40 protein-coding genes are annotated in these 52,672 nt (G+C 68.5%); 15 read left to right on the top strand and 25 right to left on the bottom strand.

Features of this window, described 5'->3' with window-relative positions; all coding sequences use genetic code 11:
- Both PVW49_RS20835 and PVW49_RS20830 read left to right on the top strand, forming a co-directional pair.
- Positions 1-663, top strand: a 663-nt coding sequence (locus PVW49_RS20835; RefSeq protein WP_274591470.1) for a calcium-binding protein, incomplete at its 5' end; no start/stop codon positions are given.
- A gap of 354 nt (positions 664-1,017) precedes the next feature.
- Positions 1,018-2,670: a calcium-binding protein gene (locus PVW49_RS20830; protein ID WP_274591469.1), complete on the top strand. Its 1,653-nt coding sequence runs from the start codon at positions 1,018-1,020 to the stop codon at positions 2,668-2,670.
- Here the strand turns inward: PVW49_RS20830 and PVW49_RS20825 are convergent.
- The 3 genes from PVW49_RS20825 to PVW49_RS20815 are packed head-to-tail and all read right to left on the bottom strand — an operon-like array spanning position 2,646 to position 5,817.
- Positions 2,646-3,812 (bottom strand): AGE family epimerase/isomerase, encoded by a 1,167-nt coding sequence (locus PVW49_RS20825; protein ID WP_274591468.1) that lies wholly within the window; start codon positions 3,810-3,812, stop codon positions 2,646-2,648. The two genes, PVW49_RS20830 and PVW49_RS20825, sit on opposite strands and share 25 nt — an antisense overlap.
- Positions 3,809-4,618, bottom strand: coding sequence for a hypothetical protein (locus tag PVW49_RS20820; RefSeq protein ID WP_048536056.1), 810 nt, complete (start codon positions 4,616-4,618; stop codon positions 3,809-3,811). Before PVW49_RS20820 ends, PVW49_RS20825 begins: the two co-directional genes overlap by 4 nt.
- Before the next feature lie 5 nt (positions 4,619-4,623).
- The gene (locus PVW49_RS20815) at positions 4,624-5,817 is read right to left on the bottom strand and encodes an acylneuraminate cytidylyltransferase (protein WP_048536054.1); all 1,194 of its coding nucleotides are present in this window, start codon (positions 5,815-5,817) and stop codon (positions 4,624-4,626) included.
- Between the two features lie 123 nt (positions 5,818-5,940).
- On the opposite strand from PVW49_RS20815, the gene PVW49_RS20810 reads away from it, so the two are divergent.
- Positions 5,941-6,150, top strand: coding sequence for a hypothetical protein (locus tag PVW49_RS20810; RefSeq protein ID WP_274591467.1), 210 nt, complete (start codon positions 5,941-5,943; stop codon positions 6,148-6,150).
- Positions 6,147-7,253 (top strand): DUF6716 putative glycosyltransferase, encoded by a 1,107-nt coding sequence (locus PVW49_RS20805; RefSeq protein WP_274591466.1) that lies wholly within the window; start codon positions 6,147-6,149, stop codon positions 7,251-7,253. The genes PVW49_RS20810 and PVW49_RS20805 overlap by 4 nt, the downstream gene beginning before the upstream one ends.
- Here PVW49_RS20805 and PVW49_RS20800 read toward each other — a convergent pair.
- The 4 genes from PVW49_RS20800 to PVW49_RS20785 all read right to left on the bottom strand — a co-directional run bounded on the left by PVW49_RS20800 (position 7,223) and on the right by PVW49_RS20785 (position 11,452).
- Entirely contained in the window at positions 7,223-7,996 is a 774-nt protein-coding gene (locus PVW49_RS20800) for a sulfotransferase family 2 domain-containing protein (RefSeq protein WP_074839930.1), read from the bottom strand. The two genes, PVW49_RS20805 and PVW49_RS20800, sit on opposite strands and share 31 nt — an antisense overlap.
- Positions 7,993-8,814, bottom strand: a complete 822-nt coding sequence (locus tag PVW49_RS20795; protein WP_048536047.1) for a glycosyltransferase family 2 protein — start codon at positions 8,812-8,814, stop codon at positions 7,993-7,995. The genes PVW49_RS20800 and PVW49_RS20795 overlap by 4 nt, the downstream gene beginning before the upstream one ends.
- Before the next feature lie 150 nt (positions 8,815-8,964).
- Complete coding sequence (locus tag PVW49_RS20790; protein ID WP_274591465.1) at positions 8,965-10,008, bottom strand: ParB N-terminal domain-containing protein; 1,044 nt, start codon at positions 10,006-10,008, stop codon at positions 8,965-8,967.
- Between the two features lie 55 nt (positions 10,009-10,063).
- Positions 10,064-11,452, bottom strand: coding sequence for an AAA family ATPase (locus PVW49_RS20785; protein ID WP_048536046.1), 1,389 nt, complete (start codon positions 11,450-11,452; stop codon positions 10,064-10,066).
- Positions 11,453-11,848: 396 nt separating this feature from the next.
- On the opposite strand from PVW49_RS20785, the gene PVW49_RS20780 reads away from it, so the two are divergent.
- Positions 11,849-12,874 (top strand): replication initiator protein A, encoded by a 1,026-nt coding sequence (locus PVW49_RS20780; protein ID WP_074839863.1) that lies wholly within the window; start codon positions 11,849-11,851, stop codon positions 12,872-12,874.
- A gap of 30 nt (positions 12,875-12,904) precedes the next feature.
- Here PVW49_RS20780 and PVW49_RS20775 read toward each other — a convergent pair whose 3' ends face one another.
- The 3 genes from PVW49_RS20775 to PVW49_RS20765 form a co-directional block, all read right to left on the bottom strand.
- Positions 12,905-15,415 carry a calcium-binding protein gene (locus PVW49_RS20775; protein ID WP_274591464.1) on the bottom strand — a complete coding sequence of 837 codons (2,511 nt, stop codon included), beginning with the start codon at positions 15,413-15,415 and terminating at the stop codon, positions 12,905-12,907.
- 147 nt (positions 15,416-15,562) lie between these two features.
- Complete coding sequence (locus PVW49_RS20770; RefSeq protein ID WP_048536095.1) at positions 15,563-16,228, bottom strand: ABC transporter ATP-binding protein; 666 nt, start codon at positions 16,226-16,228, stop codon at positions 15,563-15,565.
- A gap of 5 nt (positions 16,229-16,233) precedes the next feature.
- Positions 16,234-17,565, bottom strand: a complete 1,332-nt coding sequence (locus PVW49_RS20765; protein ID WP_274591463.1) for a sugar transporter — start codon at positions 17,563-17,565, stop codon at positions 16,234-16,236.
- A 67-nt stretch (positions 17,566-17,632) separates the two neighbouring features.
- Here PVW49_RS20765 and PVW49_RS20760 point away from each other — a divergent pair, with 67 nt between their 5' ends.
- The 3 genes from PVW49_RS20760 to PVW49_RS20750 all read left to right on the top strand — a co-directional run bounded on the left by PVW49_RS20760 (position 17,633) and on the right by PVW49_RS20750 (position 23,106).
- Positions 17,633-18,457: an ABC transporter permease gene (locus tag PVW49_RS20760; protein WP_083416184.1), complete on the top strand. Its 825-nt coding sequence runs from the start codon at positions 17,633-17,635 to the stop codon at positions 18,455-18,457.
- A 135-nt stretch (positions 18,458-18,592) separates the two neighbouring features.
- On the top strand, positions 18,593-20,413 hold the full coding sequence (gene glmS, locus PVW49_RS20755; RefSeq protein ID WP_274591462.1) for a glutamine--fructose-6-phosphate transaminase (isomerizing): 1,821 nt from the start codon (positions 18,593-18,595) through the stop codon (positions 20,411-20,413).
- A gap of 101 nt (positions 20,414-20,514) precedes the next feature.
- Entirely contained in the window at positions 20,515-23,106 is a 2,592-nt protein-coding gene (locus tag PVW49_RS20750) for a glycosyltransferase (protein ID WP_274591461.1), read from the top strand.
- Between the two features lie 72 nt (positions 23,107-23,178).
- Here the strand turns inward: PVW49_RS20750 and PVW49_RS20745 are convergent, their stop codons facing one another.
- Both PVW49_RS20745 and PVW49_RS20740 read right to left on the bottom strand, forming a co-directional pair.
- Positions 23,179-24,582, bottom strand: a complete 1,404-nt coding sequence (locus tag PVW49_RS20745) for a phosphomannomutase (protein WP_274591460.1) — start codon at positions 24,580-24,582, stop codon at positions 23,179-23,181.
- A 104-nt stretch (positions 24,583-24,686) separates the two neighbouring features.
- On the bottom strand, positions 24,687-27,617 hold the full coding sequence (locus tag PVW49_RS20740) for a hypothetical protein (RefSeq protein WP_274591459.1): 2,931 nt from the start codon (positions 27,615-27,617) through the stop codon (positions 24,687-24,689).
- A 300-nt stretch (positions 27,618-27,917) separates the two neighbouring features.
- Here PVW49_RS20740 and PVW49_RS20735 point away from each other — a divergent pair, with 300 nt between their 5' ends.
- Genes PVW49_RS20735 through PVW49_RS20725 form a run of 3 tightly spaced genes read left to right on the top strand, consistent with a single transcriptional unit; the run spans position 27,918 to position 31,899 of the window.
- Positions 27,918-28,739, top strand: a complete 822-nt coding sequence (locus PVW49_RS20735; RefSeq protein ID WP_274591458.1) for an SDR family NAD(P)-dependent oxidoreductase — start codon at positions 27,918-27,920, stop codon at positions 28,737-28,739.
- Positions 28,740-28,759: 20 nt separating this feature from the next.
- Positions 28,760-30,436 carry an aldo/keto reductase gene (locus PVW49_RS20730; protein WP_274591457.1) on the top strand — a complete coding sequence of 559 codons (1,677 nt, stop codon included), beginning with the start codon at positions 28,760-28,762 and terminating at the stop codon, positions 30,434-30,436.
- The gene (locus tag PVW49_RS20725) at positions 30,433-31,899 is read left to right on the top strand and encodes a capsular polysaccharide export protein, LipB/KpsS family (protein WP_274591456.1); all 1,467 of its coding nucleotides are present in this window, start codon (positions 30,433-30,435) and stop codon (positions 31,897-31,899) included. The genes PVW49_RS20730 and PVW49_RS20725 overlap by 4 nt, the downstream gene beginning before the upstream one ends.
- A 97-nt stretch (positions 31,900-31,996) precedes the next feature.
- Here the strand turns inward: PVW49_RS20725 and PVW49_RS20720 are convergent, their stop codons facing one another.
- The 7 genes from PVW49_RS20720 to PVW49_RS20690 form a co-directional block, all read right to left on the bottom strand.
- Complete coding sequence (locus PVW49_RS20720; RefSeq protein ID WP_274591455.1) at positions 31,997-34,996, bottom strand: hypothetical protein; 3,000 nt, start codon at positions 34,994-34,996, stop codon at positions 31,997-31,999.
- 6 nt (positions 34,997-35,002) lie between these two features.
- On the bottom strand, positions 35,003-36,073 hold the full coding sequence (pseI, locus tag PVW49_RS20715) for a pseudaminic acid synthase (RefSeq protein WP_274591454.1): 1,071 nt from the start codon (positions 36,071-36,073) through the stop codon (positions 35,003-35,005).
- 60 nt (positions 36,074-36,133) lie between these two features.
- Positions 36,134-37,342 (bottom strand): tetratricopeptide repeat protein, encoded by a 1,209-nt coding sequence (locus PVW49_RS20710; RefSeq protein ID WP_274591453.1) that lies wholly within the window; start codon positions 37,340-37,342, stop codon positions 36,134-36,136.
- Between the two features lie 255 nt (positions 37,343-37,597).
- Positions 37,598-38,485: an NAD-dependent epimerase/dehydratase family protein gene (locus PVW49_RS20705; protein WP_274591452.1), complete on the bottom strand. Its 888-nt coding sequence runs from the start codon at positions 38,483-38,485 to the stop codon at positions 37,598-37,600.
- Positions 38,482-39,618 (bottom strand): ATP-grasp domain-containing protein, encoded by a 1,137-nt coding sequence (locus tag PVW49_RS20700; protein WP_274591451.1) that lies wholly within the window; start codon positions 39,616-39,618, stop codon positions 38,482-38,484. Before PVW49_RS20700 ends, PVW49_RS20705 begins: the two co-directional genes overlap by 4 nt.
- Complete coding sequence (gene pseG / locus PVW49_RS20695; RefSeq protein ID WP_274591450.1) at positions 39,615-40,670, bottom strand: UDP-2,4-diacetamido-2,4,6-trideoxy-beta-L-altropyranose hydrolase; 1,056 nt, start codon at positions 40,668-40,670, stop codon at positions 39,615-39,617. The genes PVW49_RS20700 and pseG overlap by 4 nt, the downstream gene beginning before the upstream one ends.
- A 121-nt stretch (positions 40,671-40,791) precedes the next feature.
- On the bottom strand, positions 40,792-41,706 hold the full coding sequence (locus PVW49_RS20690; RefSeq protein WP_274591449.1) for an N-acetylneuraminate synthase family protein: 915 nt from the start codon (positions 41,704-41,706) through the stop codon (positions 40,792-40,794).
- A gap of 78 nt (positions 41,707-41,784) precedes the next feature.
- Here PVW49_RS20690 and PVW49_RS20685 point away from each other — a divergent pair, with 78 nt between their 5' ends.
- The gene (locus PVW49_RS20685; protein ID WP_274591448.1) at positions 41,785-42,579 is read left to right on the top strand and encodes a glycosyltransferase family 2 protein; all 795 of its coding nucleotides are present in this window, start codon (positions 41,785-41,787) and stop codon (positions 42,577-42,579) included.
- An 18-nt stretch (positions 42,580-42,597) separates the two neighbouring features.
- Here PVW49_RS20685 and pseC read toward each other — a convergent pair whose 3' ends face one another.
- Positions 42,598-43,755 (bottom strand): UDP-4-amino-4,6-dideoxy-N-acetyl-beta-L-altrosamine transaminase, encoded by a 1,158-nt coding sequence (pseC, locus tag PVW49_RS20680; RefSeq protein ID WP_274591447.1) that lies wholly within the window; start codon positions 43,753-43,755, stop codon positions 42,598-42,600.
- Complete coding sequence (pseB, locus tag PVW49_RS20675) at positions 43,752-44,753, bottom strand: UDP-N-acetylglucosamine 4,6-dehydratase (inverting) (protein WP_048536066.1); 1,002 nt, start codon at positions 44,751-44,753, stop codon at positions 43,752-43,754. Before pseB ends, pseC begins: the two co-directional genes overlap by 4 nt.
- Before the next feature lie 198 nt (positions 44,754-44,951).
- Between pseB and PVW49_RS20670 the strand changes: the two genes are divergently transcribed.
- Together PVW49_RS20670 and PVW49_RS20665 are read left to right on the top strand one after the other, a co-directional pair.
- On the top strand, positions 44,952-45,920 hold the full coding sequence (locus tag PVW49_RS20670) for a DUF2793 domain-containing protein (protein WP_274591446.1): 969 nt from the start codon (positions 44,952-44,954) through the stop codon (positions 45,918-45,920).
- A gap of 279 nt (positions 45,921-46,199) precedes the next feature.
- The gene (locus PVW49_RS20665) at positions 46,200-47,087 is read left to right on the top strand and encodes a class I SAM-dependent methyltransferase (RefSeq protein WP_048536065.1); all 888 of its coding nucleotides are present in this window, start codon (positions 46,200-46,202) and stop codon (positions 47,085-47,087) included.
- Here the strand turns inward: PVW49_RS20665 and rfbA are convergent.
- From rfbA to rfbC, 4 genes are read right to left on the bottom strand one after another with little or no spacing between them, the layout of a single operon-like run.
- Positions 47,035-47,949: a glucose-1-phosphate thymidylyltransferase RfbA gene (rfbA, locus tag PVW49_RS20660; RefSeq protein WP_274591445.1), complete on the bottom strand. Its 915-nt coding sequence runs from the start codon at positions 47,947-47,949 to the stop codon at positions 47,035-47,037. The genes PVW49_RS20665 and rfbA overlap by 53 nt on opposite strands.
- Positions 47,949-48,791 (bottom strand): dTDP-4-dehydrorhamnose reductase, encoded by an 843-nt coding sequence (gene rfbD, locus PVW49_RS20655; RefSeq protein ID WP_074839912.1) that lies wholly within the window; start codon positions 48,789-48,791, stop codon positions 47,949-47,951. The genes rfbA and rfbD overlap by 1 nt, the downstream gene beginning before the upstream one ends.
- Positions 48,788-49,888, bottom strand: coding sequence for a dTDP-glucose 4,6-dehydratase (gene rfbB / locus PVW49_RS20650; protein WP_274565286.1), 1,101 nt, complete (start codon positions 49,886-49,888; stop codon positions 48,788-48,790). Before rfbB ends, rfbD begins: the two co-directional genes overlap by 4 nt.
- Positions 49,885-50,448: a dTDP-4-dehydrorhamnose 3,5-epimerase gene (rfbC, locus tag PVW49_RS20645; RefSeq protein WP_048536060.1), complete on the bottom strand. Its 564-nt coding sequence runs from the start codon at positions 50,446-50,448 to the stop codon at positions 49,885-49,887. Before rfbC ends, rfbB begins: the two co-directional genes overlap by 4 nt.
- 189 nt (positions 50,449-50,637) lie before the next feature.
- On the opposite strand from rfbC, the gene PVW49_RS20640 reads away from it, so the two are divergent.
- On the top strand, positions 50,638-52,672 hold a 2,035-nt coding region (locus tag PVW49_RS20640), incomplete at its 3' end, for a S8 family serine peptidase (protein WP_274591444.1).

Here is a 52,672-nt window from a genome sequence, read left to right as displayed (position 1 = left end):
GGCGGCGCCGGCGACGACTGGATCAGCTCGGGCAATGGCGCCGACATCATCGACGGCGGCGAGGGCGACGATTTCGCCATCGGCCGCACTGGCACCGATTCCATCAATGGCGGCGCCGGCAACGACAGCCTCTACGGCAGCGCCGGCATCGACACGATCACCGGCGGCACCGGCGACGATTACGTCTCGGCCGGCTCGGCCTGGGATCTGGTCTTCGGCAATTCCGGCAACGACACGCTCGAAGGCAACTTCGGCAGCGATTTCGTTTCCGGCGGCGAGGGCAACGACTCGATCCTCGGCGGCACCGGCGACGACACCCTGGCCGGCGGCGACGGCAGCGACACCATCCTCGGCAACCAGGGCCGCGACGTCATCGATGGCGGCACCGGCAACGACCTGCTGCGCGGCGGCACCCTGGCCGACGAATTCCACTTCGGCGTCAATGGCGGCACCGACACGATCCAGGATTTCGAGAACTTCCAGGACGCGCTGCATCTCGACGCCAGCCTGGTCGGCGGGCGCACCGACGGCCAGGACATCGTCGATACCTATGCCACCGTGGTGGGCAGCGACACGGTCTTCACCCTGGACGACGGCACCACCATCATCCTCGAAGGCGAAACCGACCTGACCCTGCTCTACGACAACGTCTTCGTGGTCTGAGCCCCGGGCGGCGGCCCCGGCCGGGGCCGCGGCTTTCTCCTTCCCCTTGCCCGCAGCGGCCGCCCTGCCCGGCCGCGCGCCCTTGTCCTCCCCCCGGGCCGCGCTTTGGTGCCTCCCGGGAGGCCCCTCCCCATCCTTTTGAATATGTGACCCGGGCGTCCGGAGAGGTCTGGCCTGTACGGTCAGTATCGCTGCCCGCCGCCCGCCTAGCCGGCTGACCGTAAGCAGGCCGCGGCTCGCCTGACGGGCGCTGTCCCGTACCCCTCGCCCCGGTCAATTGTCCAAAGCCATGGGGGCGCCTGTCCGGCTGGTTCGGAAAAGCGCCGAAGGCTCAGATACGGACAGGTCAGCAGAATGCGAGTACGAGTACATACCGCCACAAACGGCATCAGCCAGATCCATACTTATGGAGGGGGCCTCGAAAATCAGGTGAACCACTGGGAAAACCTGGGCTTCGAAACCATCACCGAGTTCTCTCACGGGCACCATGCCCGCGCCGGGGGCGGCTCTGACACGTTCAACTTCGTCGATATCGACAACGTCCGGGACACCATCGTCGGCCGGCTGGAGGATTTCGATCCCAGCCGCGACGAGATCCGGATCGAGGGTCTGCTGCTCGATCTGAACAACCTGCCCGCCAATGTGCGCGTCGTCGCCTTCAACGGCGCGCATAACGATCCCGGCACCGCGCCGCAGCCCTGGCTGCTGATCGAGACCCCGGCGGGCGGCCATATCTTCTATGCGCTCGAAGGCGCGCGGATCGACATGAACGGCAACGGCGGCTCGAACGGCCACCAGCACGAGCAGCATTTTCTCACCCTGCCGCACATGCCGGATTTCGACACCCTGCCCGACATCGATTTCGTCGATCCGGTCAACGTTGTCCCCGAGGGGGTCACCGCCGACGGCGGCCTGGTGATCAACGACGTCGACACCGACGAGGACGAGGTGCTGGCGGTGATCACCGGCAGCGCGGCCGGCGATGCGATCGGCGCCGGGCTGAACGACGACACGGTGCATGGCCAGCAGGGCAATGACGTGATCTGGGGCGGCAGCGGCTCTGACGCGGTCTTTGGCGGCGAGGGCGCCGACAGCCTGCACGGCGGCAGCGGCGACGACCTTCTGGTCGGCGGCAACCAGAGCGACAACGGCCGGAGCGACGCCGGGGCCGACCTGCTCACCGGCGGCGCCGGCAGCGACGAGATCCGCGGCGGCGGGGGCCATGACACGCTCGAGGGCGGTGACGGCCATGACCGCCTGGTGGGCGACTGGGGCGCCGATTACCTCGCCGGCGATGCCGGCAATGACACGCTGATCTCGAACTCCGGGGTCGACACCGTCCTGGGCGGCGCCGGCGACGACTGGATCAGCTCGGGCAATGGCGCCGACATCATCGACGGCGGCCGCGGCGACGATTACGCCATCGGCCGCAGCGGCACCGACATCATCGACGGCGGCGCCGGCAACGACAGCCTGTTCGGCAGCGCCGGGGCCGATACGATCAGCGGCGGCAGCGGCAATGATTACGTCTCGGCCGGCTCGGCCTGGGATGTCGTCTTCGGCGATTCAGGCCATGACACGCTGGAAGGCAATTTCGGCAGCGATGCGCTCTCCGGCGAAGGCGGCAACGACAGCCTGCTGGGCGGCACCGGTGACGACACGCTTTCCGGCGGCGCCGGCAATGACACCCTCCTCGGCAATCAGGGCCGCGACATCCTCGATGGCGGCGCCGGCGACGACCTGCTGCGCGGCGGCACCCTGGCCGACGAGTTCCACTTCGACCTCGGCGGCGGCACCGACACGATCCAGGATTTCGAGAATTTCCAGGACGAGCTGCATATCGCCACCGGCTTGGTGGACGGGATGACCGACGGCCGTGACATCGTCGACACCTATGCCTCGGTGGTGGAGGGCGACACGGTGTTCGACTTCGCCGATGGCACCACCCTCATCCTCGAAGGCCAAACCGACGTGACCGCGCTTTACGACAACGTCTTCGCGGTCTGATCCATCGCGGGCGGCGTCAGGCCGGCAAGCCGGCCGCTGTCATGGCACAGGAAGGCCTCGACCAGGTGATAGAAGGTCGAGGCCGGCATGGTGTCGGAGACCAGCGCGCCCTTCCCGTCGCGCTGGTCGTACCATCCGCCCGGCACCGGCGTCTCGAGATAGCCCGCCCGGATCCGCGCCAGAACGGCCTCGGGGCGCAGCCGCTCCGGCAGGTCCGCCCCCGCCCCCTGCATCAGCCGCGCCGCCCGCAACAGCTCGCTCTGCGGCCAGAGCCGGAAGCTGGCCTGCCCCGCCACATCCGGCAGCAGGCCCCCGGGCGACAGATGCGCCGTGGCGGCGGCGAACATCGCCTCGGGCGGCGGCAGCGGCGCGCCCCCTGCCCCCTCCGGCAGATCCAGCGCCTGCCAGCCCGCCTCGAGCGCGATCCACTCCACCAGATGCCCCGGCTCTTCGCGCTGATCCGCGCCGGTCAGCGGGCGCAGACCGGCATCGTAGAATTCCAGCAGCCGCAGATCCGCCCCCAGGAAGGTCTCGGCCATCAGCCGGCGGCAGGTGGCGGCGCGGGCGGCGAAGCGCGGCGCGCCGGTGGCACGGTAGAGCGCGCACATCGCCTCGAAGAGATGCATATGCGGGTTCTGCCGCCGGGGCAGGCGCCGGGCGGCGCATTCGTGCCAGCCGCGCGGCGCGGCCAGCCGGTCGAGGGCGCCCTCGAGCCTGGCGATCTCGGCGCTGACATCCGTGCCCGCCGCCGCCAGCCCGGCCGCCGCCAGCAGCACGAAGCTGAGATCATAGAGATCATGCGGCGCCGTGCGGATCGTCAGATCCGGCGCCAGCCAGCTGGCCAGGTTGCCGCTGCCGGGGGCAAAGCCCCGGGTCATGACAAAATCGAACAGGCCCTCGGCCCGGGCCCGGAGATCGGCGGCCAGCGCCGGGCAGACCCCGGGCTGGCGGGCGAGCGTGGCAAAGGCATAGGCCTGGCGCGCCTGCACCCTGAGCCGCCGGTCGAGATCGCGCCGTGGCCGGCCGGCATGGTCCAGCGCCTCCCAGACGGTGCCGGTCGCCGCGTCCCAGCCGGCGCCGGTCCAGAGCGGCACCGCCTGGTCCAGCAGCCAGCCCCGCAGCCCCCCGGGCGCGGCGCTCACCGGCCGGGCCCGCGGCGGAACAGCCCGCGCCGCAGCGCCGCGCCGCGGCGCAGCAGCTTGAGCAGGGCAATCGGATAGACCCCGGCCCAGCCGGCCCAGTCATCCACCGGATTGGCCCGCGGCCGGCTGTCCAGCGCCGCGCCCTCGCGCGCCGCGGCCAGCGGCAACAGGTCGGCCAGCGCCGATTGCGCCGCCGTGCGCTCCAGCCGCAGATCGCCGCGCGCCAGCAGCATCTCGAGGATCGCCCGGTCGAGATCGGGGTTGTGCAGATGCGCATCCGGCCCGGAGGCCGCCATGCCGGGCTGCATCAGCGCCCGGTGGTGCCGCCCCGGCGTAAAGAGATAGCGCGCCCCGCCGGAATAGAGATCCATGCCCGCCACCAGCACATGCCGCGCGCCCAGCCCATGTGCCGCCAGCACCGCATAGGTGCCCGACATCGGTTTGCGCTGATAGCGCGCCATCAACGCCTCGACCCCGCGTTCGACCGCCGCATCGCGGAACCGGAGCGGGTGGTAGAGATCGCGGAACCGGCGCATGCCCGCCTTGACGACCTTCGGGTTGTGGCTGGTCCAGCCGCGGATGTCGTATTCATCGCGGCAGCGGTGCAACGTCTCGAACATGAAGGGCGCGACCCGGGGATCGCCGGCGATATAGGCCATGTCGACCCGCCGGCCGAGATGAAACTCTTGTTCGAAAAAGAAGTTGTTGGTCCGCAGCACCGCATCCCCGGCCAGCACCCGCCCCGGGGCGATGCAGCCCAGCGAATGGCCATTGCCGGCCACCACGCAGACCCGGTCTTCGAACATGGGCCTCACACCCGGGCCAGCAGGGCATCGCACATGGCCCGCAGCGCGCCACGCCCGCCAGGCTGCGGCAGCACCCAGTCGGCCATGCCCAGGATCTCCGGATGGGCATCGCCGGGGCAGGCCGAAAGTCCGGCCCGGGCCATCGCCGCCGCATCGTTGACGTCATTGCCGACATAGAGCAGCTGGTCCCAGCCCAGCCCCTGCCCCGCCAGCCAATGCTCCAGCGCCGTCACCTTGTCGTCGACCGACTGGTGCACCTCGATCTGGAGTTTCGCAGCGCGACGCTCGACCACCGGGTTGCGTTCCTTCGACAGGATCATCAGCTGCCAGCGCCCGGCCTTGCGCAGCATCTCGAGCCCCATGCCGTCGCCGCGCGAGGTCATCACCGCCTCGCGGCCGGTCTCGTCGGTGAGCACCAGATTGTCGGTATGCACCCCGTCGAAATCCATCACCACCGCGGCAATGCCATCGGCGCGACAGCCCAAGCCTTCGCTGCCGCCGCGCAGCACCGCGATCTGCGCACAGAGCGCCAGGTCGTCCAGGCTGTCGATCTCGACCGGCGGGTGATCCACCGGCGCCAGCGCCACCGGGCCGCAGAAGCGGCGGCCGACGCGGGCAAAATCCTCGGCCCGCACGCAATAGACCGCGCCGCTTTCGCGAAAGGCCGGCGGCAGATCCTGACGGCGCTGGCGCGGCTGGCGCTCGTCGTGGTTGGTGCCGCGGGCACGGCCCTCGGCATCCAGGCTCCAGAGAAAGGAATGGTCCTCGATCACCGAGAGCGCGCAGGCCGCGGCCTGCTCCTCCATCGCCGCGAGGCAGGCCTCGATATCGGCGCCGGTGGTGAAGGGCGAGGTGCATTGCAGAAAGACCAGACGGTCCACCGGGCGGCCCTGCCCCGCGATCACCTCGAGCGCATGCAGCCAGCCGCTTTCCGAACTGGCGCCATCGCCAGAGATCCCGGCCGGCCGGTCGATCACCTCGGCCCCGAAACGCCGGGCCTCGGCGGCAATCGCGGCATCGTCGGTCGAGACATGCACCGCCGTCACTGATGGCGCCGCCCGGCCGGCCCGCACCGCGCGCGCTACCAGCGACAGCCCGCCCACGGCGCGCAGGTTCTTGCCGGGCACCCCCTTGGAGCCGCCGCGCGCGAGGATCACGCAATGGGTTGCAGGGCGTTCGGGCGCATTCTGGGCTGACACGTCGACAGGGCTTTCTTCTGGCTGGCATCCCGGGGCGCGACGTGCCCGGAGTGCCGCAGCGTTTACAAAAAATTTCGTGCTGTGTACACGCAGTGCCGAGACAAAACCAGACGAGAGCAGCCCATGCTTGCACGCCTCAAGGCCACCCTTCTCGGGAAATGGCTCTATCGCCTGTCGCGGCATGACATCTTTGGCGCGCCGCTGCGCTGGCTGCTGGATCTGGGGGTCGCCGAACAGCTCGATCCCGCTCATTGGAAGGCCGCGAACCGGCAACACAATGCCCGTCAGGCGGCGACGCTGGCAGCGTTCCGCGCCGGGGGCGCGGGCCAATGAGCGGCACCCCGCGGCTTCTGCTCACCTTCTGCGACGATTCCACGCTGATCTTTGCGGTCCGCCTGCGGGCGCTGCTGCGCGCCGCCGCGCCCGAGGCCGAGATCACCCTCGGTTGCTACCTGCCGGAACAGGCGCTGTCGCTGCGCCAGCTCGAGATGCTGGTGCCCGAGGCCGATTATGTGCTGTTCAACAAGGAGGCGCTGATCGAGGCGGTGCAGGCGGGCCTCTACGACGCGGTGCTCACCAGTCGGGTGTTCCGCTCGCTGGCGAACTTCCTGCGCACCCCGGCGCTCAAGCATCTGCGCCACCGGACCCAGGTGATCTCCTTCCTCGGCGGTCTCGATTTCTTTCCCGAGCGCGGCTATGCCAACCGCATGCCCTGCGACGGGGTCTTCCTGTTTCCGCAGAGCGACACCCGGAAATTCGCCGCCTGGGCCCGCGAGCAGGCGGCGACCGACAGCAATGTCACCGCGCCGCTGGTGGATTTCGGCCATCCGACCTTTCTTGCCCCCACGCTGACCCCGCCGGAGGATCTGGACACACGGCGCGACATCTATTTCTTCGCCCAGGCGATCTCGCCGCTGACCCGGCGCGGCCGGCTGCATGTGCTCGAAGCCATGGTGGCCCTGGCCGAGGCCAACCCCGACCGCCAGGTCTGGATCAAGCTGCGCCACCTGCCCGACGAGAACACCCGCCACCTGCACCGCGAGCGCTACGATTACCCCGGGCTGCTCAAGGCGGCCTTTCCCGACGCTCCGACCAACCTGCGCCTCACCGCCTGCCCGATGGACGAGGCCACGGAACAGGCGGCGCTGGGGATCACCTGCACCTCGACCGCCGCGATCGACCTGATCCGCGAAGGCGTGCCGACGATGGTCTATCTCGATTATGTCGATGCCTACATGGACCCGATGTCGGCGGCGATGCGGCGGCTGTTCGACGGCAGCGGGGTGATCACCTCGCTCGACGACCTGCTGCATCTGCGCACCCGGGCGCCCGAGCCGGACTGGGTGGCGCAGATGTTCTGTCCGCGCGATCTGGGCCAACGGGTGCTGGCGATGGTCGCCGCGCTTCAGGACCGCGCGGCGTCCGCGTCGGGATAGAACAGCCGGAAATCCTCGGCATAACGCGCCTTGATCCGGGCCAGGGTCTCCGGCGCCAGGGTCTCGGCGATCTCGGCGCCGGCGTGTTGCTGGCGGACATTGCGTTGCAGCATCGGCCCGATGTCCCGGCCGCAGCGCATGCGGATTTCGCGCCGGACATGCGCCCAGTCGGCCTCGGCCTCCTCGACCCGCCCGACAAAATCCGGCAGCACCCGGCCGCGCCAGGTGACGATCGCGGATTGCGCCCGCAGGTGGATTTCCGTCCCCGCCTCGGGGGTGCGGGCCACCACCTCGACGAAGGCGTCGAAATCCATGCCCGGGGTGATGCCCATGTCGGCCATGCCGGGCAGCAGCACCGGGTTTTCCACCACCTTGTTGTGCCAGCAGGAATAGAGCCGCGCCACCGGGTGGCGCACGAAGGTGAAGCTCCAGCCGGCCCGGGTGGCGGGGTGCAGCGCATAGGTCGCCGGGCGCATGCGCTGCACCTTGTGGCGCGCCTGTTCGCCCCAGAAGGCATCCTTGGAGGGGATGTGCCCCGAAGGCGAGCTCAGCCCGAAGGCCGAGGCCAGCGCGGTGCGGATCGAGGAATTGGCCGCCTTGCCGATGCGGAAATAGCCGATGCCGCCCTCGGGCAGCCACATCACGTGACGCTCGACGCCGGGATTGATCCGGCGATAGACCGCCCAGGCCCATTGCCGGGGCAGGGAGGGCGTGGGGGTCTGCGGCATCTGCGGAGCGGTCATGGCGCATCGGCCTCCTGTGGCTGGCCGGGCACCTGGCCACGGGCAAAGGCCAGCAGCCGGCCGGGGCCGCCGATCCGGTTGCGATAGCGCAGGGCATAGAGCAGGCGCATCACCGGCGCCCAGCGGCCGAAGACCCGTTTCAGCATGGCCAGCCGCGCCCGCATCAGGTCGGCGCGCTGCCAGTTGTCGCCGGTGCTCTCGGAGGGGTGCCGCCCGACCGCCACCGGCAGCGAGACGCCGCCAAGCCCGGCCTTGAGCGCATCGGTGACAAAGACATATTCCTCGCCCAGGCCAAAGCGCGCGCCCAGCCCGAACTCGGGGTCGAAGCGCAGCCCGGCGGCCTCGACGGCGCTGCGGCGCACGATCAGCTCGGGCGCACAGACCCGGCCGGCATTGAAGTGATGCAACCGGTGACGGCGGCCGCGTGGCCCGGCGCCGGGCAACCGGTCGCTGCGCCAGCCGGCGGCGAAATCAAGCGCCGGATCGGCGGCAAAGGCCCGGCTCAGGGCGCGAAAGCCCTCCGGCTCGAGCGTCATGTCATCATCGGCAAAGACCAGCAGCGCGCCGGTGGCATGGTCGAAGGCGGCATTGCGGCTGCGCGACAACCCGACGGAGCCCAGCACATGCACCGCCACATCGGCGCGGGCAGCGATCTCTTCGGGGCAGGGGATGCCCCGGGGCATCTGCACCAGCACCAGGTAATCGACCCCGGGATGCGGAGCCGGCAGGGCAAGCCCGGCCAGCCGCTCTCCGATGGTGGAGATCGCAACCGTGACCGAGAGATCGACCGGGGCGTCAGCGGAAAGGTCTGCGATCACGGGCTCATCTGGTCGGTTGCTTCATCCTGCGGTGCAGATAGCGGCAAGGGCAGGGGGAGGTCAATGCGCAGCGCCGCGCGCGGGCAAGAGCGGCGACCAGGTGTTTCGCGCGCGAAACAAATCAGGATAACCAGTTGAAAATAAACAATATCACTCTTTCCACTCTTTCAGCCACTGCTGCAAGGCGCTGCGAAACGCCGCCGAGACGCCGGGGCCGGAGAGCCGCAGCTCCTGCGCCTCGGGCTGCCAGTCCATGGAGATCGGCCCGGCGGCGGCCCCGGTCGCGCGCGGCCGTTCGGCCGGCGCCGGGCGGGGGGTGCCCTCGGCCGGGGTCGCCGCCCCGGCGCCGGTCCCGGCGCGCAGGGCGCGTTTCAGCACCACCTGCTCGGCCTCGGCATCGGCGGGACGGGCGGCTTTCAAGGCGCGCGCGAGGGCCTTGGCAAAGCCGCGATCCTCGCCCAGCCGCCGCGCCAGATCGAGGCCCAGCCGCTCGCCGATCGCCATCGGAAAGGCCAGCGCCCCGTCGAGATGGCGCACCAGGGCGACAAAGGACCGGATCTTGGATTTCTTGGCCCGGCTGGCCGCGGCATAAAGCGCATCCAGCGCCGCCCGGTCGTGCGGGAAGACGCCTTCCTCCACCGCCCGCACCGCGATGCGCGCGCGCTCGTAATGGCTGAGCCCGACGCGGACCTCGTTCTCCTCGACCATGGCGAGATAGGCCTCCGAGGCCTCGCCCGGCCGGGTCACCCGCGCCAGCACCGCGGCAAAGCGCGCCTCGCCGGTCTCCTCATGCAGCTGGCGCAGCGCGGTCAGCCGGCGCCAGCCCGAGATCAGCCCGTAGCGGCCGCCGGCGCGACCGGCGCCGAGATCGACCACCTCGATCGCCATCTGCTGGCCGCGGGCGCGCAGGCTGGCGGTCAGCGCCGCCTGTTCCTCGTCGGAAACGCCGATCCGGTCGCGTACCAGATAGGCGGCATCCACCGCCGCAAGCGGCAGGCTTTCGAGAAAGCGGCCATCGGCGCGGGCCCGGGCCATTTCCTCCGACAGCGCCTCGAGCGCCGCCGAGGAGGCGGTCTCGCCGGCGACCTGGGCGATCGGCGGGGTCGAGAGCGGACCGGGGGCGGCGCTGGGGGCCGGGGCGGCGGCCTCGAGGTAATCGGCGCGCGGCGGGGTCAGGCGTTTGCGACGGGCCATCAGCGGATCTCCGGCAGACAGGGACAGGACAGACGGGGAGAGGGCAGGGCGGGCGTCATGCGGCGCTCTCTTCGCGGGCGGCCTGTTCCTCGCGCCGCCAGATGCCCAGCAGCAGCTGCTTGAAGGCGGCATAGGTGGCGTCGAAGGTCTCGCGGCCGCGGGCATAGGTCTCGCGGTTGAAATCGCGGTAATCGGCCTCGTAGATGCCGTTGACCTGTTCCCCGGCCTGGCCGATCAGGGCGGTGAAATTCTGCCGGTGCGGCGACAGCACCCGACCGAGATAGGCCTGCATCAGCCCGGCAAGCTCGGCCTGCTGGCTGTCGTCGTAGCGGGTGATGACGGCGCGCACCGCATCCCATTCGAAATGCAGCTCCTCGCGGCCCAGCGCCCGGGCGGCGATGTTCTCGCTCTGCTCGATCGAGGTGAAGGTGGAATGCAGCATGTCGAAGAACCGCCCCGTGGAATCGAACTCCAGGAAAGAGGCGCCCAGCGGCACCAGCAGGATGTCAGAGGCGGCCAGCCCGTTGATCGTCAGATAGCCCAGCGCCGGCGGGGTATCGAGGAAGACCAGATCGTAATCGTCGAGGATGCCATCCTCCTCCAGGGTCTCGGTCAGCGCATCCCAGAGCTTCCAGCTGCGGCCCTGCATCCGCCAGACCGGGATCTGGAACTCGGCCCAGTAGAGGTTGAGCTGGGCACCGATCAGGTCGATGTTGGGCCAATGGGTCTTCTGCACCAGGTCGGGGGCCTTGATCTCCAGCGCCTCGCCCAGGGTGTCGTCGAGCGGCACCGGCGCCTCGCCCCGGTCCATCCGGCCCTGGTTGGTGGCGCGCAGGTGGCGGGCGTAGTGGCGCGCCAGCAGCGGGAAGACGGTCTGCCATTCATCCTCGACCTTGCCGTTGAAGATCGAGGTCATCGAGCCCTGGCTGTCGAGGTCGATCACCAGCACCTTGTAGCCGTCGAGCGCCGCCGACATCGCCAGATGCGCCGCCGTCGAGGTCTTGCCGACGCCGCCCTTGAAGTTTGCCACCGCCACCAGCTTGGCCGGCAGCCCCTCGGGGCGGTAAGGGCGGTAGTCGCGGCCCTTGGCGCCCTCTTCGGCGAAATGCGCCCTGAGCCGCAGCACCTCGTCGAGGGTGAACCATTTGGCGCCGCCCTCGGTCTCGGAGCGGCCCTGCGGCAGGGCGGGGTTCTGCCGCAGCACGCGGCGGAAATGCGCCTGCGCCACCGGGATCAGGTAACGGGTGATCTCCCAGGTGGAAAACAGCCGCAACCGGCGTTCACCGCTCTCGCCCATCCCGCGCGAGGCGAGATCGGCGCGACCGCGCGCACAGGCCTCCGACATCGACTTGAATTCCGCGGTCGACATCGGCGCGCCAAGCTCGGCCAAGGCGGCATCGGGGTCGATGTTGAAATAGGGAGGCCGCTGGTCGGATTTGTTCATTGTGCCGCTCGAATTTCGCTATGTGCTGCGTTTTCTCCAGTGTACGCAAAAAGGCAATACATTCAAATGGAGATCGCACATTGAGCCAGGTTTTCGGGGAAGAGCCGGTTTCGCCCGGGGGCGGGAGAAAAAAATTCCAGTTAGGAATCTGTTATATCTTTAGTTACAGGCTCGGGGCCTTTCGGCAAAGCCCCTGAAAACAAGGGGCTTTGAGGTGTTGCCGGAAGCCTGGGTGACTCTGATCCCACGATCGGGCGATTCCGAACCCCCAAAGCGCCGATTCCGATCCCACGTTGCCGCGATCCCCGGCGCTGGACGGGGGCTGTGGATAACCCTAGGGTGAGCGTTAATGAAAACACGATTCCCGAACAGCCGGGAACGGGCAGAGAGACGGGTATGACGGCGGCAACTGGCGGTAGCGGGGCAGGGGGGCTTTTGCCCGAACGCCACCCCACGGGGGATTTCTTTGTCTGCGATATCTTCGACGCCCTGCCCAAGGGCGACCTGGCGACGATGGAACACCCGGTGTTCTCGCTCTCGACCCGGCCGGACCGGCGCATCCTGTCCTATCTGCACAATGGCGCCGAGATCACCGTCACGCCTTCGGTGCGCGGTCTGGCGACGATCCATGACAAGGACATCCTGATCTATTGCATCAGCCAGCTGGTGGCGGCGCTCAACGCCGGGCGCACGGTGGCGCGGCAGCTGACGCTCCGGGCGCATGACCTGCTGGTCGCCACCAACCGCGAGACCAGCGGCGATGGCTACAAGCGGCTGCGCGATGCCTTCGAGCGGCTGGCCGGCACCCGCATCACCACCAATATCGAGACCGGCGGCCGCGAGGTGACCGCGGGCTTCGGGCTGATCGAGAGCTGGCAGATCGAGCGCCGGTCGAAGGGCGGTCGCATGGTCAGCGTGCAGGTGGTGCTGAGCGACTGGCTCTACCGGGCGGTGCTGGCGAAATCGGTGCTGACGCTCAGCCGCGACTACTTTCGTCTGCGCAAGCCGCTGGAGCGGCGGATCTACGAGCTGGCGCGCAAGCATTGCGGCCGCCAGCCGGGCTGGACCGTCTCGGTCGACACGCTGTTGAAGAAATCCGGCTCGGCCAGCCCGCGCCGGGTGTTCCGCAAGATGCTGCGCGACATGATCGCCGCCGATCACCTGCCGGATTACCGGATGGAGGAATGCGAGGGCGATCTGATCCGCTTTGCCCCGCGCGCTGCGGTGATCGAGAGCCCCGGTCGCGGCCCGGTGCTGAGCCCGCAGGTGATCGAGCAGGCCCGCGCCCTGGCGCCGGGGCAGGACGTCTATCAACTCGAGGCCGAATGGCGCGCCTATTGGCAGCGCTCGGGCCGGCCGCAGCTGCGCCGGCCGGGGGCGGCCTTTCTGGGCTTCCTGCGCCGGCGGCTGGCGCAGGACTAGCACCGCCTGTCGCACCCGGGCGCCGGGGGCTCACACCAGGGCGATGTTGTCCTCCAGCGCGGTGATGTCGGTCAGCCCTTCGAGAAACAGCACCTCGCCGGTGCCGAAATCGATCTCGATACCGCCATTGACCACGGTGGCATGGGCCTCGAGCAGCGCCTCGGCATCCCGGGCCCCGGTCAGCCGGGTGTTAAAGCGCAGCATGTCCTGGAAATCCTCGAAATCGGTGATCGTGTCATTGCCGAAGCCCTCGGCAAAAACGAAGGTGTCGCTCAGGGTGCCGCCGCGCAGCTCGTCGTCGCCGGCGCCGCCATCGATCCGGTCGACCCCCTGGTTGCCATAGAGACTGTCATTGCCGGCGCCACCGGTGAGCCAGTCGTCGCCCGATGCCCCCGAGAGCCAGTCGTCGCCGTTGCCACCGATCAGCGTGTCGGCGCCGATATTGCCGTAGAGGCTGTCATTGCCGATCCCGCCCTCGAGCGAATCCCAGCCGTAGCCGCCGGAGAGGAAATCATCGCCGTCGCCGCCGAACAGCTGGTCGCGGCCGTCGCTGCCATAAAGCGTGTCCTGCCCGGCATTGCCGTAAAGCGTGTCCCAGCCGGTGCGGCCGATCAGGAAATCGTCGCCGCCCCCGCCATGCGCCGCATCGGCGCCATTGCCGGGGCTGATCCAGTCGTTGCCGGTGCCGCCATACAGCAGATCGACGCCGGTGTTGCCGTAAAGCGTGTCATGACCGCCATTGCCATGCAGGGTGTCGGCGCCGGTGCCGCCCAGCATCGAGTCATTGCCGGCGCCGCCGTTCAGCAGGTCGGTCGAGCTTTCGCCATTGACGGTGTCGTTGCCATCCTCGCCATGCAGCACATCCGCGCCGGTGCCGCCGAGCAGCAGATCGTTGCCGTCCGCGCCATGCAGGGTGTCATGCGCCGCCGCCCCCTCGATCCGGTCATGACCCGGGCCGCCGTCAAGCGCATCGTTGCCGGCCAAGCCCTCGAGGGTGTCATTGCCTTCCATGCCCGCGATGGTGTCGTTCCCGGCGCTGCCGGTCAGCCGGTCGTTGCCGGAAGTGCCGATCCGGGGCCCGTCGAGACCACCCCCACCGCCGCCACCTCCGCCGCCGCCGGTGTTGCCGCCGCCCGAGCCTGCCCCGGCGGGCAGGCCCAGCATGTCGGTGTCGAGGAAATCTTCCGGCGCCAGCGCGGCGCCATTGGCTGTTTGCAGGATCAGGGTCTCGCCATTGAAGCGGATCTCGGCGCCATCGCTGCGGCTGGTGATCTCGAGCTGGCCCAGCGAATGGAGCCGCCCCCAGGCCGAGAGATCGACCCGGTCGGTGCCGGGGGTGAAATCGGTGATCCGGTCGGGGACGCCATCGGCGGCCAGCACGAAGACATCCGCCCCCGCCCCGCCGGTCAGCACATCCGCGCCGCCGCCATCAAAGAGCACGTCCTCGCCGCTGCCGCCGGTCAGGGTCTCGTTGCCGGTGCTGCCGATCTCGACCCCGCCGGCGGGGTCGAAGGCGACGGTGAGATGGGTGAGGCCCCGCTCGCTTTCGGAGGTGGCGAAGACATGCAGCACATTGCCCAGGGCGACCAGCTCCAGCGCCGAGACATTCATCAGCGTGCTGTCCGGCCCGTCGGCGATGGTGTCGAGATGCACGAGCTGGCCCGAGGGCAGGATCAGGAACAGGCTCAGCCCGTCGTCGGCGCCGCCGGCGACCAGGTAATGCCGGCCGGCCACCTCGGCGGTCTCCAGCACCGTCACCCCGCCAAAGCGGGTGGCGAGCGTGTCGAGCAGGTGGCTGCGCGGATCGAGCGTGCCATTGGCCGAGACCGCGAAGACCGACAGCGAGCCGCTGCCCGCCGCGCCGAGGATCACCAGCGTGGTGCCGTCGACCTCGGCCACCCTCAGCGCGCTGGGGTTGTGGACGCCCAGGCCCTCGGCCGCGCCGAGGCTGTCGGTGGCGGTGAGCTGGCCGCTGGCCGAGACCCGGTAGAGCGTCAGCCCCGACTCCGCCCCGCCCGAGGCCACCGCCACAAAGGTGGTGCCGCCGATCTCGAGCCCGGCCAGCGCGGTGGGCGCCCCGGCATAGGTGCCGGTGGTGTCGCCGCGGGCATGGACCTGGACGAGCTGGCCGGCGCTGCCCGGCGCCAGGGTATAAAGCGTGCCCACCCCCGGCAGGGCGGCGACATAGACCCGGCCACCGGCCAGGTCGAGCGGCAGCAGGGTCGGCGCCATCCCCGGCAGGGCGGAATTGCCAGCATAGACCATCTGGCCGATGCCGGGCACGAGCCGGTCCAGGGTCTCTTCGCGCACCGCCCAGCTCTGGCCTGCGGCGCTCCAGCCCACCCGCGCGGTATCGACCGGGCTGGCGCCTGCGGTCGAGAGCCCGCCGCCGGCCAGCTCGAAGCGGGCGAGGCTCTGCCCGCCCTGGCTTTCGACCAGCAATGTCGTGGCGCCGCCCGCTTGCGTCACCCAGAGGCCGGGCGCCCGCGCGTCCTGCAATATATTGGTGCCCAGCACCCCTTCGACAGCAAACTCCGCCATCTCTCACACCTTTCCCGCTACCCGGGACCAGGCATGCCCGCAGACCCCGGAGGGGCGCGGGCGAAAGCATGGCGAAAGGGGGGAGAGCGGGGCCGATTTTAGGAAAATGCGGCCGGGATGCGGTGGGGTCCGGCGATGTCCGCGGGGCTACTTGCGGGCCTTCTTCATGTTCTGCCCATGCACGGCGATGGCCTCTTCGAGGTCTTCATAGAAGGTCAGCTCGCCCTCCTCGAGCACCGCGCCGTAATCGCAGAGATTGCGGATCTCGGCGATCGAATGGGTCACCACCAGGGCCGAGGAGGTGGCCATGCGGTCCTTGAAGACCATGGCGCTCTTGGCCCGGAACGAGGCGTCGCCCACCGAGGTCACTTCGTCCACCAGATAGGTGTCGAACTTGATCCCCATCGAGATGCCGAAGGCCAGCCGCGAGCGCATGCCCGAGGAATAGGAGCGCACCGGCATGTGGTAATGGCCGCCGAGCTCGGCGAAATCGCCGACGAAATCCAGGAGCGCCTCGGTGTCGACGCCATAGATCCGGGCGATGAAGCGCACGTTCTGCGCGCCGGTCAGCTCGCGGTGGAAGGTGCCGGCAAAGCCCACCGGAAAGGAGATCTCGCCATCGGTGAGGATCTCGCCGCCATCGGGCGGGAAATTGCCGGCGATCATCTGCAACAGGGTGGATTTGCCGGCGCCGTTGCGGCCCATCAGCCCCACCGCCTTGCCGGTGGGAAACACCGCGTTGATGCCGCGGGCCACGTATTTGCGGCCCCGGCGGGCGGGAAAGCTCTTGGTCAGGTTGCGCAGCTCGATCATCGCGCTCAGCGGCGGTCCCGCAGGCTGTAATAGACCAGCACCAGAATGCACCAGCTGCCGAAGAGCACCATCGCCACCAGCCCGAGGATCAGCTCGCGGCGGGGGTATTCGGCGCTTTCGGCCAGGGTCGGGCGGACAAAGGCGGCGAGGTAGCGGCTCTGGCGCTGGGCATTGGCCTGGGCGGCGTCGAAATTCGACAGCGCCGAGGTGTACTTGTTCTCGGCAAATTCGCGCTCGACGGTGAGCCGCTCGAATTCCGCCACCACCTCGGCGTAATCGCCGGTCTCCTCCTGGCTGCCGCCGCTGCCGAACTTCAGCCGCTCCTCGCGGATGCGTTCGCGGATCGCGGCGATCCGGCGCTCGGCCTGGACGACGCGGGGGTCGTCCTCGCGGGCGGTCTCGCGCAGCAGGTCGTAATCGATCAGCTCGCGGCCCAGCATCTGCTGCAACGAACCCAAAAGCCCCATCTGCACCTGGATGTCGGCGTCGGGGTTGACGATCTGGTTGCGCGAGCGGAAGGCGGTGAGCGCTTGGCGCGCGGCGCTGAGCTGGTCGAGCGCGGCATTGAGCTCTTCGCGGGCATAGCGCATCGCATCCTCGCGGGCGATCGCCGAGAGCGCGTTGATCATCTCGCTGCTGGCGGCGAAAATCTCTTCGGCGATGCGCTTGGCGCTGTCGGCGTCGAAACTGAGCACCTGCACCTCGATCAGACCGGTGCCCGGGGCATAGGAGATCCGCACCATCCGGCGCCAGTAGTCCAGCAGTTCCTCGATCGAGGCCTCCGGCACCAGCGCAAAGACCGGATCGTTGGCGAAGGGCGCGGAATAGAGATCGCGCAGGCCGAGCCGGTCGTCGATCTTGCGCACCAGCTCATGCGACTGGATGAATTCGAACAGCACGTCGCTGTCGGAGGAACTGGCGGAAGAGAGATTGGAGAGCCCGCCCAGCAGATCCACCGCCGAGGGCGCCTCTTCGCGGCGCACGGTGAAGGCCACCGAGGAGGCATATTGATCCTGCGCCTGGGTCCAGAGGTAATAGGCCGCCACCCCCAGCGGGGCCAGCACCAGGATCAGGAAGGAGAACAGGATGCCCCAGTGCCGTCGCTGGCGCCGCGCCGGCGGGGCCGGCGGCCGCGGCTTGGGCAGCGGTTGCGCGGCCGGCTTGGCGGCGGGTTTGGCGGCGGGTTTGGCCGGTTTGGGCGCCGGTTTTGCAGCGGGCTTGGGCGCCGGTTTCGCATCGGATTTGGCGGCGGGTTTCGCCTCCGGTTTCGGTGCGGTCTCGGCGGGGTCCGACACGTTGTCCCGTGCCCTCTGATCCTGGGGTGATTGATCATTCATCACGGCTGTGTTCCAAAGGCACAGGTCAAATTTCGCTTGTCTATAGGGCAGATGGGGACATGCTGCAATGAAAGCCTCGACGGACACCGGGTTTCCGCCGCCGCAGCGCCCGCTGGCGCCACCGCGCAGCAGCGGCCGGATGGGGCGTGTGGTCGGGGCGCTGATCCTGCGCGAGATGTCCACCACCTATGGCCGCTCTCCGGGCGGCTATATCTGGGCCGTGCTCGAGCCGGTGGCGGGCATCGCCATGCTGGCGGCGGGGCTGTCGCTGCTGTTCAAGGCGCCCTCGCTGGGGACGAATTTCCTGCTGTTCTATGCCGGCGGGCTGTTGCCGCTGCGGTTCTTCCAGAACCTGTCGCAATCGGTGGGGCTGGCGATCCAGTTCAACCGCCCGCTGATGGCCTATCCGCGGGTGACCTATGTCGACACCATCCTGGCGCGGGCGATCCTGGCGGTGCTGACCCAGACCATGGTGGTGCTGATCATCTTCGGCGGCATCTTTTTCACCCAGGACATCCGCGAGACCATCGACCTGGCGCCGATGCTCCAGGGCTTCCTGCTCTGCACCCTGCTCGGGGTGGGGCTGGGCACCTTCAACTGCTTCATGTTCCTGCGCTTCGCCATGTGGAAGACCGCTTGGGGGATCGTGACGCGGCCGCTGCTGCTGATCTCGGGGGTGTTCTACATCTACGAGGATCTGCCGCGCATCGCCCAGGATATCCTGTGGTACAACCCGCTGATCCATATCACCGGCATCGTGCGCTCGGGGGTCTATTCGACCTATGATCCGACCTATGTCTCGCCGGTCTACGTCACGCTGGTCGGGCTTATCCCGATGATCTTCGGCACCCTGCTGCTCTGGCGGTACGGGCGGGAAATCCTTCAGCGCTGACCGGCAGATCCGCAAGCGCGCGCCGGGCAGGGGGCCGCGGCGGGCAGGGGGAAATAGAGATTGCCTTTCAGGCGCGGGTTTGCGATTTCCCGAGCGGTCCCCGGGCCGCTTATTGATTGATTGAGGAATTGAAACATGTGCGGAATTGTCGGCGTCCTGGGAAATCACCAGGCCTCTCCCATCCTGATCGAGGGCCTGAAGCGGCTGGAATACCGCGGCTATGACAGCGCCGGCATCGCCACGGTGAACGGGGGCCATCTCGAGCGCCGCCGCGCGCTCGGCAAGCTGGTCAACCTTTCGGATGCGCTGGTGCATGATCCGCTGGCCGGCACCGCCGGCATCGGCCACACCCGCTGGGCCACCCATGGCGCCGCCAATACCACCAATGCCCATCCGCATCAGCGCGGCCGGGTGGCGGTGGTGCACAACGGCATCATCGAGAATTACCGCGCGCTGCGCGCCCGGCTCGAGGCGCATCAGATCACCTCGGAAACCGAGACCGACACCGAGACCGTGGCCATGCTCTGCGACTGGCACCTGGGCCAGGGGCTGGCGCCGGTCGAGGCCGCCCGAGCGACCATTTCCGAACTCGAGGGCGCCTATGCTTTGTGTTTCCTGTTCCAGGGCGAGGACGATCTGATCGTCGCCGCCCGCAAGGGCAGCCCGCTGGCCATCGGTTGGGGCGAGGGCGAGATGTTCGTCGGCTCCGACGCGCTGGCGCTGGCGCCGATGACCAGCGAGATCACCTATCTCGAAGAGGGCGACCTGGCCATTGTCAGCCGCGCCGGGGCCGAGTTCCGCGATGCCGATCACCAGCCGGTCACCCGGGCGCGCAAGACCGTCGATCTCGAGGTGACCACCACCGACAAGGCCGGCCACCGGCATTACATGTCGAAGGAGATCGCCGAACAGCCCGGCGTTCTGGCCAATGCGCTGAAATACTACACCGCCGACCGCGAAGGCCGCCACCTGATCGAGGCGGGGGTGGATTTCACCGCCTATGACCGCATCGTCATGGTCGCCTGCGGCACCGCCTCGCTGGCCTGTTTCGTGTCGAAATACTGGTTCGAGCAGATTGCCCGGATCCCCGTCGAGATCGACATTGCCTCGGAGTTCCGCTACCGCGAGCCGCCGCTCAACACCCGCACGCTGGTGCTCTTTGTCAGCCAGTCGGGCGAGACCGCCGACACCCTGGCCGCGCTGCGCTATTGCACCGGCAAGGCGGGTCTGATCCTGTCGATCGTCAATGCGATGGAAAGCTCGATCGCGCGGGAAAGCGATCTCGCCCTGCCGATCCTCGCCGGGCCCGAGATCGGCGTCGCCTCGACCAAGGCCTTCACCTGCCAGCTCGCGGTGCTGGCGGCGCTGGCGCTACAGGCCGCGCGCCAGCGCGGCGCCGTCGATGCCGCCGCGGCGCAGGCGCTGACCGACCAGTTGCAGCAGGTCCCCGGCCAGGTCACCCAGGCGCTGGCCATCGCGCCGCAGGTGCGCACCGTCAGCGCCCGGCTGGCGCGGTATGACGATGTGCTCTTCCTCGGTCGCGGCGCGCTGTATCCGCTGGCGCTGGAAGGCGCGCTCAAGCTCAAGGAGATCTCCTATATCCACGCCGAGGGCTATGCCTCGGGCGAGCTCAAGCACGGGCCGATCGCGCTGATCGACGAGGAGATGCCGGTAGTGGTGCTGGCGCCGCATGACGCCATGTTCGACAAGACCGTGTCGAACATGCAGGAGGTCATGGCGCGCGGCGGCAAGATCGTGATGATCTCGGATGCCCGGGGCGCGGCCCGGGGCGGCGCCGGGGTCTGGCAGCAGATCGAGATGCCGGCCGTCGACGGGCCGTTCGCCGCCATCGTCTATGCGGTGCCGGTGCAGCAACTGGCCTATCACACCGCGCTGGAACGCGGCACCGATGTCGACCAGCCGCGCAACCTGGCGAAATCGGTCACCGTGGAATAGGGCCCGCCACGCCGTCGCCCTCCGGTATCGACCTGCCGTTCCGGCCTCGCTAAGCTGCGCCGGGCGCCCCGGGAAACCGGACCGACAGGCAGGAGGCCCTGATGACACCGCCGGAGATGACAGAGACCCTCAAGCGCGCCGAGGCGCGGTTCCGTGCCGGGGCGCGGGCCGAGGCGGTGGCGCTGGTGCAGGCGGCGGTGACGCGGCAGGCGCCCGAGCGGATCGTGCTCTTTGCGCGCCAGGCCGATGCGCTGCTCACTCGCCATGGCGAACGTCGTGCGGCGCTGGCCTGTGTCAGTGCCGCCTGCCGGGCCGCGCCAGGCCTGCCCGATCTCGACCTGTTGCGCGTGGCGGGGCTGCTGCGGCTGGGCCGGACGCCGGAGGCCGCCGCGGCGCTCTCGGGCCTCTTCGCGCCTTCCGACAAAGCCGCCCCCGCCGCCTATTGGCGCTATCTGGCGCAGGTTTCCTTGGCCCGTGGCGAGATGGCGCGCGCCTCTGACATCTTGGCCCGGGCGCGGGCGCTGGGCCATGACGACGCGGTGCTGCGCGGGCTCGGGATCCGGGCGCTGATGGCCGAGGATCCGCCAGAGGCGCTGGCCCAGGCCAGGCAGGCGCAGGCGGCGTTTCCTGACCACGCCGGCCTCACCCTGCAGCTGATCCGGGCAGAGCGCGCGGCGCTGGGTCCGGCGGCGGCGCGCGCGCTGGCCGAACAGGCGCTCGAGCGCTTTCCCGAAGGGGTCACCTTTCACCTCGAACTGGCCGACATCCTGCGCAGCCTCGGCGCGCCTCTCGCCGCCCGGGAGCGGCTCGAGTTGGCGGCGCGCTGCGATCCGCGCTCGCCGCTGCCGGCGGTGCAGATGGCGCTGCTGCATCTGGCCGAGGGCGACCCCCGGGCGGCGCTGGCGGCGGCGAAACAGGCCGAAACCCTGGGCCGCGACCTGCCCCGGGTCGAGCTGACTCTTGCTACCTGTCTCGAGGCCGCGGGCCAGCCCGAGGCGTCGCTGGCCCGGCGCGAAGCGTTGTTCGACCGCGGCCAGGCCGGGCCCTCGGGGATCCGCGACCTGATCAAGGCGCATCTCGCCCGCGGCGATCTTGCCGCCGTTTCGCGCTATCTCGCGGCCGGTCAGGAGATGTTCCCGGGCCATCCGGTGCTGGTCGAGCAGATGCTGCGCAACAGCGGGCTGACCGAAGAGGATTTCCCCGCCGGCCAGCTGACGGACTGGCTGGCGGGCTGCCTGCCCGCCCCCCGGCTGCGGCGGCTCCGGGCCGAGATGCGGCTGACAGCGTTGGATCCCGCCGGCGCGCTGGCGCTTCTGCGCCAGGCCCCGCCGGCCGAGCGCGACATCCAGCATGCGGTGCTGGTGGCCAAGGCGCTCTATCTCGGCAACCGGATCGCCCTGGCGATGCGCTACCTGCGGCTGGCGCTGCGGCGCTGGCCCGGCGATCCGCGGCTGGCGGGGCTGGTCGTGGCCAGTTTCGCCAAGGCGGGTCAGGACCGGGCCGGGCTGGCGCTGCTGCAGGCGGCGGCGCAGACCGCCGAGGGGCCGCCCGCCGCGCTGGCGCGCCATCTGATCAAGCCGCTGGCCAATCTCGGTGCGCTCGAGGCCGCCAGGGCGGCCTTCCGCAAGGCGCTGGCGCAGGCGCCGGAAAAGCTGCGCGCCGAGGCGCATGCGCTGCTGCGCGAACTGGCCGCCCGCGGCCAGGCCGCCGCCGCCGCCGAGGTGCTGGAAGAGGGCCGCGCCGCCGGGGTCTGGAGCGATCCGCATTTCCAGAAGACCCTGCTGGGCCAGAACCTGACCGAGCTGCGCATTGCCCTGCACAGCCCCGAGACCGGCCCGCTGCGCCCCCTGGCACCGGAGGATACCAGCGGCCATGTGGCGCTGGTTCAGGCCGAGCCGAGCTCGAATATCGCCGCCATGCGCTTTCTGCAGCACTGGCAGGCGCATCTGCAGCCGGCGCCTGAGGCCCGTGCTGAGGCCGCTGCGCCGCTGGTGCCGCGGCGGATCGTGCAATACTGGAACAGCCCCGTGCCGCCCGGGCCGATTGCGGCGATGATCGACAGCTGGCGGGCCGCGCCGGGCTGGGCGCATCAGCTCTTCGACCGCCGCGCCGCGCTGCTCTACCTGCAGGCGCATGGCGACCCCGACTGGGCGCGGGCCTTCCGGCTGGCCAACAACCCGGCCGAGGAATCCGATTTCCTGCGGCTCTGCCTGCTGGCGCGCGACGGCGGGGTCTATGCCGATGCCGATGACGTGCTGACCGGGGAGCTGGAGACGGTGGTCGACCGCGGGGCCGGCTTTGTCGCGGTGCTCGAGCCGGGGCTGTCGACCATCGGCAACAATTTCCTTGCCGCCGCGCCGGGCCATCCGCTGCTTGTGCTGGCGGCAGAGATGGCCTGCGAGGCGCTCCTGGCGCGGGCCAACGAGACCACCTGGTCCAAGACCGGCCCGGCGATGCTGGGCCGGGCGGCGGCGCTCTACCTTGCGCGCCAGGCCGAGACCGGGGCGGCGGGGGATATCGCCCTGCTGCGCTATGACGACATCCTCGGCCGGATCGCCATGCACAACCGGGTGCGGCACAAGCAGGGCTCGGGGGATTGGCGCCACAGCAGCCGCCCGCGCAACGAACGGGTCTTTGCCAACGCCCTGCAGGAGAGCCTGGACCGGCATGCGGCGGCGGCCTCGGCGGCCTGAAGTTCAAGGGAGCGGGCAGGGCGCGCTGTCCGCTCCGCCTGCCCGCGATGATCAGCCCGGGCTCAACCCGGCTCAGGCGGTCGGCGCCTCGGCGGCGCCCAGCACCTTGCCCAGTTTTTCCAGGTATCCGCTCACCAGCGTCCGGGCTCTGGCGGCGCTGCCGGCTTCGGCATAGCAGCGGAACTCCGGCGCATTGCCCGAGGGCCGCAGATGCACCACATCGCCGCCCTCGAAGGTCACCCGCAGCCCGTCGGTCAGATCGACCCCGGCCTCGACGTCGTCGACGAACGCGGCCCTGGCGCCGGCGTCCCGGCTCAGCTGGGCGAGAAAGGCCTGCGAGGTCTCGGTCGGGATGCCGGTAATCCGGTCGGCGGCGGTGAACCGCGCCGGCAGCGCCGCCACCAGATCGGCCAGCGCGCGGCCCTCGGCCCGGGCCGCCGCCAGCGGTGCCAGCATCGGCAACAGGCAGTCGCGGGTCATCAGTGGCGCCAGCGGCCCGGCCGGACCCTCGGCCGCAAAGCCCAGAAGAAAGCCGCCATTGGCCTCGTAGCCCACCACCCGGGCAGTGGGGTCCTCGTCCAGCGCCGTCTCCATCGCGGCGATCACGAAAGGCGAACCGATGCGGGTCAGCTCGACGCTTTCGAACTCCGGCATCTGGCGGACCATCGAATTCGACGACACCGGGGTGCAGATCACCCGGGCGCCGAGGCTGCGGGCGGTCAGCGCGCCCAGCACGTCGCCCGGCACCACCGCGCCCGTCGCATCCGCCAGCATCGGCCGGTCGGCATCGCCATCGGTCGAGATCACCGCGTCGAGGTGGTGTTCTGCGCACCAGCCCGCCAGCATGGCGCGGGTCTCCGGGTCGAGCGCCTCGGTGTCGACCGGCACGAAGGTCTCCGAGCGCGCCAGCGGCACCGCAGCACCGCCCAGGGCCTCGATCACCTCGATCAAAAGGTCGCGCGCGACCGAGGAATGCTGGTAGACGCCGATCCGCAGCCCGTCGAGCGCCGCCGGGCCGAAGCCCGCGACCGAGCGCTGGAGATAGGCCGCAGCGGCATCGCTTTCGCGGTAGCTGCCTTGGTGGGTGCCGGGCGCGCGCCCGAGGGCCGCGAGGATGCCCCCCTCGTCACGCTTGGAGATCTCGCCGCCGGGCACGTAGAATTTCAACCCGTTGCGGTCGGCGGGAATATGCGAGCCGGTGACCATCACCGCCGCCTTGCCGGCCGCCAGAGAGGCCAGCGCCAGCGCCGGCGTCGGCAGGGCGCCGCAGTCCACCACCTCGAGCCCTTCTGCCCGGGCAGTTGCCGCCACCACCGCGGCAATCCGCGGCGAGGAGGGCCGCAGGTCACGGCCGAGATAGAGGGCGCCGCCATGCGGGCAGGCGGCGAGGAAGGCACGGGTATGGTCCGCGACCAGGGCGTCGGTCAACTCGGTGACAAGACCGCGCAGGCCGCTGGTGCCGAATTTGGGAGGCATGGGTGAAAAGGTCCTTTTGATAAACGGATACCTTTTCCTCGCAAAGCCGGTGGCAAAGCTCAAGTCCCGCCGGACACGGGGCAGCACCGGCGGGCAGGGGGCGATCACGCGGAGGGTTCGATGGCCTCGCCGGTGATCCGGTCCGCCAGCAGCGAGACATGCGGGTCACCCTTCTTGAGGTAGGTATCGAGGTCTTCCTTGATCCAGTAGGGGGGGTAGACCACTTTGTTGGTCACCGGGCGCGCGTGATAGCGGTAATCCAGCGCGAAACGGCCGTTCGACATGTAGTCGAGCCAGAGCCCGGCGCGGGGGCGCATCTCGGGATGCGGGGCGACCGGATCCTCGAAACGCAGCATCCGGCGGTAATGCTCGGGGCTTTCGGGCACGTGGTGTTTCACCGGATAGTCGATCGGCCCGAAGTGGTTGGCCTGGATGCAGGGAATGTTGAGCAGCGACATCTCGATCGCCACCGTGCCGTTGTAGATCAGGCCCAGATCGGTAAAGCGCGACAGGGCGGTGATGTCGAACCAGCGGTGGCCGAGCTTGATGACATTCTCGGGCAGGTCATCGGGCAGCAGATCGAAGAAATACTGGTTGAGATAGGTGGCGATCTCTTCGTTCAGCTCGTGCGGGTGCGGCTTGATCAAGAGCAGCGTGTCGGAACCGCGCACCGCCTCGATGCTGTCGAGCAGCCAGGACTTGAAGTCGGCATGCACCGGCCCGCCATCGAAGGGCACGGCGCTGTCGCAGACCACCCGGCCGAACAGGCAGGCGACCTTGCCGCCCCTGGCGCGCCATTCGTGGATCTGCGCCTCGCAGGCCTCGGCCTCGGGATCGATCGCCTTGACCGGGCCGGAGGTCCGCTTGGCGGTGGCGATATGTTCCACGGTCTCGAGGATCTCCTCGGCGCGATGGTGGTTGGCCTGGTAGTATTCCTCGAAGAAGGCCGGCCGCGGGAAGGAGGCCGAGCGCACCTCGTTGTAGGCGGTGACATTGCGGATCACGCAGCGGGTCGAGATCTCGTGGCTGAAATTGGCGAAGTAGTTCTCGTAGCCATTCGCGGTCTGCAGGGCAAAGAACGACTTGGGATCGCCGACCTTGTCGCAATAGAGCCGGAACAGCGTGTCCGGCAGGCGCGAGTTGAACAGGGCGGTAAAGCCCGCGCGAATGTCCTGCTTGCTCAGCCGGTCATGGGCAAAGACCGTGGCCCTGGCGGCCAGCTCGGTCCAATCGCAGAGCTTCTGCAGCGTGCCGGTCAGCGCCGGGCAGGTGAAATCCACGTCATAGGCGCGGCGGTTGATGCGGGCATCCTCGAGCAGCGAATGCTGCAGGTTGAGCCCCATCCATTCGATCCGGCCTTCCTGCGGCGCGGCCACGAAATCCTCGAGCTGCGGGAAGACCTTGGCGGCCTCGGGCGAGAGCCGGCATTCCATGGTGATGCAGCCGTTGAGCAGGTCGATATCGGCATTGCCGGTGGATTCGCGCGGCAGCAGCCCCTCGACCAGGCAGACCGAGGCCCAGCCACGCCGGCGCATCTCCATCAGCACCACCAGGGGATATTTCCGCAGCTGGTCGATATTGCGCGCGGCAATCACCAGAACACCCTTGGGGTCCTGCGGCTGCGGCACGGCGGCAAAGGCATCGGCGGTGTCGATCAGGAACTGCAGCTCGGCATGGCGCCGCAGCAGGTTCCAGTGCTGCAGCGGGTTCAGCTTGGCCGGCTGGCACAGCAGCCGCACATGCAGACCCTGAAGCACCTCGAGCGCTTCCTCGAAGCGGCTCTGCCGTTGCAGGATGTTCACGTAGTAAAGCGCGCTGACGGTTTCGCGCTGGGCCTGCGGGATCTTGCGGAAGATCCGGTCGGCCTCTTCGAAGGCCCGGACCCAGAGCGCCCATTTGAAATAGGCCTTGACCTCATGCGCCTTGGTCGGCGCCACCGGCAGGGCGCGGCGGATGTTGCGGCTGCGCCGGACCCAGTCGGGATCGTCGTCCAGCACCAGTTCCGGCAGGGTCAGCCAGATCGCCGTCTCCGGCGCGCCGGCGGCGGCAAAGGCCTCGATCTGGGTCTTGATCTTCTCCAGCCCCTCGGCCTGGCGCAGGGTGCGGAAAGTCCCCAGCGCCGAGAGCAGGGTGTTGACGATATGCACCGCCTCGGTCTCGTCGAGCTTGGTCGGATCGATATCGGCGGTCAGCCCGGCCAGCTCCTCGGTCATCTGGTCGATGCTCTTTTCGGCGAGGGCATAGGCCTTGTGATAGCTGTATTGCCGCCGCACGCTCTGGCGCAGCATGTCGGCGATCGCCTTGACCCGGGCATGGGGGGTGGCGGCATTCTCGAACTCGGTCTGACAGGCCGAGAGATAGCCGTCGACATTGCGCGCCTCGAGCAGGGGCTCCTTGAAGGACACGCTTTTCTTCTTGCCGTCGGCCACCTTGGCAGAGCGGCCGCTGGTGTCGAGCCAGCCCATCTGCTCGCGCGCCACCAGGTCGACCACCCGCCAGACGTGCTTGAGCGCGGCAAAGGTGCGGCGAGACCGGGCCTCTTCCTCGGGGGTGTCATGCTTGGTCTCGGACAGCCGGGCCATGGCGTCCTGGACGATCTTGCCGGCCTCGAGATATTCACCGGCCTTGGAATGCAGCGCGGCGTAGAAATAGACCAGGAAGGGGCTGAAGGGGGCATCCTTGAGCGCCTTGTTGGCGGCGGCGCGCAATTGCCGGCGGCCGTCCTCGCTCACGATGTGCTTTTCGAGATAGAGCCCGGCGGCCCGGGGCATCGGCTTGCCGATGGATTCGAACTGCGTGGCGATCCACAGCACCCGCGCCAGGTTGCCCCGCTTCATCCAGCGCGCCAGCCGGTCGGAGAAATCCTTGTGGCGGAGCTTGGTGATCCCCGGCGGCGAGGGGCGCCCGGCAAAGGCGGTGTTGATCACCTCGCGGGTCCGCATGTTGTTGGTCAGACGGTGGTCCCACTGGCGCAGCAGCTGGCGGGCCTGCTCCTGGCGCTTCATCCGCAGCAGCAGCTCGGCGCGCCGCAACATGAGATTGTAACGATGACGCCGCAGCGTTAATTTCAAATAGTGTAGAGGACGCTTCGGGCGCGAGACCTCCGAGCTGGGAAGCGAAACCATGAGGACCACTATCTGCTTGTTTCTAATATTGTGCGCCAAATGCCGTTAAGGCAGGGGGCAAGTCAAGTATGGGCTACCTGACCCTTGCGAGGCAAGGGCAGTGCCCGGATTGTCAGGTTGCGCGGCGGGACACAATCCTGATATCGGCAAAAGGCAGATAAAGACAATTGATTTGAAGGGTTCGGCATGGCGGAAACAGGGGCAGACGACATGTGCGGCTTGGACGGAATGTTCGGACTGTCGGGCCGGACCGCGCTGGTGACCGGGGCGGGCGGCCATCTGGGCGGCGCCATGGTGCGCGCCCTGGCCGGGGCCGGGGCCCGGATCTACCTGGCCGGGCGCAGCCTCGCGCCGCTCGAGACCCTGGCGGCCGAACTGAACGACACCCGCACCGCCGAGGCCGGCGCATCGGCGCAGGTGCTGCAGATGGACGTGACCGACGCCGCCTCGGTCGAGGTCGGGCTGGCCCGGATCACCGAAGAGAGCGGGCGTCTCGACGTGCTGGTCAACAATGCCCATTCCGGCAAGACCGGCACGTTGGAAAGCGCCCGCGCCGAGGATTACACCAATGCCTTTGCGGTTTCGGTGCAATCCATGGCGGAACTGGTGCGCAAGGCGCTGCCGCTGCTGCGCCATGCGGTCTCCGAGAGCGGCCAGGCCTCGGTCATCAACATCTCGTCGATGTATGGCATGGTCAGCCCCGATCCTTCGATCTACGGCGACAGCGGCCACAACAGCCCGCCCTATTACGGCGCGGCCAAGGCGGCGATCCTGCAATATACCCGCTACGCGGCGGTGCATCTGGCGGAGGAGAAGATCCGCGTCAATGCGATCAGCCCGGGGCCCTTCCCCAAGGCCAGGGTGGCCGAGACCATGCCCGAGCTCTGGGAGACGCTGAACCGGAAGTCGCCGATGAAACGGGTGGGCCAGGCGCGGGAAATCGGCGGCGCCGCGGTGTTTCTCGCCTCGGATGCGGCCAGCTACGTGACCGGCATCAACCTGCCGGTCGATGGCGGCTGGACCGCCTGGTAACCCCAGCCCAAGGAACCCCCGTGACCGCACGCCCTTCCCAGACCTCCGATTCCCGCCCCCTGCGGGTGGTGCTGCAATGTCGCCTGTCCTCGAGCCGGCTGCCCGCCAAGGTGCTGCTGCCGCTGGCCGGCATGCCGATCGCGGTGCTGGCCGCCAAACGCGCCATGCGCGGCGGCCATGACGTGGTTCTGGCGACCTCTGACGAGGCCTCCGACGACCTGCTGGCCCGCGAGGCCGCGCGCCACGGGGTGCCGGTCTGCCGCGGCCCGCTCGACAATGTGCTGGGCCGCTTCCTGATTGCCACCGAGGATCTGCCGGACGCGGCGCTCTGCGTCCGGCTGACCGGCGACAACAGTTTTCCCGACGGCGATTTCATCGACACGCTGGTGACGCTGATGCAGGCCCACGGGCTGCGCTATGCGGCGCATGGCGGCAACCGCACCCAGCTGCCCTACGGCATGGCGGCCGAGGTCTTCGAGGTGGGCGCCCTGCGCGCCGCCGCTGCCGCCACCGAGAACCCCTTCGATCTCGAGCATGTGACGCCCTGGATCCGCCGCCAGCATGCCCCCGCGCGGATGCCGGCCTTTCCCGGGCTCGACCGCGACTGGGGCCATCTGCGCGCCACGGTGGACACCTTCGACGATTACCGCCGGGTCGGCGCGGTCTTTGCCGATGTCGAAGACCCGGTGAATGTGCCCTGGCAGGAGTTGGTGACCCGGTTGCAGGCGCAAGCCGAGGCGCCGGAGTTCCACGTGCTGCAACGGCCCGGCGGCCCGGCCGGCCTGGTGCTGGGCACGGTGCAGCTCGGCCTGGCCTATGGCCGCGCCAATACCGCCGGCCTGCCCGACGACGCCGAGGCGGGCGGCATCGTGCATGACGCCATCCGGCACGGGGTCGCCGAGATCGACACCGCCCGCGCCTATGGCCAGAGCGAAACCCGCCTGGGCCGCATCCTGGCGCGGGGCTGGGCCTCGCAGGTGCGAGTGCTGACCAAACTCGACCCGCTGGCCGGGCTGACCGAGGCCAGCCCGGCCGAACTGATCGCGGCGCGGGTGCGCAACAGCGTGCTGTCCTCGCTGCTGGCGCTGGATCTGAAGCAGCTGCCGGTGCTGATGCTGCACCGGGCCGATCACCTGGAACTGGCCGGCGGCGCGGTGATGTCCACGCTCGAGGCGCTGCAGGCCGAGGGCCGGATCGGCGCGCTGGGGGTCTCGGTGCAGGCCCCCGAAGAGCTGACCCGGGTGCTGGCCGAGCCGCGGATCAGCCATGTGCAGCTGCCCTGCAACCTGCTCGACTGGCGCTGGCGTGAGCTGGCGCCGCGGATCAAGGCGCGCTCGGATCTGCGGGTGCATGTCCGCAGCGCCTATCTGCAAGGCCTGCTGACCCCCGCTGACCCGGCCCGCTGGCCGGCAATCGACGGCGTGGAGGCCGCCGATCTGGTCGCCAGTCTGACCGCCCTGGCGGCGGATCTGGACCGGCGCGACTGCCGCGATCTCTGCCTTGCCTATCTGCGCGGCCTGCCCTGGATCGACGGGGTGGTCGTCGGGGTGGAAACCCGGGCGCAATTGGCCGACAATCTGGCGCTTTTCCGCCGCCCGGCGCTGAGCCCCGAGGAGATCGCCACGGTCGATGCCCGCCTGCCGCGGGTGCCGGCGGCGCTGCTGGATCCCGCGGGCTGGCCGCGCGCCGCGGAATGAAGGTCTATCTCGATCGCCCGGCGGGTCTCTGGACCCGCGAGGACGATGGCCTCGAGGAGGCCCGCTTTGCTTTCGACCAGCTGTGCAAGGCGCTGCTGCGGGCCGACATCGCCTTCGAGGTCTTCGAACGGCGGCCGGGGATGGATGCGGTGATCTCGGCCTGGCTGCAGGACGGCATCTATTACACCTATCACAGCGAACAGCCCGCGCCGGGCAGCTATTGCTTCAAGCGCGGCGGGCTGCCCTTCCTGTGGCACATGGACCCCTGCGGCTATAGCGGCTGGGCCGAGATCGCGGTCAGCGCCGCGGCGCAGGAGCGCGCCGCCGGGTTCGACCTTGACCGCGCCCGCGCGGTGGTGGCGCAGTACCGCGCCCGGATGCAGGGCGAGAACCTGTCGCTCCTGCCGCAGCCCGAGCGCGCGGCGGATGAGGCGGCCCTGGCCGGGCTCTCCGGCTTTGTCTTCTACCCGCTGCAGGTCAACGAGGACATGGTGCTCAAGCTGGCGGAGATCCCGCAGTACGAGGCGCTGCGCACCGCCGCCCGCCTCGCCGGAGAGCGGCATCACCCCCTGGTGATCAAGCGCCATCCGCTGTGCCGCTCGCAGCTGATCTCCGATCTGCTGGAGGAGATCTGCGATCTGCCGCATGTGCATGTCTCCGAGGCCTCGGTCAACACGCTGCTCGAGCATTGCGGCACGGTGCTGGTCACTAATTCCAGCGTCGGGCTGCACGGGCTGATCTGGGGCCGGCCGGTGGTGAGCATGGGGGGCAGCGAATATGCCCATATGACCCGGGAAATCCGCTCCGCCGAAGAGATCGCCCGGGCCTTCGACCCCGCCCCAGCGGCGATGTCGGCGCGCCAGCTGCGCCAGCTGGGCCATCTTTTGGCCGAGGATCTGGTCGACATCCGCGACTGCGGGCAGATCGCCGCCCGGGTGCAACGGCATCTCGGCGAGGCGGCCGAGGCCGCGCCCGCCGCGCCCCCGGCCACCGGGGCCGAGCGCCTGCCGCAGGCCGATGACGACACCCGCCGCCTACTCTCCAATCTGCACCTGCTCGACCGGCATGCCCGCGCCGAGCTGGATTTCGTCCTCGCGCGCTATGGCGAGATGGACGAGGCCAGCCGGGCGCCGCTCCGCGACGTGCTGGCCGGGCTGGCCCGTGACAAGACCCATCTGAACCGGATCCTGCAGCGCACCGATCCGATCCTGGCGCTGAAATGCCTGCGGTTCTTCCAGTCCCGCAACGAGACCGCGCGGATGTGGCAGGTGATCGCCGCCCAGGCCCGCCAGCCCGAGGCGCCGGTGACGCAGCTGTTCCTCTATGCACGCTGGCTGTTCGAGAACGGCTTTGCCGAGACCGCCGCGCCGCTGCTGAGGCAGCTGCTGCAGCGCACCGATATCAGCGAGGCGCAGGAACGCTTTGTCAGGGCCGCGCTGGCCAGGCTCGCGCGGCAGGGCTGAGCGGGGCCGGTGTTGTGTTTGTTGTGTTGTGTTGTCTCAAGCCTGATCGCGCGGAATCCGTCTTATGTTATCCTGCGCCCTCGCGCCCGAGCTGCACTCAGGGATCGGCGCTGCCCGGCTCGCCGGCGAAGCCCAGGGCGCGGGCGGCCAGCTGCGTCACTGCCGGATCCACCGCGGTGCGGTAGCGGTCGAGGTCTTCCGCGATCCACCAGGGCGGATACATCACCGTATTGGTCACCGGACGGGCGTGGTAGCGATAGGGCAGCGTGAAGGCCTCGCTGGCCATGTAATCCAGCCAGACCGCCGCCCGATCGGCCAGGTCCGGCACCGCCTGCACCGGCTGTTCAAAGCGCAGCGCCGCCTCGAAGGCCTCGACGGTCTCGGCCACCGGATGGCCGATCGGATAATCGATCGGCGCGAAATGCCCGGCCAGCAGGCAGGGGATCTCCAGAAGCCCCATCTCCACCGCGGTGGTGCCGTTATAGACCAGCCCGAGATCGACGATCTCGGCCAGGTCCTGGATGTCGAACCAGCGGTGGCCCAGGACCATGGCATTGTCGCCCAGCGGCGTCTCGATCAGATCGGTGAAATACTGGGTCAGGAAGGTGGCGATCTGGTTGTTGAGCTCATGCGGATGCGGCTTGATCAGCAGCAGGGTGCGGCTGTCCTGGACCGCGCGGATGCAATGGTTGAGCCAGCCCTGCATCGAGTCATGCACCGGCCCGCCGTCAAAGGGCACCGAACTGTCGCAGACCACCTTGCCGAAGGCGCAGGCCACCCGGCCGCCATCGGCCTTCCAGGCGCGGATGCGCGCCAGCGCCGCCTCGGCCTCGGGCGGGCGGGTGGTGCTGTCGCCGGTCGAGCGGCGCACCTGCGGGGTGGCGGCAAAGCGCGCCCGGATCTCCGGCAGCCGGTCCTGCACCTCGGCGTAGTAGCGTGCGAAGTTCCCCGGCCGGGGAAAGGAGGCCGAGCGGGTCTCCGGCGCGGCGGTGGTGTTGCGCAGCACGAAACGCTCGGAGAGGTTGGTGGAGAAATTGGTGAAGTAGTTCTGATAGCCATTGGCCACATGGACGTGAAAGAAGGTCTCGGGATCGCCATGTGCCCTGGCATAGGCGGCATAAAGCGCATCCGGCAGCCGGGCGTTGAACAGCGACATGTGCATCACCGGCAGGCCGGTCTCCCGGCCCAGATCCTGGGCATAGCGCAGCGCCCGCGCCATCAGACCGGTCCAGCCCATCAGCATCCCGAGGTAGGATTGCAGTTCCGGGCAGCCGTAGTTCAGCGTGTAGCGCCGCCGGTTGATCGCCGCATCCTCCCAGACCGCATGAGAGAGGCCGAGCCCGGCCCAGCTCAGCTGGCCCTGCGCGGGATCGGCCTCGAAGCCCTCGAGCGCCGGAAACGCCGCTTCGGCGGCCGCCGTCAGATGCTGGTTCGGGGTCAGCGCACCGGCGAGCAGGTCGATCCCGGCCCGGCCGGTGGGCTGTGGCGGCAAAAGCCCCTGCACCAGCGGCAGCACCGCCCAGCCGCAGCGCTTGAGCTCGAGCAGCACCATCAGCGGATAGCGCCGCAGCGCGTCGATGTTGCGCGCCGGGATCACCACGATGCCGCGTGGCCGGGCCGGCTGAGCCACGCTGCGCCAGAGCTCGGCGGTCTCGACCAGGAAGGCCAGTTCGCCGGCGCGTTTGATCAGGCTGTGGTTCGACACCGCGTTGAGCTTGGAGGGGTTGGCCAGCGCCTGGCCGTGGATGTCGCGCAGGAGATCCTGCGCTGCCTCGAACCGCCCCTGCCGCTGCAAGATATTGACGTAATAAAGTGCGCCCGCGCGGCGGCGCATCCCCTCTGACAGCGATTTGAACATCGCCTCGGCGCCGGCGTCGTCCTGCGCCAACTGCGCCCAGCGAAAGAAGTTCTGCACATCGCGGTTGATCCGCGGCGGCTGTTGCCGGACCTGCGCCATGATCCGCGCCGCCCGGCCCATCTCGGCGTCGTCGCGGGCCAGCGCCGCCGGGGCGGGCCACAAGAGCGGCAGATACTCCGGCAGCGCCGAAAGCGCCTCGAGCTGTTCCGCGATCCGTATCGCGAGCGCCGGCCGGTCCAGCCGGCGGGCCAGGCGCAGCAGGGTGCAGAGGGTCAGCACCTGTTGCTCGGCGCCGACGGGATCCTGCGGACAGGGCTGGAACAGGGTTTCGATCTCGACTGACAGGCTGTCGAGCCGCTGCGCCGCCCTGGCAAAGGAGGCGCTGTAATCGGGGCTGTGGCGGATCGAGGTACGCAGCATCGCCTGCACCGCCGAAAGCCGGGCCGGCAGATCGCCGACGGCCTCGAAGTCGCGGTCGCAGATCTCGAGATACTGGTCGCGCAGCCGCCCTTGCAGCGCATGTTCCTTGAACGACAGCAGGGTCTCGGCGCCCTCGATCAGGCCCGTTTCCGGAGCTGTCCGGGGAGTTGCCCCCTCGCCTGCCCCCGCCCCGGCGGGACCTGTCAGCCCCTCGTAGTCGCCGGTCTCGTCGGCCCAGTCCATCCGCTCGCGCGCAATCAGATCGACCACCCGCCAGCTCTGCTCCAGCAGCCGGAAGCGGCGGGCCTGCAGCCAGTCCGGCGCCGGCGGCGGGCTGTTGATCTCTTCCACCAGAGCGCGGCCGGCGGCCATGTGGTCGCCCGCCATCGCCTGGCAGAGCGCGATGACATGGCTCAGGAAGGCGCTTTCCCTGAAGCGCTTGCGGGCGGCGCGCGCCGCCTTGAGCAGCCGGGCCCGGCCGGCCTCGCTGCCCAGCTCCTCCGCCAGGATGCAGCCGGCGCGGAATTGCGCCGCCTGACCGGTGCGCTCCATCTCGGCCATGAGCCGCAGGATCCCGGTCAGATCGCGGGACTTGAGATATTGCGGCATCAGGTGGCGCAGGCGCTCGGCGCGGTAGCGCGCGCCGGCCTCGGCATCGCCGGCCGCCTCGGCCGCTAGGGCCAGAATGTGGAGCAGGCCGACATCGCGGGGATCGGCGGCATGCAGCGGCGCGACCAGCCGGCGTGCCAGCCGCGGCAGGCCCCGGCGCAGGGCGGCCTGGGCCGCCCGCCGCCGAAATGCCTCGAAGCGCGGGGCCATGTCGCCTCAGCTTTCGCCGTCGAGCAGGTCCCAGCTCATCGGGGTGCCGCGCTTGACGTCGCGGCCGACCTTGCGGCCCAAGAGCACGTCATAATGGCGCGGCGCGAGGCCCAGACCCGGGCGGATGCGGCGCAGGGTCTTCTCGGTCAGCACCTCGCCGGCCTTCATGTCCTCGCCGATGTAGAGCGAGCGGCGCTTCTTGCGGCCAGCCTGTTCCGAGGCGGTGCCGCCGAACCAGATCTCGCCCATCGCCTGGGCGGCGCGCTTGCATTCGGTGACCAGCGCGGTGAATTCGTCGGGTTCCAGCGAAAAGGCGCTGTCGACACCGCCTTCGGAGCGGTCGAGGATGAAGTGTTTCTCGATCACCGTGCCGCCGAGCGCGGTCGAGGCCACCGCCACGCCATTGCCCATGGTGTGATCCGAGAGGCCGAAATTGGTGCCGAAGGTCTGGCCGATCACCGGCATGGTGACGAGATTGGTGTTTTCCGGGCTCGCCGGGTAGGACGAGGTGCATTTCAGCAGCGTCAGGTTGGTGCAGCCGGCCGCGCGCGCGGTTTCCACCGCCTCGCCGATCTCGACGACGCTGGCCATGCCGGTGGAGATGATCATCGGCTTGCCGGTCTGCGCCACGCGGCGGATCAGCGGCAGGTCGATCGCCTCGAAGGAGGCGATCTTGTAGAGCGGCGCGTCGAGGCTCTCGAGCAGGTCCACCGCATCCTCGGAAAACGGCGTCGACATGAACAGCAGCCCGTGTTCCTTCGCCCGGTCGGCGATCGGCTTGTGCCAGTCGGCCGGGGTATGGGCCTCCTCATAGAGGTCGTAGAGCGTGCGCCCGACCCAGAGCGATTTCGGATCGGTGATGGTGAACTCGCCCTCGGAGAGATCGAGCGTCATGCTGTCGGCGGTGAAGGTCTGGATCTTGATCGCATCGGCACCGGTCTCGGCGGCGGCATCGACGATCGCCAGCGCCCGGTCGAGCGACTGGTTATGGTTGCCCGACATCTCGGCGATGATGAAGGGGCTGCCGTCATTGGCAATGCCGTGGGACTTGCTGAGTTCTTCGCGCAGTGTGAGCATGGATAATCTCTTGTTCAATCGTGTCAGGGGGCGCGGGCGGCAGGACGCGAGGCGGAGACCTCACTCGGAGGCGGACATCTGTTCGCTCAACTTTTCCAGCTTGCGCGCGTAGGAGGCATTGTGCGGCGCCAGCCGCACCGCTTCGGCAAAATGCTTTCCGGCGAGGTCGAACTGCTTCTGCATCAGGTACATTTGCCCGAGGTCGAAATGCGACTGATCGGCATCGGGCCAGGCTTCGAGTATCTTCTGGTGGCAGTAGATCGCGCCATCCATCGCGCCGGTCATTCGCAGGCAATGGGCAAAGAGAAAACGGTGCTCTATGAAATTCGGCGTCATTGCCACGGCCAATGCCGCATGTTCACGGGCCTTGGCGGCCTCGCCCCGGCGCAGCAATATCCGCGCCATGAAGAAATTGACCCGCGCCGAAACCGGATAGGCCTTGAGCGCCTTCTGGAATTCCTCTTCGGCAATATCGTCCTGCTTGTTCTGGAAATACTGCCAGCCGCGATAGAAATGCCGCGGATAGGCGGCGAAATTGAGCGCATTGCCCTTTTCCATGATCGACGGCAGCGGCTGGTCCTCGACAAAGGCCCGGATCGTCGGGATCAGGCGCTCGGTGTGGAACAGGGTGCGCATGACGGTATGTTCGTCGTCGCGGAAGGTGACGATATTGATGTTGGACAGCTTGCGGATCATCGCCGCGCAATAGAGATTCACCGGGTCCATCTCGCCGGTATAGATGAACACCGGCCGTTCGGCCGCGGCCAGCCGCTCGCGCAGGTCGGGCACGGTGCGCGTGACATCGCCGGGGATCATCTTGGACGAGCGGGAAAACGGCAGATCGAGCACGATTTCCGGGCTGAAAGCCAGCACCGAGGCATCAAGCTCATGGCCGAAGAGCAGCGCCCCGTAGGCGCCCATGCTGCTGCCGATGGTATAGACCTTATCCGCCCCGGTGCCCTCGATCAGGCGGCGGATGCTGGCATAGGTCTCTTCCGGATCCGCGCCCAACCCGGGCACGCCCTGCTGGTACCAATCGTTGATCGGCACCCGCAGGTAAAGCTTGTGATAGGGCAGCGCATCGGCGTGTTTCCACAGGTTGAAACTGCCGGGCTTGGTGCCGGTGGCGCTGAGCAGAATCAGGAACTGCTTCGCGCCCGGATGCAAAAGCAGATGGTGGGTGTCGCTGACCAGCGGAACGCCATTGAGCGTATCGCCCGAGAATTCAGGCGTCTCAGCGGAAGAAGACCCCTCCTCCCGGGTATTCATATGTACAGCCGACAATGGAGAATTCCCTTTCCAAGCCTAGGTTGTTTGCATTATTTGAGGCAATTCCTCAAGCCCTGCCGGCCGCCGCAAATCCCTTGCCCCTGGGGCAAAGGAGAGACCGCGCTGCCAGGGGGCGGCCCTGCCTGCAAATGCGGCGCCCCGGACAGGGATCGGGCAGGCGCGGACCCGCGCCGGACAGGCCGGGGCGGGAAAAATCAATGGAAACCGAGACCTGGCTTGAGACCCGGGCCGGCGCTAGCCGCGCTCGGCGGTGCGCCGGAAATCCTCGAGCCCGGATTTCAGATCGAACTCCGGGCGCCAGTCCAGCGCCTCGGCGGCCCGGTCGAGCGCCATGGCCGTTTCGGGCATCGGCGCGTCGCTGTCGGTGTCGTAGCGGATGTTGCCGGCATTGCCAAAGACCCGGTTGGCGGTCTCGGCGATCTCGCCCACCGACCAGGCCCGGCCGCCGCCGATGTTGACCACGCCGCGCGCCTCCGAGGCCAGCGCCGCCTGAAAGGCCGAGACCGCGTCGCGCACGTAAAGCTGATCGATGCGGTAATCGGCATTGCCGGTAAGCACGATGGTCTCGCCCGCCCGGGCCTGGCCCACGAATTTCATCAGCGCCGGCGTGCCCTTTTCGCCGTGGCCGTAGACCGCCGCCAGGCGCAGCGCCACCGCCGAAGGCCCGCCGGCGCGGGTCAGCATCTCGAGATGCGCTTCGGCCATGAGCTTCGACAGCGCATAAGCGTTGATCGGATGGGCCGGCGCCTCTTCACGGTAGGGCAGGCCGGAGGCCGGGGAATAGACCGCGATGGTCGAGGCCAGCACCAGCCGCGACACCCCGGTCTCGCGGGCTGCCGCCACCAGATCGGCGATCTGGGCGACATTGGGCTGCCAGAAAGGCGCCAGATCCATCGGCGCATCCGCGCGGGTCATCCGACGGCCGGCCAGATGCACCACCGCCTCGGCGCCCGCCAGCGCGGCGACCAGGCTGTCGCGGGAATAATCGGTCTGCCGGTCGTCCGGGCCGGATGGCGCCCCGCGGCCCAGCCGCAATACCCGGTCGCCGGTCTGTTCCAGCGCCGCGCAGAGGTAGCGGCCGATGAAGCCCGAGGCCCCGGTGACGGCAATCACCCGGCTCATGCGCGGTTCCGCACGTAATAGCCCACCACTTCCAGCGTGCCATTGACCGGGCGCACGTCCTGGCCGGCGTCATAGCGGTATTCGTGGTAGATCGCATCCTCGGGCACCGGAAAGGCCGCGGCGCTGAACGGCTGGCCGGGGGCCATCTGCTGGAACATCAGCTCGGCGATCGGCCGCTGCCGGTCGCCCTCGCCGCCACCCGGCAGCTGTTCGGGCGTGCCCTCGCCGGTCAGGCAGTCCATCGCCATGGCGATCAGGTCGGCGCCCTCGGCGGCGCGGATCAGCCGCCACATGTGGCAGCCGTCGAGCCGCGGCGCGATTTCCACCACGCGGGGGCCTTCGGGGGTCACGATCATCTGGAAATAGAGCACCCCGTCGCGGCTGCCGAGCGCCGCGATGATGCCGTCGACCAGCGCCAGCGCGGCGCGCTGGTTGTCCTCGCTGACGTCATCGCAGGGCACCAGGTGGCCGCGCGGCACCCCCAGCGCATGGGGGCCATGCACCAGCCGCTCGGACAGCACCTTCATCTTCACCTCGCCGCCGCAGACCAGCACGTTGCAGGAGATCTCGACCCCGTCGAGGAAGCCTTCGACAATCGCCTGGCTGCTGCGCGAAAAGCCCACCGCCGCCGCGATCGCCGGCGCCAGGTCTGCCGCCCGGTCGACCCGGACGACGCCGCGTTGACCTTGCGCATCGGTCGGCTTGACCATGCAGGGGAAGGTGTCCCAGCCCGCGGCCTCTTCGGCGCTGGCCAGCTTGCGGTAGGGCACCGGGCCGAGATCATGCTCGGCCAGGAAACCGCGCAGGGCGGCCTTGTCGTCGAGCAGATCGATGAAGGCGCTGTCGTAGAAATGCGGCAGGCCGACCCGTTCGGAGAGCGCCACCACCGATTTCATCGCCACATCCGAGGAGATCGAATAGATCAGGTCGGGCTTGTGCCGTTCGACCACCGCCTCGAGCGCGTCGAGATCGACGATATTGACCGCCTCGACCACATCGCAGAAGGCCTGTCCGGGCTCACCCTTGACCGGAGAGGCGCCGATCACCCGCCAGCCGCGGTCCTTCATGTGACGGATCAGATCCGCTTGGCCGGCATTGGTGCCCAGCACCAGGATGGTTTTTTGCGTGCTCATGTCGTCTCGCTTTCCCGTTCGAGCAGCGCGTCGGTCAACCGCTGCGTGCCTTGTCCGTCGACCAGCGCCCGGCCCTTGGCGGCCATGGCGCGGCGGCGGGCGTCATCCTGGACCAGTTCCGAGACCGCCGCCCGCAGGCGGTCATCCCCGACGGTGCCCACCAGCCCCAGGAAGGGCGCCCCGGTGAGATCCTGCCAGCCGCGGCAGGGCCGCTCCTGGTTCGGCGCCAGCCCGACAAAGACCGTGGGCAGCCCGCAGATCGCCGCCTCGTAGCTCATCGTGCCGCCGCCGATCAGCGCCAGATCGCAGCCGCGCATCAGCCCGGCCATGTCGGGCGGGTTGACGTGGAACTCGGCCTGGCCGGCGGGCAGCGCCGCCACCGTCTCGGCAATCGCCGCGCGGCGGGGATTGCCGGCGCCCGAGACCAGCACCAGCGTCACCTCGGGGCCGAGCTGTCCGGCCAGGGTGCGCAGCGCCTGTTCCAGCGCGCCGCGATCGTCGCCGCCGCCAAAGGCCACCAGCACCCGGCGCACCGCGCGGCCATCGACCCGCGCGGTGATCCCGGTAAAGGCCGGGCGCAGCACCGCATAGGCCGGGCCGAACAGCGTCCGGGTATGCTCGGGCTCGGCCAGCCAGGGCAGATATTGCGCGCGTTTCTCGTAGGGGCTGGCATTGACCAGCAGATCGGGCTGGAACATCCAGGGGCGGGAGGCATCGAATTGTTGCAGCCAGCGCAGGCCGGCCGCGCGCAGACGCTGCTGATAGCCGGGATCGACGCGGTAGTCGTCCATCACCACATGGCGCGTGCCATGGGCTTCGCAGAGTGCCAGGACGCGGGCGGCATCGTCGTCAGAGCTGCCGCGATCCTCGACGCTGTGCCAGTTGGCAAAGAGCCGCTCGTCGGCGGGCTGGCGCAGGCTGTCGGGCGGGCCGAGCAGCACCGAGTGCCAGCCGAGCGCACCGAGATAGCGCGCCATCTCGCGACAGCGCATGAGATGGCCCAGGCCGACGCTGGCCGAGACATTGCAGCGGAAGATCACGGTGCCGGTCATCGGCTGTCACCCTGTGCGGACGTCCGGCGCCCGGTCATCGAAATGCGGGCCGGGCGGGCCGCCAATATGAAATATCCATGCCGCCCCGGCCGATGGCGGGGGGCGGCTGATCCTGAGAGGTTCAGGCCCGGCCGCCGGACCATTTCAGCTTGTCGCGCTGGACCTGTTCCACCGGCAGGATCTCCTGGCCCTTGAAGGCCAGCGCGCGGTCGACATTGGCGATGTCGCGGCACAGCCGGCGCAGCCCGTCGGGCTCGAGGCTGGCGGCGTGATCGGTGCCCTTCCAGGTGCGGTCGAGGGTGAAGTGGCGCTCGATATGCGAGAAGGTGCCCTTGCCCTCGGCTTCCATCATCCGGCCCACCGCCAGCGCCGCCACATCGGCGGCAATGCCCAGATGGTGACCGGAGAAGCCGATGCTTCTGACCCGGTCGCCGAAGCGTTCCATCAGCGACTTGATCTCGAACAGGCAGATGTCCTCGAAGGCCACCGGGTAGCCCGAGGTGCAGCTGTAGACCACCAGGTCCTTGGCGCGGCCGCGCTCTTCGTAGAAGTCCACCAGCTTGCCGATCTCGTCACCGGTCGACATGCCGGTCGAGACGTGGATCTCGCCGGCGAAATGCTCGCAGAGATAGCCTTGCAGCTCGTAGTGCTGGTTGGTGGCCGAGGGGATTTTCAGCATCGGCGGGTTTAGCGTGGTCATCTCCTTGGCCGAGGTCAGATCCCAGACCGAGGTGGAATAGGCGATGCCGTTGGCGCGGCATTCCTCGACCAGCTCCTTGTGCTGATCCAGGTCGAGCTCGAGAAACTCGCGGTGCGCGCCATAGGTCGGCCCATATGCGTTTTCCGGCACCGGGTGCGGCGTGTCATATTCGGAGGCGGTCAGAAGCTCGCGGTTGTGGCGCTTCTGGAACTTGGCGACATCCGCCTTGCAGACATGGGCGGCGACCCGGATCAATTCCTTGGCGGTCTCCAGATCGCCCTTGTGATTGCAACCAATTTCCGCAATCACTTGCACTGGCGGAGAAGCTTGAGTCATCTTTTCTAGCACCTAAAACAATGGGGTAGGGTCTTGCACCGGGAAGATCGTGGACACCGTTATCCCGTCCCCCCCCTCGTGTCAAACGCCCCCGGGACGCAGCCCGGGCAATTGTCGCGGGCGGCCTCCCCGGCGCCGGCGGTCTCGATCATCATGCCCTGCCTGAATGCCGCCGCCTGCCTGCCGCGCGCGGTGGCCTCGGTCACCGCCCAGACCCGGCACGACTGGGAGCTGATCATCGCCGACGACGGCTCCTCGGACGCCACCCCGGCGCTGGCCCGGGAGAGGGCGGCCGCCGATCCGCGGATCCGGGTGCTGGCGGCACCGGAGACCGGTCCGCGTGGCGCCGCCGCCGCCCGCAACCGCGGCATCGCCGTGGCGCGGGGGCGCTATCTGGCCTTTCTCGATGCCGATGACGAATGGCTGCCCGAAAAGCTGGCCCGCCAGCTGGGCTGGATGCAGGCCGAGGGGCTGGCGCTGACCTATACCGGCTTCTGGCGGAGACAGGGCGATCGGCGCCACGAGGTGAAGGTGCCGGCCCGGGTCGACCGGCAACAGCTGCTTTATGGCAATGTCATCGGCGTGCTGACCGCGATCTGCGACCGCGACCAGCTCGGGCCGATGGCGATGCCGCTGCTGCCGCTGCGGCAGGATTACGCCTTCTGGCTCGATCTGCTGAAACGCACCGAGGCGGCGCATGGGCTCCGGGAGCCGCTGGCCATCTATCACGTGACGCCGGGGTCGCTCTCGGCCAACCGCTGGCGCGCCAGCGCCGCCACCTGGCGGATGTACCGCGAGCATGCCGGCCTCGGCCCCCTGCCCGCCGCCTGGTACCTGGCCAGCCATGTGATCCGGCGGCTGATCCGGGGTTAGGGAAAAGGGGTCTCCGGTCTAAGCGCCGAAGACCTCGTGCAGCCTGTCGATCACGGTCTGCTGATCCTCGGCGCTCAGAGTGGCATACATCGGGATGGTGATCATCCGGCTGTAGTAATCCTCGGCATTCGGGCAATGGCCGGGACCAAAGCCCAGATCGCGATACCAGGGTTGCAGATAGACCGGGATGTAGAGCACGTTCACCCCGATCCCCAGCGCGCGCAGCCGCGTGAAGGCGGTCTTGCGGTCGACCGGGGCGTCATCCGTCACCAGCACCGGATAGAGATGCAGGCCCGAGCGCTGGAAATCGGCCTGGGCCGGCAGTTTCAGCGGCAGATCCGCCAGCGCGCGGTCATAGACCGCGCGGCGTTCGTGGCGGGCGTCGATATAGGCATCCAGCCGGGTCAGCTGGCTGCGGCCGAGCGCCGCCTGAAGATCGGTGATCCGGTAATTGTAGCCCAGCAGGGTCTGCTGGTAATACCACGGCCCGTCGCTCTCGCCGCGCATCCGCTCGGGCTCGCGGGTGATGCCATGGGTGCGCAGCATCGCCATCACCGCCGCCAGCTCGTCGTCATTGGTCATCGCCATGCCGCCTTCGGCGGTGGTGATGATCTTGACCGGATGGAAGGAGAAGATGGTGATGTCGGAATGGGCGCAATTGCCGACCTTGCCGTCGCGGTAATCGCCGCCGACCGCGTGGCTTGCATCCTCGACCAGGGCAAAGCCGTATTTCGCCTTGAGCGCGCCCAGCCGTTCCATGTCGCAGCATTGCCCGGCGAAATGCACCGGGGTCACGATCTTGGGCAGGCGGCCGGCCTTTTCGGCCGCGGCCAGCCTGGCCTCGAGCGTATCGAGGCAGATGTTGTAGCTGTCGGGATCGATGTCGATGAAATCCACATCCGCGCCGCAGTAGAGCGCGGCATTGGAAGTGGCAACGAAGGTGTTGGGCGAGGTCCAGAGCAGATCGCCCTGCCCCAGACCGAGCGCCATGTAGGCCACATGCAGCGCCGAGGTGGCGGAACTCATCGCCACCGCGTGTTTCACCCCGCAATAGGCCGCCAGATCGGCCTCGAACCCCGCGATCGCGGGGCCCTGGGTGATGAAGTCGCTGGTCAGGACATCGCGTACGGCGGCGAGATCGGCCTCGGTTATGTCCTGACGGCCATAGGGAATCATGCCATTGCCATCCGGTTGAATTCGACGATCTCGTCGACCGTGAGGAAGTGATCGTTGGCGCCCGAGTTGTATTCGAAGCCCAGCGACACCGGCTTGCCCTCTTCGCCAAGCGCATTGGTGGTGAAGGCATTCTCGCGGTCGAAGAACTTGATGGTCGGCTGCAACACGTAGTGATCGCCGAATTCCAGCGTCAGGTGGCTGTCGTCACCGGGGCACATGATCTCGTGCAGCTTCTCGCCGGGGCGGATGCCGACCACGTGCTGCTCGAGCTCGGGGGCGATCGCGCGGGCCAGCTCGGGGACGCGCACCGAGGGGATCTTGGGCACGAAGATCTCGCCGCCGTACATCCGCTCGAAGTTCTTGAGCACGAAGTCCACACCCTGCTGGAGCGAAATCCAGAACCGGGTCATGTTCATGTCGGTGATCGGCAGCGAGGTGGCGCCCTGGGCCTTCAGGTTCTCGAAGAAGGGCACGACCGAGCCGCGCGAGCCGACCACGTTGCCGTAACGCGCGACCGAGAAGCGGGTGGGCTTGGTGCCCACCATGTTGTTGGCGGCGACAAAGAGCTTGTCGGAGGCCAGCTTGGTGGCGCCATAGAGGTTGATCGGGTTGGCAGCCTTGTCGGTGGAGAGCGCCACGACCTTCTCGACATTGTTGGCAATCGCCGCGTGGATGACGTTTTCGGCGCCATGCACGTTGGTCTTGATGCATTCCATCGGGTTGTATTCGGCGGCCGGCACCTGCTTGAGCGCGGCGGCGTGGATGACATAATCGACGTCTTCCATCGCGGTAACCATGCGGTCACGGTCGCGCACGTCGCCGATGAAATACCGCATCTGCGGCGCATTGTAGGTCTGCGACATCTCGAACTGCTTCAGCTCGTCGCGCGAGTAGACAATGATCTTCTTGACCGAATAGCGTTCCAGAAGAGTCTTGACATATTTCTTGCCGAAGCTGCCGGTCCCCCCCGTAATAAGAACCGTTTTGTTATCAAACATCTGTCAAATCTCCTAAAGCGTCATGGGGCGCTCGTTAGCCTACTTCCCCGATTTTGACAACTCTGGAAAACGCCCCTGCAGCACCCTCTTGACAGCCGGTTAAGCCAGCGTGCGAAGGCTTTGCCGATCGGCAAGGCCGGGTCTGATAGGGCTGCGGGACCGGACCTCACCGCCCCGCGCAACCCTATGGAGAATCCCATGCCCAGCCTTTCGCCCAGCCTCTCGCTGCCCTACCTGCAACCGTCGCAGGCCCAGAAGCATGTCACCCACAACGAGGCCCTGCGCCGGCTGGACGCGCTGGTGCAGCTCCGGGTGGCGGAATTCGATGCCGTCACCCCGCCGGCCAGCCCGGCGGAGGGCGACACCCATGCCCTGGGCACCGGTGCCGGCGGCGCCTGGGCCGGGCAGGACGGCCGGCTGGCCTGCTACGGCGACGGCGCCTGGCTGTTCGTCGATCCGCAGGAGGGCTGGCGCGCCTGGGGGCTGGCCGAAAACCGCCTGCGGGTGTTTTCCGCCGGCAGTTGGCTGGCGGTGGTGCCGCCGCTGGAAAATCTGACCGGCCTGGGGGTCGGCACTAGTTCGGATGCCACCAACCGGCTGGCGGTGGCCTCGGAGGCGGCGCTCTTTACCCATGCCGGCAGCGACCACCGGCTGACGATCAACAAGGCCACGGCGACCGACACCGCCTCGGTGGTGCTGCAATCCGGCTGGTCCGGGCGGGCCGAGCTGGGGCTGGCGGGCGACGAGGATTTTCAGATCCGGGTCAGCGTCGACGGCAGCGCCTGGACCCCGGGGCTGAGCCTGCGCCGGGCCGATGGCTTGGCCCGGGTGCCCTGCCTGATGGCCGGCGCGATCGACATCGCCAACGATGCCGTGGGCTATGTGCCGACCCCCGGCGCCGGGGGCATGGTGGCGCTCAATCTCGTCGACCCGGATTATCCCCAGGCGCCGCATTCGGGGCTGTTCTCCTATGACACCGGCCCGTCGCTGGCGCTGCTCACCCTGGCGCGCGGAGCCAGCCTCGAAAACCACGGCGGCTCGGTGCTCTCCGGCACCACCGGCACCGACGGGCGCTCCTCTGTCGCGGTGCGCGCCGGCGAATTGCAGATCGAGAACCGCCATGGCGGGCCGCGCCGTTATGCCTACAGCTTTCTCAACACCTACTGAGGATGCCCGGGCGGGCGGTCAGCGCCATCCGGGCGGTTTCACAGGGAGATTTCCGCCTTTGACGGGATCAAGCCGGATGACCTATAAGGCGGAAACGGATCGGAGAGAAAAGATCATCGGCGTTCGGAAGGCGCACGGGACCAATGCAGATCGGAGGCTCTCTGCCTCTGCTGCAGCGTTACCCTGGCAAAGGTCTTCAGGCGGCACAAATTATCGGCTGCGTGATTGCAACCTTGTACGGGGCGTGAGATGTCAGTCCAAATCAAATTCCGGGCTCCTATGAAAACAGAACCGAAATCCTTTTCAGTCCGTCATCCGCAGACCGATCCCCGCCCCTGTCCGGCGTGCGGTGCCGATGCTCTGGGCTTCAGCAGCGATTACCCCTCGAACGTGAAACCCTTTGCGCCGCAGACCGTGCTCTATTGTACCGTCTGCGGGTTGGGCCATGTGCCTGATTCCGCTGAGATGCTGGCCGATTACTATCGCCAGGATTATGCCAAGACTAACCGCAAGGATCGCGAGATCGCGCCGGAAACCTATTTCTCCGAGGAATACCGCGAGAGCTCGCGGATGATGCAGCGCTATTTCCGCCGCGCCCGGTCGCAGATCATCCGTCTCAAGAAACATGGCGGGCGTTTCAACCGGGTGCTCGATTTCGGCAGCGGCCCGGGATATCTGCTCCATTACAGCCATGCCAAAAGCCCCTATGCCTTCGAGCCCGATATCGAGAGTGCCAAATACCTCGATCATATCGGCGCAATGCAATTCGATGAGCTTTCCGAGATTCCGCAGAATTATTTTGATGTGATCGTCGCCTCGCATTCGGTCGAACACCTGGTGGCCGAAGAGCTGATCGAGACGCTGCGCCATCTGGTCGGCGCACTGCGCCCGCATGGGCTGATGCTGATCGAGGTGCCGCAGGGCGGCCATTCCTATCTGCATCTGGAAGGCGCGCGGCAGGATCCGCATACGCTGTTCTTCACCCCGCAGGCGCTGGTCGAGGCGGTGACCCGGTCGGGCGGCGAGATCGTCTATGCCGGGGCGGTGGCCAAGCCCGAGATCCCGCGCCGCGAAAAGCCGATCTACACGCCCGCCGGCACCGCCTTCAACAAGGTCAACCGGGGCGGGCTGACCGTGGTCTGCCGCCGTCCCCAGCCGGCGCAATGAGCCCGCTCAGATAGGCGCCATAGGCGGTCTTGGAAAAGAGCTCGGCCCGGGCGCGCAGCGCCGCGGCGTCGATCCAGCCCTGGCCAAAGGCGATCTCTTCCGGGCAGCCGACCTGCATGCCCTGGCGTTCGCTGAGCGTGCGGACGAAATTGCCGGCATCGAGCAGCGAGCCATGGGTGCCGGTATCGAGCCAGGCATAGCCGCGGCCCATCTGCTCGACCGAGAGCAGCCCGTCACGCAGGTAGCTGCCCAGCAGATCGACGATCTCGAGCTCGCCGCGCGCCGAAGGCCTGACCGCGCGGGCCCGCACGGGCGCGCTGCCGTCGAGGAAATAGAGCCCGGTCACCGCATAGGGCGATGGCGCCACCGCCGGTTTCTCGACGATGCGGCGCACCTTGCCGTCGGGGCCGAAATCCACCACCCCGTAGCGTTCGGGATCGGCGACGCGATAGCCGAAGACCGAACCGCCGGTCGCGCGCGCATCCGCCGCCGCCAGCTGTTCCGGCAGCCCGTGGCCAAAGAAGATGTTGTCGCCGAGCACCATGGCGCTCGGCGCGCCGGCGAGGAAATCCTCGGCCAGCAGATAGGCCTGGGCCAGCCCCTCGGGGCGGGGCTGTTCGATATAGGTGAAGCTGACACCCCATTGGCTGCCATCGCCCAGGGTGCGGCGGAACTGGTCCTGGTCCTGCGGCGTGGTGATCACCGCGATCTCGCGGATGCCCGAGAGCATCAGCACCGAGAGCGGGTAATAGATCATCGGCTTGTCATAGACCGGCAGCAGCTGCTTGCTGATGCCCATGGTGATCGGATAGAGCCGCGTGCCCGAGCCGCCGGCCAGTATGATCCCCTTGCGTGTGCTCATCATGCCTCCAGAAGCTCCAGCGCCGCAGACAGCCCGGCGCGCCAGTCGGCAGGGGTAATGCCGAAATCCGCCCGGAGTTTGGCGCAATCGAGACGGGAATTGAGCGGCCGCCGCGCCGGGGTGGGATAGGCGCTGCTGGGGATGTCGGTGACGGTGACATCACGGCCCGCCCCGGCAAAGATCGCGCGGGCGAAGCCGGCCCAGCTGATCGCCGGCGCGCCGGCGTAATGATAGGTGCCGCCGCCCTGCCCCGCGCAAAGCGCCGCTGCCATCCTCAGCAATGTCGCGGCGATCTCCGCCGCCGGGGTCGGGCCGCCGAGCTGATCGGCGACCACCGAGAGGCTGTCGCGGGTCTCGCTCAGGCGCAGCATGGTCGTGAGGAAATTCGCCCCCTCGGCCGAGAACACCCAGGAGGTGCGCAGGATCACATGCCGCCCGCCCGCCGCGCGCACGGCCGCTTCGCCGGCCAGCTTGCTGCGGCCATAGGCGTTGAGCGGACCCACGGGATCGTCTTCGCGCCAGGGCCTGTCGCCGGAGCCGTCAAAGACATAGTCGGTGGAGACATGCAGGAAGGGAATGCCGCGCGCGGCACAGGCCTGCGCCATGGCCGCCGGCGCCGCGGCGTTGATCCGGGTGGCCAGCGTCTCTTCCTGCTCGGCCCGGTCGACCGCGGTATAGGCGGCGGCATTGATCACCGCGCGCGGGGCGGCGGCATGGATCGCCGCGGCACAGGCCGCGGGGTCCAGGAGATCGGCCTCGGCCCGGCCCAGCGCCGTGACCGCCTCCTGGCGCTGCAACGCGCGGGCAAGCTGACCGGTGCGGCCGAAGACCAGCAGGCTCATTCTTCAGGGCTCCGCCGGTTCGCGCCTGAAACCGTCCCCCGGTGGGGGTCCGAAACGGCGCCCACCCCGAGCCGCGTGCCCACCCCCTGGCGCGATTGCAGCGCCCGCCACCAGGCCTCGTTGTCGAGATACCATTGCACGGTGCGCTCCAGCCCCTCGTCAAGCGTGACCGAGGGCCGCCAGCCCAGTTCCCGGGCGATCCGCGCCGGATCGATCGCATAGCGCGCGTCATGGCCCGGGCGGTCGGCGACAAAGGTGATCTGATCGGCATAGGAGCCCGAGGGCTTCGGCCGTTTGGCATCGAGGATGGCGCAGAGCGTCCGCACCAGCTCGAGATTGCTGCGCTCGTTCTCGCCGCCGATGTTGTAGCTCTCGCCCGGGGCGCCCCGGCTCAGCACCAGCAGCAGCGCTTCGGCATGATCCTCGACATACAGCCAGTCGCGCACGTTCGAGCCATCGCCGTAGATCGGCAGCGGCCGGCCCGCCAGCGCGCCGAGGATGATCACCGGGATGAGCTTTTCCGGGAAGTGGTAGGGGCCGTAGTTGTTGGAACAATTGCTCAGCACCACCGGCAGCCCGTAGGTGTGGAACCAGGCCCGCACCAGGTGATCGCTGGCCGCCTTGGAGGCCGAATAGGGCGAGCGCGGGTCATAGGGCGTGTCCTCGGTGAACCTGCCCTCGGGCCCCAGCGAGCCGAAGACCTCGTCGGTGGAGATGTGGTGAAAGCGGAAATGCGCGGGACGGCCGGCCTCGGTCCAGTATCCGCGCGCCGCCTCGAGCAGGGTGTAGGTGCCGGTGACATTGGTCTCGACAAAGGCGCCGGGGCCGTCGATCGAGCGGTCGACATGGCTCTCGGCCGCCAGATGCATCACCGCATCGGGGGCATGGCGGGCGAAGATCCGGTCGAGCGCGGCGCGGTCGCGGATATCGGCATGTTCGAAGGCATACTCCGGGTGATCGGCGACGCTGGCCACATTGTCGAGACAGGCGGCATAGGTCAGCGCGTCGAGATTGACCACCGCATGGCCGGCGGCAATCGCCTGCCGCACCACCGCCGATCCGATGAAGCCGGCGCCGCCGGTGATCAGCAGCTTCACGCCGGGCGCTCCGCGAAGCTCTCGAGATCGGCCAGCCGGCCGGCGGCGGCATCGCGCGCCGAAAGCACCGGCGCCCGGCCCTCGAGCCCCCAGTCGATCCCGAGCTCGGGATCGTCCCAACGCACGCCGCGCTCATGGGCGGGGGCATAGGTGTCGGTGCATTTGTAGAGGATCTCGGTGTCGGGGTCGCGGGTCACGAAACCATGCAGGAAGCCTTCGGGGATCAGCAGCTGCCGGCCGTTCTCGAAGCTCAGCTCGACCCCGACCCATTGCCCGAAGGTGGCAGAGCCCGGCCGGATGTCGACCGCCACGTCATAAAGCCGGCCGCGGCCGCAGCGCACCAGCTTGGCCTGGGCGCGCGGCGGCAGCTGGCAATGCAGCCCGCGCAGGGTGCCGGGCGTGGCCGAAAGCGAATGGTTGTCCTGGACGAAATCCAGCGTGATGCCCTGCGCCGCCAGGGTCTCGCGGTTCCAGCTTTCGGAGAAAAAGCCGCGGTTGTCGCCATGGCGGGCGGGGGTGAGGATCAGCACGCCCTCGAGCGCGGTCTTCTCGATCTGCAAGGGGGACCTCTTCTGTCGCGGCCGGGATGCGCCCTTGGCTTAGCAAGCCCGCCCCGGCTTGTCACCCGAGGCGCGCGCAATGCGATTGTCATAACCGGGCGAACGCGGCAGAGTACGTCAATCCCGGCCGGGGCCCCTCGTGTGGCGCCGGACCGCTATTTGAAAACGTCACCCTTCGGGAGCGCAGGCATGGTTGCGTCAACCAATCCACTTTACACTCAGCAATGGCATTTCAATCTCATCGGCGACATCGAGGCGATCTGGGCCGATTACACCGGCAGCGGCGTGACCGTCGGCGTCTATGACGACGGCACCGAAGCGGTGCATGAGGACCTCGACGGCAATTACGACAGCACGTTGCACTACATGGGCCTCGGGGCCGACGACGGCCAGCCCAACAGCGCCGCCGACGGCCATGGCACCTCGGTCGCCGGGATCATCGCGGCCGAGAACAATTCCCTCGGCGGGGTCGGCGTGGCCTTCAATGTCACCATCGCCGGGGTCGACCTGCTCAACGATGTCTTCGCCCAGGGCAATGACGTGAACAACGACGCCCTGCGGTTCATGGAAACCTTCGACATCACCAACAACAGCTGGGGTTACACGCCGACCTACGAGCAATTCCTCAACCTCAGCGACCCCGGCAGCGTCGCCGGCCAGGAGGGCGCGGCCTTTGCCCATGCGGCAGAGAACGGCCGCGGCGGGCTGGGCACGATCATCCTCAAGGCGGCGGGCAACGACACCCTCAACGCCCAGGGCGAGGGCCACAACAGCCTGCACCAGGTCATCACCGTGGCCGCCGCCGGCCAGAGCGGCGAGATCGCCAATTATTCCAACTGGGGGGCCAACCTGCTGATCACCGCGCCGGCGGCCTCGGTCACCACCGATCTCGAGGGCAGCGGGGGCTACAGCCCGGACAATTACACCGACACCTTCGGCGGCACCTCGGCGGCGACGCCGGTGGTCTCGGGGGTGGTGGCGCTGATGCTTCAGGCCAACCCCGATCTCGGCTGGCGCGATGTGCAGAACATCCTGGCGATTTCCGCCGCCCATACCGGCTCGGCCTATGGCGGCAGCGGCAGCGGCTCGGAGGTGGGCGACTGGCTGGCCAATGGCGCCGGCAACTGGAACGGCGGCGGCATGAGCTTCCACCATTCCTATGGCTTCGGCATGGTCGATGCCTTTGCCGCGGTGCGCATGGCCGAGGTCTGGGACCTGCTCTATGCCGATGCCGCCACCAGCGCCAACCTGGAGGTGCTCACCGCCAGCTACAGCGGCGCGCCGGTGGCGATCACCGACAACAGCACCGCCTCGGTCACCCTCAGCGTGACCGAAGGCGTGATCATCGAGCATATCTATGTCACCATCGAAGGCAGCCACACCTATATGGGCGCCCTGACGATCCAGCTCGAATCCCCCACCGGCGAGATCTTCGACCTGTTCCTGAACGAGCCGGGCAACAACGACCTCAACGGCACCTGGGTGTTCGGCGTCTCCGGCGCGCTCGGGGTCAGCTCGGTCGGCGACTGGACGATCCACATCACCGACAACGCCAATTTCGATGAGGGCTCGCTCACCGGCGTCGAGTTGGAGTTCCGCGGCGCGGATGCCACCACCGATACCGTGCACCACATCACCGGCGATTTCACCGACTACCTCGCCCAGGAGGCCGGGCGCGGCACCATCGAGGACAGCGACGGCGGCACCGACTGGCTCAACATGGCGGCGCTCACCGATGCCATCGCGGTCACCCTGGCCAGTGGCGCGGCGATCACCGTGGGCGGCACGCAATGGGCCAGTATCGGCAGCGGGCTGATCGAGAACATCGCCACCGGCGACGGCAATGACACCGTCACCGGCCTGGGCGACGACAACCATATCGTCACCGGCCGCGGCAATGACCGGATCGACGCCGGGGCCGGCGACGACACCATCGATGCCGGCGGCGGCGCCGATACCGTCGACGGCGGCGCCGGCAATGATTCCATCTTCGGCGACTGGGGGGCCGACAGCCTGACAGGCGGCGCCGGCAATGACACGCTGATCGGCGACAGCGCCTTCGACACGCTCGAGGGCGGCGATGGCAACGACAGCCTGGTCGGCGGCACCGGCGCCGACAGGCTCGACGGCGACGGCGACAATGACACCCTGCTGTCGAACACTGGGGTCGACACCGTCTTCGGCGGCGCCGGCGACGACTGGATCAGCTCGGGCAATGGCGCCG

This window comes from Marinovum sp. PR37 (assembly GCF_028807375.1).
GTDB lineage: Bacteria > Pseudomonadota > Alphaproteobacteria > Rhodobacterales > Rhodobacteraceae > Marinovum > Marinovum algicola.
Note: the sequence above shows the minus strand (reverse complement) of the source record. Positions and strands in the feature narration are given on the sequence as shown.

Bases quoted from the DNA above. Each gene is read 5' to 3' on its own strand.
- PVW49_RS20775 (WP_274591464.1), bottom strand. From the start codon at position 15,415: ATGGCGGAGTTTGCTGTCGAAGGGGTGCTGGGCACCAATATATTGCAG.
- PVW49_RS20725 (WP_274591456.1), top strand. From the start codon at position 30,433: ATGAAGGTCTATCTCGATCGCCCGGCGGGTCTCTGGACCCGCGAGGAC.
- PVW49_RS20705 (WP_274591452.1), bottom strand. From the start codon at position 38,485: ATGAGCCGGGTGATTGCCGTCACCGGGGCCTCGGGCTTCATCGGCCGC.
- PVW49_RS20770 (WP_048536095.1), bottom strand. From the start codon at position 16,228: ATGATCGAGCTGCGCAACCTGACCAAGAGCTTTCCCGCCCGCCGGGGC.
- PVW49_RS20830 (WP_274591469.1), top strand. From the start codon at position 1,018: ATGCGAGTACGAGTACATACCGCCACAAACGGCATCAGCCAGATCCAT.
- PVW49_RS20810 (WP_274591467.1), top strand. From the start codon at position 5,941: ATGCTTGCACGCCTCAAGGCCACCCTTCTCGGGAAATGGCTCTATCGC.
- pseB (WP_048536066.1), bottom strand. From the start codon at position 44,753: ATGTTTGATAACAAAACGGTTCTTATTACGGGGGGGACCGGCAGCTTC.
- PVW49_RS20745 (WP_274591460.1), bottom strand. From the start codon at position 24,582: ATGCCTCCCAAATTCGGCACCAGCGGCCTGCGCGGTCTTGTCACCGAG.
- pseG (WP_274591450.1), bottom strand. From the start codon at position 40,670: ATGACCGGCACCGTGATCTTCCGCTGCAATGTCTCGGCCAGCGTCGGC.
- PVW49_RS20740 (WP_274591459.1), bottom strand. From the start codon at position 27,617: ATGTTGCGGCGCGCCGAGCTGCTGCTGCGGATGAAGCGCCAGGAGCAG.
- PVW49_RS20780 (WP_074839863.1), top strand. From the start codon at position 11,849: ATGACGGCGGCAACTGGCGGTAGCGGGGCAGGGGGGCTTTTGCCCGAA.
- PVW49_RS20805 (WP_274591466.1), top strand. From the start codon at position 6,147: ATGAGCGGCACCCCGCGGCTTCTGCTCACCTTCTGCGACGATTCCACG.
- PVW49_RS20735 (WP_274591458.1), top strand. From the start codon at position 27,918: ATGTGCGGCTTGGACGGAATGTTCGGACTGTCGGGCCGGACCGCGCTG.
- PVW49_RS20690 (WP_274591449.1), bottom strand. From the start codon at position 41,706: ATGACTCAAGCTTCTCCGCCAGTGCAAGTGATTGCGGAAATTGGTTGC.
- PVW49_RS20760 (WP_083416184.1), top strand. From the start codon at position 17,633: ATGAAAGCCTCGACGGACACCGGGTTTCCGCCGCCGCAGCGCCCGCTG.
- PVW49_RS20670 (WP_274591446.1), top strand. From the start codon at position 44,952: ATGCCCAGCCTTTCGCCCAGCCTCTCGCTGCCCTACCTGCAACCGTCG.
- PVW49_RS20820 (WP_048536056.1), bottom strand. From the start codon at position 4,618: ATGTTCGAAGACCGGGTCTGCGTGGTGGCCGGCAATGGCCATTCGCTG.
- rfbA (WP_274591445.1), bottom strand. From the start codon at position 47,949: ATGAGCACACGCAAGGGGATCATACTGGCCGGCGGCTCGGGCACGCGG.
- PVW49_RS20750 (WP_274591461.1), top strand. From the start codon at position 20,515: ATGACACCGCCGGAGATGACAGAGACCCTCAAGCGCGCCGAGGCGCGG.
- pseI (WP_274591454.1), bottom strand. From the start codon at position 36,073: ATGCTCACACTGCGCGAAGAACTCAGCAAGTCCCACGGCATTGCCAAT.
- PVW49_RS20800 (WP_074839930.1), bottom strand. From the start codon at position 7,996: ATGACCGCTCCGCAGATGCCGCAGACCCCCACGCCCTCCCTGCCCCGG.
- rfbD (WP_074839912.1), bottom strand. From the start codon at position 48,791: ATGAGCCTGCTGGTCTTCGGCCGCACCGGTCAGCTTGCCCGCGCGTTG.
- PVW49_RS20665 (WP_048536065.1), top strand. From the start codon at position 46,200: ATGAAAACAGAACCGAAATCCTTTTCAGTCCGTCATCCGCAGACCGAT.
- PVW49_RS20765 (WP_274591463.1), bottom strand. From the start codon at position 17,565: ATGAATGATCAATCACCCCAGGATCAGAGGGCACGGGACAACGTGTCG.
- PVW49_RS20710 (WP_274591453.1), bottom strand. From the start codon at position 37,342: ATGAATACCCGGGAGGAGGGGTCTTCTTCCGCTGAGACGCCTGAATTC.
- PVW49_RS20790 (WP_274591465.1), bottom strand. From the start codon at position 10,008: ATGGCCCGTCGCAAACGCCTGACCCCGCCGCGCGCCGATTACCTCGAG.
- glmS (WP_274591462.1), top strand. From the start codon at position 18,593: ATGTGCGGAATTGTCGGCGTCCTGGGAAATCACCAGGCCTCTCCCATC.
- PVW49_RS20720 (WP_274591455.1), bottom strand. From the start codon at position 34,996: ATGGCCCCGCGCTTCGAGGCATTTCGGCGGCGGGCGGCCCAGGCCGCC.
- pseC (WP_274591447.1), bottom strand. From the start codon at position 43,755: ATGATTCCCTATGGCCGTCAGGACATAACCGAGGCCGATCTCGCCGCC.
- PVW49_RS20700 (WP_274591451.1), bottom strand. From the start codon at position 39,618: ATGAGCACGCAAAAAACCATCCTGGTGCTGGGCACCAATGCCGGCCAA.
- PVW49_RS20785 (WP_048536046.1), bottom strand. From the start codon at position 11,452: ATGAACAAATCCGACCAGCGGCCTCCCTATTTCAACATCGACCCCGAT.